The following is a 57671-nucleotide window of genomic DNA, read 5'->3' on the forward strand; positions in this document are numbered from 1 at the left end:
GCCGAGCGCGACCTCGACCTGGCGAAGGCCGGTGAACTGCGCTACGGCACGATCCCGACGCTGGAACGGCGGCTGACCGACGCCACCGACGCGCTGGCCGCCGCGGACTCTCCCGGTGGGGCGATGCTCAACGAGGAGGTCGGTCCGGACGACGTCGCCGAGGTCGTCGCAGCCTGGACGGGCATCCCCGCCGGCCGGCTGCTCGAGGGCGAGACCGCGAAGCTGCTGCGGATGGAGTCCGAGCTGCACGCCCGGGTGATCGGCCAGGACCAGGCGGTGCGGGCGGTGTCCGATGCGGTGCGCCGGGCCCGGGCCGGCATCGCCGACCCCGATCGGCCCACCGGTTCGTTCCTCTTCCTCGGCCCGACCGGCGTCGGCAAGACCGAGCTCGCGAAGGCACTTGCCGACTTCCTGTTCGACGACGAGCGGGCGGTCGTACGCATCGACATGAGCGAGTACGCCGAGAAGCACTCGGTCGCCCGGCTGATCGGGGCTCCGCCCGGGTACATCGGGTTCGAGTCCGGCGGCCAGCTCACCGAGGCGATCCGCCGGCGGCCCTACAGCGTCATCCTGCTCGACGAGGTCGAGAAGGCTCACCCCGACGTCTTCGACGTGCTGCTGCAGGTCCTCGACGACGGGCGGCTGACCGACGGGCAGGGGCGCACGGTCGACTTCCGCAACGCGATCCTCATCCTGACCTCGAACCTCGGCTCGCAGTTCATCGCCGATCCGACCCTGAGCCCGCAGGTGCGGCGCGAGTCGGTGATGGTGGCCGTGCGGGACGCCTTCAAGCCCGAGTTCCTCAACCGGCTCGACGACGTCCTCGTCTTCGACCAGCTCGGCCGGGAGGACCTGACCCGCATCGTCGATCTCCAGCTCGACCGGCTGCGGGCTCGGCTGCAGGAGCGGCGGATCGGCCTTGAGGTCACCGACACCGCCAAGGAATGGCTCTCCGACGTCGGTTACGACCCGGTGTTCGGGGCGCGGCCCCTGCGGCGCCTGGTCCAGACGGCGATCGGCGACCAGCTCGCCCGGGAACTGCTCGCGGGACAGGTCCGCGACGGCGACGACGTGCAGGTCGACGCGGTGCCCGGCGGCGCCGGGCTGATCGTCTCCGCCGCGGTCAAGCCGCCCGCCAAGGCACTGTAGGGGAGGCGGCCGGGCGGCTCGCGGCCGAGTCCGGGCGCGCGACGCACTCTGCGGCGCGCGCCCGGATCGGTGGCGGTCCGGTCACGCGCCGAACCCGTCGGGAGGTTACGGTAAGCAGTGGTCGATCGCCGCCTACCGGCGAGTCCGCGCCGAGGGGTGGGAGCCGACGATGTCCGCACTTCCCGATCCAGACACCGCGTTCGGGGCGAAGGTGGCTCGGCGGCTGGGCGAGGACCGGATCGCCTGGCTGACGTCCACCGACCGGTCCGGCACCCCGCAGCCGGCGCCGGTCTGGTTTCTGTGGGACTTCGCCACCGACAGCGCCCAGCTCTACAGCGAACCCACCGCGCGGCGGCTGAGCCGGATCCAGACGAATCCGCGCAGCTCTCTACACCTCGACGACGACGGCCGCGGCGGCGACTTCGTCGTCCTCACCGGCGTGCTCACCACCGACCCGCAAGCCCCGCCCGCGGATCAGAACCCGGGGTATCTCGTGAAGTACAGCGAGTGGGCGAAGAACGTGTTCGGTTCGGTCGAGCGGTTCGCGACGCTGTACAGCGTGCCGCTGCGGTTTCGGGCCGAGCGGACCCGCGGGCAGTGAACGTCCGGGTAGCGAGCCCCTGGGAAGTGAGGCCACGGGACGTGGGCCACGGGCAGTAAGTCGCGAGTAGTGCAATGAGACATCGATCGGCTGGAGGCGTCGGGACGACGGGACGTAGGGTCGGCGCATGGCGGGCAGATCGAACATCGTCGTCTCGGCAACCGTGCGGGACGCCCTGGCCGCCGGGGCGCCGGTGGTCGCGTTGGAGTCGACGTTGATCGCGCACGGGCTGCCTCGGCCCCGCAACCGCGACGTCGCCGTCGAGCTGGAGGAGCTGGCGCGCGCACGGGGAGTGACCCCCGCGACGATCGCGGTGATCGACGGCGTGCCCCGGGTCGGCCTGGACGAGCCCGACCTGCGCCGCATCGCCGACGACGCCAACGTCATCAAACTCTCCGTGCGTGACCTGCCGGTCGCCTGCGCGACGGGGTGGACGGGGGCGACGACGGTAGCGTCCACCGCTCTGCTCGCGGCCCGCGTGGGGATTCGGCTGTTCGCCACCGGCGGTCTCGGCGGGGTGCACCGCGGCGCAGGGGACAGCTTCGACGAATCCGCCGACCTGGTGACCCTCGCGGCCATGCCGATCACCGTCGTGAGCGCCGGAGTCAAGTCGATCCTCGACATCGGCGCGACCCTCGAACGGCTCGAGACGTTGGGTATCACCGTCGTCGGCTATCGGACGTCGACCTTCCCCGGCTTCTACCTGCCCCACACCACCTACGACCTGGACTGGCGGGTCGGCGACGCCGGCCAGGTCGCCGCGACGATGGCTGCGGCGGACCTGCTGGGCCTCACCTCGGCGATCGTCGTGGCCAACCCGCTGCCCACCGACCAGGCCCTCGACCCGGCCCTGCACGACCGGGTGCTGGCCGACGCCCTGGCCTGGGCCACCGAACGCGGCATCCGCGGCAAGGCCGTCACCCCGTTTCTCCTGGAGACCTTCCATCGGGAGACCGGCGGCGCGAGCCTGGAGGTCAACATCAACGCCGTGCGGAACAACGTCGCCGTCGCGTCGGACATCGCCCTCGCCTGGGCCGCCAAGGACCGGTCCCCCACAGACCCAGCCGCCCCAGACCCGACCGCCCCAGACCCAGCCGCCCCAGACCCGACCGCCCCAGACCCAGCCGCCCCAGACTCAGCCGCCCCAGACCTGGCCGGCCCGGACCCGAGTGCCCCAGACCCGGCCGCGGTAGCGCGAGCGCATCGGCCGTAGTCGGCAGCCGGGCCGCTGAGCTGCGACGATTCCGTCAGGGCCGAGACGCACGGTGAGTCGGACAACCGCGACGGCACCAATCGTCGCTGTCCGTCACCACGATCGGTGGCCGGGGCGCAGCACTGCCGAACAGGGGGCTGGCGGGTCGTGTCGTGGGTGATCGGACGCCGCTCGGCCTGGGTGGTCATCGTCCTGTGGCTCGCGATCGGCGGGGCGGCCAGTCCGATGGCGTTCCGCCTCGCGGACGCCCAGAAGAACGACGCGAGCGCGTTCCTCCCGGCAGAGGCCGAGTCGACCCGCCTGCTCGCGGCGCAACGCCACTTCCCCGGCGCGGATGCCGTGCCCGCCGTCGTCGTCCTGACCAGGCCGGCGGGCCTGACCCCGGCGGACCGCTCCGCCGCCACCGCCATCGGTGGGGCGCTGGCGCCCTTCGCCGCCGGGCCGGTCCTCGGCCCCGTCGTCGCCCCGGACGGCCACTCGCTGATCCTCACCGTCCCCCTCGCCCAGCTCGACGACGCCGCCCGGTTCACGGACAACGTCCGTGAGATGCGGCGGATCGCCGCCCGGATCGCCCCCGCCGGGACCGAGACCGCGATCACCGGGCCGGCGGGGCTGGTCGCCGACGCCTTCCAGATGTTCCGGACGATCGAGAGCCGGCTGCTCCTCGTCACCGCGGGGATCGTCGCCGTGATCCTGCTGGTGGTCTATCGCAGCCCGCTGCTGTGGCTGGTCCCCCTGGTGTCGGTGGGGATCGCCGACCAGACCGCCGCCGGGATCGTCAGTCTGCTCGCCCGGCACGGCGTGCTGACCGTCAACGGGCAGAGTTCCGGCATCCTGCGGGTGCTCGTCTTCGGGGCCGGCACGGACTACGCCCTGCTGCTCATCGCCCGCTATCGGGAGGAACTCACCCGCCACCGGGATCCGCGCCGCGCCATGCGGGAGGCGATGCGGCACGCCGGTCCCGCGGTCCTGGCCTCCGCCGGCACCGTCGTCATCGGGATGCTCTGCCTGCTGTTCGGGGTGCTGGCCTCCGACCGCGGGCTCGGGCCGGTCGGCGCGATCGGCATCTCGACCGCCCTGGTGACGATGACCACGCTGCTGCCGGCGGCGATGGTGCTCTGCGGACGCCGGCTGTTCTGGCCGCTGATCCCCCGGTTCGGGGAGCATCCCCCCGTCACCGACACGGCCCGGCGGGGGCCGGCGGCGCGGGCCGCCCACGACAACGCGCTGGCCGCGCCCACCGCCCCGGGCCACGAGGACCTCACCGAGTTCGACCTCGCCGAGGAGCCGGGACGCTGGGTCAGAATCGGCGCGGCGATCGACCGGCGCCCGCGGACGGTGTGGGTGGGGACCTCGTTGGTGCTGGGTGGCCTCATCGTCGGCCTGCTCACGATGAACACCTCGCTGCGGCAGGACGAGGGCTTCCGGCACCGGGTGGAGTCGGTGCGCGGCATCGAGCTGATCTCCGCGGACTTCCCGCCGGGCGTCTCGGCGCCGACGTACGTCATCGCCGCCGGACGGGTCGCGCCCCAGGTCGCTGCCGTGATCCGGGCGACGCCGGGGGTGGCGGGGGTGGCCGAGGCCGGCCGCGCCGGCGACCGGGTGCAGTTCGTCGTCGTCCTGGGCGACCGACCGGACAGCCCGGCCTCGTTCGACGCCGTGCGCGAGCTGCGATCCAGGGTGCACCGGGTGCCGGGAGCGGGCGCGCTGGTCGGGGGGAACACGGCGGTGAACCTCGACGTGCGGCACGCGGCCGTGCGGGACCGCCAGGTGATCATCCCGCTGGTTCTCGCGGTCGTGCTCGTGGTGCTGATGTTCCTGCTCCGCGCGATCGTCGCCCCGCTGATGCTCATGGCGACGGTGGTGCTGTCCTACCTCGCCGCGCTCGGCGCGAGCGCGGTCGCCTACCGCTGGATCTTCGGCTTTCCCGGCGCCGACCCCTCGCTGCCGCTACTGGCGTTCATCTTCCTGGTAGCGCTCGGCGTGGACTACAACATCTTCCTGATGACCCGGGTGCGCGAGGAGGCAGCGCGGATCGGGCCCCGGCCCGGTGTGCTGCACGCGCTGGCCGTCACCGGCGGCGTCATCACCTCCGCGGGCGTCGTGCTCGCCGCCACCTTCTCCGCCCTGATCATCTTTCCGCTCGTCCAGCTCGCCGAGATCGGCTTCGTGGTCGCGTTCGGCGTCCTGCTCGACACCCTGGTCGTGCGGTCGATCCTCGTGCCCGCGCTGACGCTGGACATCGGCCGGCGCATCTGGTGGCCCAGCCGGTTGGCCCGCCCGGACGACACCGCCGGCGGCACGCCCCCGGCGATCTCCCCCAGCGCGCCGGCGTCCCCGCCGCGCCCGCGGACACCCCGGCATCCCGTCTAGACCCGCAAACGCCCGCCGACACCCGCAAACGCCCGCCGACACCCGCCAACACCCGCCGACACCCGCCGACACCCGCCCAGGCTCGCCGACGACCACGGATGCCCCGCGGACGCCCGAACGGGTGAGAGCCGCGCCGGTCACCAGGACGGCAGCGATCCACTCGTCCCATTCCGGTCGGACGTATCCGAGGCGCGACTTATCGTTGCGACATGCCCGACGCTCTCCTGCCGGATCCCGAACGGTGGCGGGTCCTGCCGCCGGAGCTGCGGAGGCTACGACGGACGCTGCTGGTCCTCGCGGCCGTCCCGGCGGTGGCGCTCACCCTGCTGATCTCGCTGTCGGTCGGCGGCTGGCCCTGGGTCCTGCTCACCGTCGTCCCCCTGCTGGTCGCCGCCGCGGCCTGGCGATCCATCGGCGTGGGCTGGCGGGCCTGGCGCTACGCCGAGCGGGAGGACGATCTGCTGATCAGCCGGGGCGTGCTGGTGCGCCGCCTGGTCGTGGTGCCCTACGGACGGATGCAGCTCGTCGACGTGACCGCCGGACCGCTCGCCCGGCGCTTCGGCGTCGCCAGGGTGCAACTGCACACCGCGGCGGCGGCCAGCGATGCCGTCATCCCGGGGTTGCCGCCGCGGGAGGCCGCCCGACTGCGCGACGCCCTCACGGAACGCGGCGAAGCCCGGTCGGCCGGACTGTGACCACCGAGCGGGAGACCACCGAGCGGGAGACCACCGACCAGGAGACCACCGACCAGGAGACCACTGAGCGGGAGGTCGCCGAGCGGGAGGTCGCCGAGCGGAGGACCACCCGACGGGACGCCGCGCCGGTGACCGCGCCGGACGGGTTCCACCGGCTGCATCCCCTCACACCGTTCCTGCGCGGCTGGGTGATCGTCGCCGCGTTCGCCGCGACCGTCGGGCGCAACCTCGCCGAGGACGTCACCGCCCGGGCCGTCGGCCTGACCCTCATCTTCCTGATCCCGGCCGCCGGGACCTACGGCTACTGTGCCTGGCGGTTCACCCGGTACCGGCTCGATCGCGACGGCCTGCGGCTGGACACCGGCCTGCTGGTCCGGCGCACCCGCTACGTCCGGCTGGACCGGCTGCAGTCGGTGGACATCGTCCAGCCACTGCTCGCCCGGATGATCGGGCTGGCGATCCTGCGCCTGGACCTGGCGGGCCGGGAACGCCGGGAACGGTCCGACGCCGACGGCGGCGACTCCGGATCCGACCTGCGGTACCTGTCGATCGGGCACGCCCACCGGCTGCGCGCCGAGCTGCTCGCCACCGCGGCCGGACTCGCCCCCGACGTCGGCGAGGCGCCGTTCCATCCCCTCGCCGAGGTGCCGCCGAGACGGCTGATCGCCGCGATCGCCCTGTCGCCCGCGCCGTGGGCGGCGGTGTTCGGGGCGGCGGCGATCGCCACGCCGTCGCTGCTCACCGGCACCCGCGCCGGTGTCCTGGGCGCGATCCCGCTGCTCGGCTGGCTCTGGCACACCACCTTCCGGATCTTCGCCGCCGGCTATCCGTACGCCGTGTCCGAGTCGCCGGACGGGCTGCGCATCGACAGCGGGCTGCTCGAACGCGCCCACGCCACCGTCCCGCCGGGGCGCGTCCAGGCGATCAGCGTCGGGGAACCGTTGCTGTGGCGCCTGTGCGGCTGGGTGACCATCCGGATGAACGTGGCCGGCAGCGGGCCGTCGGTCCTGCTGCCGGTCGCCCGCCGGGACGAGGCGCTGGAGCTGATCGGCAAGCTGCTGCCCGGGGTGGATGTGGCCGCGGTCGAGCTGGCCCGTCCGCCGAGACGGGCCGCGCTGCTCGCCCCGATCCACTGGCGGATGCTGTCCTGCGGCGCCGACGACGTGGTCTTCGTCGCGCGCCACGGGCTGCTGCGCCGGTACACAGATCTGATCCCGCACGGCAAGGTGCAGAGCATCCGCCTGGTAGCGAACCCGCTGGCCCGGGTGCTGCGCCTCGCCGACGTGCACCTGGACACCACCGGCGGGCCGGTGCGGGTGCGAGCCGGCCTGCGCGACCGGGCCGAGGCACTGCGGATCGTCGCCGCCCAGGCCGAGCGGTCCCGGCTGGGGCGCCGCGCGGCCGTGCCGGACCGGTGGATGACCTGACGCCTCAGCCGAAGGTCGGGAACTCCGGGCCGAACACCGAGCCCCAGAGTGCCACGGCCTCCTCGTGGTCCCCGGCCTGCTCCGCGTCGACCGCCTTCGCCGAGTAGATGCGGGCGAGCCGGATGGTCCCCGCGAGCGCGTCGACGTCCTCGGGGCGCAGGTAGGCGGACAGGTCGCCGCCGACGTCCGCGGGATCCGCCGCGACCAGGCCGACCTCGTCCATGTGGCGGAAGACCTCGGCCAGCCCCTGCCGGGTGTTGAGCCCTCGACCGGCGAGGACCTGCCCGGCGAGCGCCTCGATGTGGAAGGAGCGCAGGTGGCTGCCGCAGACCCGGTTCCACGCCTTGAGCAGACGCACCGCCGAGATCACCCGGGGGCCGAGGTCCGCGGTCCAGCTGGTGTGCCGCTCCGGGCGGGTCGGCAGCCAGCCGCCGACCCGATCGGGCATGACGTAGCCGGCTCGGGGGTGGTCGAACGCCGGGACGAGGTGCACGTCCGGCGGCGAGTCGTAGACGATGCGCAGCGCCTGGCCGCGGCTGCCGATCGTCTGGATCCGCTCGCCCCCGATCGCGTTGCGCACGCAGAGCACCAGGTCGCGCGAGTCCCAGCGGAACCGCTTCCACGCGCTGTTCGCGGCGGAGAAGACGGCGAAGATGTCGACCTCGTCGAGCGGCTGGATCATGGTGTCCCGGCCGGCCGAGCCGATCGTCGCGACGCCGACCAGCGGCAGCGCGCACCGGGGCGGGAAGATCGCCCGCAGCGCCCGCTCCGCCTCGTCGCGCCGGGCGGCGATCACGGCCTTGTCCTCGGCACTGAGCCGGATCAGGTCATCCAGCTTGGCGAAGGCCCGCGCGGTGGTCCCGACGAGCAGGGGACCGGTCATCGCCCCGGTCGTCGGGTTGATCGGCGGCGGGACCTGCTGGGGCGAGGCGCCACCATCGGGTGGGAACAACGCGTTGGGCGCGCCCGGCGTGGACTCGTTGGACCGCCGCCAGTGCGACGGAATGATCAGGTGGTCGTAGGTGACCTCCCCCGGCCGAACTCCGGCCGGTGTCCCCCGAGGGGTATCCACGCTCATGCTGCTGACCTCCCAGGCGCAGGTAGCGCCGAACCGTTCGGGCTCCCCTCCCCGGACGCGAGACGGACCTCCCACGGACCGTCCCGGACGCCCCGCCCTCACTCAGCCCGTCGGCCAACGGTCGCGACATCGCTTTACATGGTGCCCCAGGGCATCACGGTCTGAACAGGGGGCTGCCACCGCGGCGTGTCCACCGCGCGCCCTATGCCGCCGAAATTACGAGAAGACGGCTGTCGCCTGGTTGACAGGAGGACACTGTCACGGCAACGCCGACACAACTTTGCACAGGCCCATCAATCAACGCTGGGCAGGCACTTTCGGTCCGGCGACCAGGAAACGGGCCGGTCCGGGCAGGGAAACGCCGCAACGCCGCCGGTGACGTCCGGGCTGGCGGGCGCCCAACCGGGCCACGTGACGGTGCGTGATCTCAAGGGTGATCAACCCGTCGGCGGACGCAGCCAGATCCGCCACCAGTCGGCTATCAGGACGGGGGTGGGCACGAACGAGGTCGCCTGTCCCAGGCGCTTTCCGATCCCGTCGCCGCGGCGGATCCTCGTCTCCACCAGGGCGCCGCGGTACTCGAACCAGCCGGCGACCGCGCGGACGGCCTCGGTCGCGTAGCCCTCGCGCCGGCAGCCGAGCACGATCGACACCCCGACCACGGCGCGGCGGCCGTGGGTGTCCGCGGCGACCAGGCCGACGGCCGCCGGCCCCGACCTGCGCCGCAGCACCCAGGTCAGCACCGAGCGCCCGGCGCCGGCCCGACGGCGTAACTCGCGGCGCAGCGACGCGGCCGGGTCGAGAGGATCCGGGGCGGGCGCGTGCGGATCCGTGCCGACGATCCCGCCGTACGGGCCGAGCCCGTCCCCGCCGCGCCCGCCGGAACGGGCGACCACCGCCGTGAACGCCAGTGCCGGCGCGAGCTCCTCGGCGACGTAGCCGGCGTTCCAGACGGTCAGCGGCAGGGCGAGCAGCCGAGGGGTGGTGAGGGTGGGCCCTTCACCCACGGCGGGACGGTTCCCGGACCCCGAGCAGGCCCCGTTCCCGCAGCCACGACTCGGTGCGGTCCATGCCGTCGGCGAGGGGCACGGCGGGCGACCAGCCGGCCAGGCTGCCGATCCGGCTGATGGAGAAGCCGGCGTCCCGGGTCAGTTCGCGCACGCCGAGCGCGCCGAGGTCCACCCGGGCGCGCGGGTCGACGCCGGCCACGAGCCGCGCGCCGAGGCCGCGGACCAGGGCTGCGGCGGGTCGGCCCGGCACGGGCGGCGGCGAGGCGACCCCGGGCGGCGCGGCCGGCGCAGTCCCGGCCGGCTCCGGCTCCGCCGCGGCGGACCCACCGCCCGCGGACACCCCGCCCGCCGACACACCGCCCGCCGACACACCGCTCGCCAGCGCACCGCCTGCCGACGCCGGGGACCTCGGTGCCGCCAGCCCCGCGCCGAGGGCCCGCACCCGGTCCCACGCGTCCACGGCCCCGAGCAGCCGGCCCGGCACGGACCGCGGCGAGGGCAGGTCCAGCATCCGGCTGTAGTACCCGAAGAACTCGGCGGCGCTGACCTGCTCGCCCCCGGTGACGTGCAGCACCTGGCCGGCGACCGCGGCGCGGTCCGCGGCGGCGACCGCCGTCACCGCGGCGACCACGTCATCGACGTGGACCGGACTGAGAACCCCGCGCCCGCCGTCCACCAGGACGAACCGGCCGGCCCGCATGAGCAGCACCGGCCACAGTGTCCAGCGCCCCGCCCGGGGGCCGTAGGCGTCGCCGATGCGCACCACGGTGGCTCCGAGCCCGTGCGCCGCGGCCGAACCCACCGCCTGCTCGGCGGCGGCGAGCGCGTCGGCCCGCACGTCGCCGGTGAGGCCGACCGGGGCGGACTCGTCCACCAGCGGCCCGTTCACCCGGCTGACCTCGGCGCGTTCGCCGTCACGCGGCGTCACCCGCGACAGCACGTCCACACAGGACAGATGCAGGAAACGCGCGACCCCGGCGCGGGCGGCCGCGTCGAGCAGGGCGGCGGTACCGCCGAGGGTCACCCGCCGGACCTCGGCACCGGAGACCCGCCGCGGCGCCCCGGCGCGCCCCGGGCGCACCGGGGTGAGCTCCGCGACACCGCCGGTGCCCACGGCGGCGGCGTGGATTACCAGTTCGGCGCCGTCGAGCGCCTGCTCCCAGGTGCCGGGCCGGCTGATGTCGGCCTGCACCACGCCGGGCGCGCGCCGGACGTCCAGCGCGACGACGTCGGCGCCCTGTTCGCGCAGGGCATGCGCAAGCGCTCCGCCCAGAAACCCGGCCGCGCCGGTGACCACCGCCCGAACCACGGCCCACTCCTCCTACCCGGGTCACCCATGCCCGGGTCACCCGCGTCGACGGTCCTGTCGCGATCGCCGCGGTCCGCTCCGCCGGCCGTGCCGCCCTCGCTGCCGTCGGCGACGACGTCCCGACCCTACGGGATCGACCGGCCGGCGGCCGCGGACCATCGGCGCGAGTCGACCCGGCCGGACGGCCCCCTCCACGCCCGAAACCGGAATCCGCCGGTGCCGGGCGCGGGCGACGCCTCCCGGGTACCTGCCCGAGCCGGGCCGGCCGATCGGGTCAGGGGCCCGTTTCGGGGGTCGCGAAGTCCTGCGTCCAGTAGTAGCCGTAGCTCCCGCCCGTCGCGAGGCCGACGCCGATCCGCGTCAGCGAGCAGGTGAGGATGTTCGCCCGGTGCTCGGGGCTGTCCATCCAGTCCCGGACGACCTCGGCGGCACTGCGCTGGCCGGCGGCGATGTTCTCCGCGGCGACGGAGTAGTCGAAGCCCGCCGCCGCCATCCGGTCGAACGGGCTACGGCCGTCGGGGCTGTCGTGGCGGAAGTAGCCGGACACGGCCATGTCGATGCTGTGCGCCCCGGCCGCCGCCGTCAGCACCGGGTCGGCCACCAGATCCGGGCAGCCGGCCGCCCGCCGGGCCCGGTTCGTGGCCGCGATCACGTCGGCGATCAGGCGGGCCCGGGCCGTCGGCTGGCCGGGCGCGGCCGGGCGGGGGGTGCCCGCAGAGGCCGTTTCCGGCGCACCCGGGTCGGGCCGCCGCGCCGACGGCGACCCGGCAGCGCCGCCGATGGGCGCCGCCAGCTCTCGGGCCGGCGTGCGCGCCGCGCCGAGGGAGCCGGAGCCGGCCCGGCCCGTGGCTGTGCCCGCGTCCGCGCCGGCGGGGCTCCCCGGGGGCGCCCCCTCGGCCGTCGACGGCGCGCCGGCCATCCGGGCGGCGAGTCTCCCGGTTGCCGTTCCAGCACGGTCGGTGACCCACAGCGCGAGCGCGAGCGTGGCCAACAGGACGCCCGCCGCCACTGTCCACGCGGGCAGCACCGGGCGGCGGGGCGCCCGGTGGCGATTACGCGTGCGCTGCATCGGACCCTTCGCTCGGTCGGCCCCCCCGACCTCGTGCCTGGATCGATCAAGGCTAGCTAGGAGTAGTCAGGAATTACCATCATCGACACCCATTGCCTACCCGATGTGATCTGGTAGTCGTGTGGTGGAGATTACCCGCCGGAGCGACCGGGGCAGCAACCCCTCCGCACGACGCACACGGGGACAACGCCGGCGTACTCGGCCGACGTCCTCCGGCGGCGGGTCGCGGCGAGCGGTCGACGACCTGTGGCGCGGACCCGGCGGTCACCGGTCCCGATCGGTCGCCGAGGCGGCCGAGGGGTCCGGTTCCGCGGCCGGCACCGGTGCCGCGGGCGAATCGCCGTCCGGGTGGGGATCATCGCTTGCCGTCCCCCGGTCGGCGGTGGCCGCCTCGGGGTCTGACTGACCGCGCGCGGACCGGCCCCGGGCGGTGCGGCGGCGCAGCAGCTCGCCCCCGACCCCCGCCAGGACGGACACGGCCACCACCACCAGCGCGAGCCAGCCGGTGGCGTCGCGCAGGCCAGGGATGGCGGATGCCGCGTAGCCCAGCAGGATCAGCCCGGTCCCCCACACCACCGCGCCGGACACCACCGCGAGGAGGAAGCGGTGCCACGGCATGGCCACGGCCCCGGCCAGGACCGGGGCGAACGTCCGCGCCCACGGGACGAACCGGGCGGCCACCAGGGTGACCGCCCCGAACCGTCGGTAGAACTCCTCCGTCCGGGCCAGGGCGGGGGCGTAGCGGCGCTCGAGGAAGGGCCGGCCCAGCCGGTGCCCGGTGTAATAGCCCGCGGCGGCGCCGGCGCTGGCGGCCAGAGCGACCCCCACGGACAGGACATAGATGGAGACGTCCGCGCCCGCGTCCGCGGCGACCAGGCCGGCCGCGAACAGGATCGTGTCCCCGGGAAGCCAGAACCCGATCAGGATCCCGCTCTCGGTGAATATCATCGCGAAAAGGACGATGTACAGCGTCGTCCCGGACAGACTGCCGACGTCCACGTGACCAGTGTGCCGGGCGGGTCCGGCCGGGTGGCGGGCGCGTCGCCACGGTCGGTGTCTCGGCCTGCCGACGGACCACACCCGTCCGGGCCATCGGCTCCCCCCACCCCTGGTCTCGCCGCTCGGCGACCCCCGACCTCCCGCCGAACAGGCAATGCGCACCGGCGCCGGGTCGATGACCGACTTTGTCCCGGCGACGTCGGCCGCATCCGACCACCCCGACGGGGCGAGCCGTCATACCCTTCGCCCACCAACAGTCCAACGGCGGTCTGCCGGCCCTGTCGGGCTGCTCAGCGCCGCCGTCCATGGCTGATCGGCGCCCCGACAGCTTCGACAAGGAGCCCCACCGATGCCCATCGCCACCCCAGAGACCTACGCCCAGATGCTCGACCGGGCAAAGTCCGAGTCCTTCGCCTACCCCGCGATCAACGTCACCTCGTCGCAGACCCTCAACGCCGCCCTGCGGGGATTCGCGGAGGCGGGCAGCGACGGAATCGTGCAGGTCTCCACCGGCGGGGCGGAGTACCTGTCCGGTTCGACGGTGAAGAACATGGTCCTGGGCGCGGAGGCCCTGGCCGAGTACGCCCACCACGTCGCGAAGGCCTACCCGGTCACCATCGCGCTGCACACCGACCACTGCCCGGCGGACAAGCTCGACACCTACATCCGGCCGCTCATCGCGATCTCGAAGGAGCGGGTCGCCGCCGGCCGCGAGCCGCTGTTCCAGTCCCACATGTGGGACGGCTCGGCCGTCGAGCTCGAGGAGAACCTCAAGATCGCCGAGGAACTGCTCGCCGACGCCGCCGCCGCGAAGATCGTCCTTGAGGTCGAGATCGGCGTCGTCGGCGGCGAGGAGGACGGCGTCGTCGGCGCGATCGACGAGAAGCTCTACACCACGCCGGGCGACATGTGGCGGACCGCCGAAGTCCTCGGTTCGGGCGAGAAGGGCCGTTACCTGCTGGCCGCGACCTTCGGCAACGTGCACGGGGTGTACAAGCCGGGAAACGTCAAGCTTCGTCCGACGATTCTTCGCGAGGGTCAGGACCACGTCGCCCAGAAGCTGGGTCTGCCGGCCGGATCGAAGCCGTTCGACCTCGTCTTCCACGGCGGCAGCGGCTCGGACCTCAGCGAGATCCGAGAGACCCTGGACTACGGCGTCGTGAAGATGAATGTGGACACCGACACCCAGTACGCATTTACCCGCCCCATCGTGGACCACGTCTTCAAGAACTATGACGGGGTACTCAAGGTGGACGGCGAGGTCGGGGCGAAGAAGGCATACGACCCGCGCACCTACGGAAAGCTCGCCGAAAGCGGCATGGCGGCCCGGGTGGCCCAGGCGTGCGAGGACCTCCGCTCCGCCGGCCGGTCCCTCAGCAGGGCATAGCACCGCCCGCTTCCGAGCCCGACCCGACCGCAACACTCCCGACCCGGAGGATGACACCCGGCGATCGCCGCGCCGGGTGTGCCGCCGGGCGCCGACCGGCCCGACCCGGGCACATCCGGGGCCGGGCCGGCTGATCTGTGGCTTTCCTCGGATCCGTCGGCTCTGTCAGCTCCGCCGGCCCCGGCCGGCACGTCGCCGGGACCGGCCCCGACGCGCATCGCCGTCCGTTCCGACGGCCGCGCGGTTTCCCGGCGGCACCCCGACGTCGGGACGAAGCGACCGGCACAGAACGGACATCCGGGAGATCCGCCCCATCGATCGTCCCGACGATGTCCCGTATCATGCGACCACCCGCGGTCCCCCAGTTGCGTCACGCGACTGGGGGACCACTGTCTTTCGCCGAGTGGTCCACCTCGGGTCCGTTGCCTGGTCACGCTTATCAGCAGCAGGTTTCGGCCAGATCGACCCACACGAGACGGACGTGCTACCGCATCGGAAGCCCCGCGCACCCAACCAGGACATCCTGCCCGGGAGCTGGGCCTTGGGGCCCCGCTACGCCGCCGCGTGCTTCCCGCAGCTGCATGACAAGGTCGTAAGTCACCACCAGGTTTCCGTTGTTTTTCTCACATGAGTAGGCTGGCCCGGACGAACCCGGGTAAGCGGCGCATTGCGCCCATCCGGCGCGCCGGGGCACAGTCGATGTTGCTTTCCCGCAGGTCACCCATTCGGCGTGATTCACCACGCTCCGCTCGCCATCACCCATCGGCAAACAGGGTGATCAGCCGGCCACAAATACCCCCGCCCGCGATAACGCCAGGTTGATGAGCGGGCGCGCACGCGCGATACCAGTCACCCCACGGGTGCTCAAGCAGGCGCGCCGACTGTGCTCTTTTTCACGTGACCTATTCAATGCTTGGCGACTCGCCGGCCGGCGTGGTTATGGTCTTCGCCGTGCCGACAACAACGTCCGGCATTCGTCGGGCGGCACGCCGAATCCTGCCCCCGGCCGACGATTTCGCCAGACCGGGCGGCAGGAACGGGGGAACCATCTCCGAGCGTCGAAGGGATTCGATGCTCTCGGGGTGAAGCCATGAGCGACGGACGCACCAGGGTCTTTCGGTGCGACGCACGTCCCCAGGAATCCCTGGCATGGCCGGGCAGTTCCCAGCCCGAATCCGACAGCTCACCTCGCAGGCGTGGGGAAGGACCACAAACATATGTCCGACGCACGTACCAGTGGCCGACAATGGAGCGCCGGCACCCGCATCCGGGCGCGGGCCCTCATGGTTGCTCCGGTTCTCGCGGCGGCGGTCGGCGGCACTCTTGCCGTCAGCCAGCCGGCCGAGGCGGCCAGCACCTGGGCGGGTCTGCGGCAGTGCGAGTCCGGCGGTGATTACACGACCAACACCGGAAACGGCTACTACGGCGCCTTCCAGTTCTCGGCCAGCACCTGGCACAGTCTCGGCTACTCCGGTCTGCCACACGAGGCGGCCCCGGCGGTCCAGGACGAGGCCGCCCTCCGCCTCGCCCAGCGCTCCGGCTTCGGCCAGTGGCCGGTCTGCGGTCGCGGCATGGGCGCCGACCAGCTCGCGGGCGGCTCGTCGGCCAGCGGCGCGGCGCAGGCGTCGCGCTCGGCGACGCGGGCCCCGCTGACCGCTCGTCCCGCCGCCTCCACCACCCCGAACTTCACCCGCAACCTCACGGCCGCGCTGGTCGGGCAGGACCGGGCCGACGTGCGCGCCTGGCAGACCCGGATGAGCCAGCTCGGCTACCCGATCGCGGTGGACGGCCACTTCGGGCCACGTTCGGCCGCCGCCGCCCGCTCCTTCCAGGGAAGCCACGGTCTGGCCGTCGACGGCATCGTCGGCCCGGCGACCTGGCACGCCACCTTCGGCTGAGCGCCGCATCACGCGCGGTAGCCATCCGGCCGATCGCCGCGCCGCCGAACGGCACCGTCCGCACGTAGTCCATCCGGCCCGGGACGCGGGGACGCGCGTCACGCCACCCGGACGACCTTCCCACCCCGGTGACACCGGCCAGGGGAGCTCACCGACTCGCCCCGACCGGCCCGCCCGGACGCCCGGACGATCTCCGCTGCGCGCTCCGAAACGGGCCGGTCGGCCACCAACTCCGCACCGGGCGCCGACGTCCGTCGTGGTGGTACCCCACGACGCCGGCGGCACACCCCGCCACCCGATCGGGCGGCACCGTCGGGCTCCGCCGTTCGCGCGTCCCAACCTGGTTACTCCGAACCACCCCGGTTTGCGCCCCCTGAACCGTTCTCGCTAGAGTGCCGATCACTCGCCACCCGGCGAGGTCGCTCGGACGGACGCCGAGTCCTGCCCGACGTGCGAGCGGCTGGTCCTAGTACGCACCGCAACGGGCAGGAGTGGGGGACCCACCATCCGGGCGTCTCTGACGCCCTTGGGGTTAAGCAGGCTCGTCCCAGCCATCCGGTGTGGGGAGAACGTTTCCCACGCAGTACCGACGGCCAGGGGCGGACCGGCCGGGCCATCCCAGCCCGCACCCGACAGCTCACCCCGCAGGCGATCGGGATTGGACTGACATGCCGTCAGGACGGCGTGGTGGTAGACATCGGGCCCCGCAGGCCCACTCGACCGCGGGTCGCATCCTTCGCACCACCGGCGCGGTGACGGCCATCGTCGGCAGCGGGCTCGCGGTCAGCACGGTCGCCGCGGCCCCGGCCGGCGCCGCGACCGCCGACGACTTCGCCAAGCTCCGCCAGTGCGAGTCCGGCGGGAACTACGCCACCAACACGGGCAACGGCTTCTCCGGCGGTTACCAGTTCGACGACCAGACCTGGCACGGCCTCGGCTACTCCGGCCGGCCTTACCAGGCCTCCCCCGCCACCCAGGACGAGGCCGCCGCCAAGCTCTACAACGCGCGGGGATGGCAGCCCTGGCCGTCCTGCTCGCGCAAGATGGGCCTGACGAACAACGGCCCGGCCGCGGTCGGCTCCGGTGACGTCATCGAGCAGGCCCTCGCCCCCGCCGAGCCGCCGATGACACTGGATCGCGCTCGCCAGGAGATGGGTGACAACTCCTACAAGGGCACCGTCCTCAACGCCGGTTACGGCAACGACGTCCGCCCGGACGCGTTCGTCTGGCAGGCCGCGATGCGCAACAAGAGCTTCCTGCTCACCGTCGACGGAAAGTTCGGTCCGCAGTCGCAGGGCATCGCCGCCCTCTACGGCTACCTGACCCGGGTCAGCGACGGCCAGCCCGGCGCCGTCGGCCAGAACCTGTGGAACGTCACCGTCCGGTCGTGACCCGCCGCGGCTGCGCACCACCCGCACACGGCCGGTCACCTCACCCGCACGGCAGGTCGCACCACCCGCACGGCAGGTCGCCACAGCCGTGCGGCAGGATGCATCCATGACGACGCCGTCCGACCCGGGCCGCAACCTGCTCTCGGGCCCGCCGCCGACGCTGCTGCCCTCCGACGCCATCGCCACCGACGCGCTGGCCGCGGGGGAGTCGCCGGCGGCCGTGGCCGCCGCCTCGCCCGCGCTCAGTGCCCCGTGGGCCGCCCTCGCCGAACTCGCGCTGGCCGGCGACCGGCCCGTCGAGGCGTACGCCTACGCCCGCACCGGCTACCACCGCGGACTTGACGCGCTGCGCCGCGCCGGCTGGCGGGGCACCGGGCCGGTTCCCTGGTCGCACGAGCCGAACCGCGGTTTCCTGCGTTCCCTGGCCGCGCTCGGACGCGCCGCGGCGGCCATCGGGGAGACCGAAGAGGCCACCCGCTGTCAGAACTTCCTCACCGACAGCGATCCCGCCGCCGCACGGGAACTCGGCTTCGACGGATCGTGAGTCCTCGGCGCCGGTTGGTCGCGGCATCGGCCGACCGGCCACGCGCGAGTGCCATCCCTAGTAACCTCGCCCGGTGCCCGCTCTCGTCCTCATCGGCGCCCAGTGGGGCGACGAGGGAAAAGGAAAGGCGACCGACCTTCTGGGCGGCGCCGTCGACTACGTCGTCCGGTACCAGGGCGGCAACAACGCTGGCCACACGGTGGTCATCGGGGAGGAGCGCTACGCCCTCCACCTGATCCCCAGCGGCATCCTGCGGGCCGACTGCGTGCCGGTGATCGGCAACGGGGTTGTGATCGACCCCGGTGTCCTGCTCACCGAGATGGACGGGCTCGCCGCCCGGGGCATCGACGTCTCGCGCCTGCTGATCAGCGCGAACGCCCATCTGATCATGCCGCATCACCGGGCGCTGGACCGGGTGACCGAGCGCTACCTGGGCAAGGCCCGGATCGGCACCACCGGCCGCGGCATCGGCCCGACCTACGGCGACAAGGTCGCCCGCACCGGCATCCGGGTCCAGGACCTGCTCGACCCGGGCATCTTCCGCAAGAAGCTCGAACTCGCGCTGCGGGAGAAGAACCAGGTCCTGGCGAAGGTCTACAACCGGCGACGGATCGAGGTCGACGAGGTCGTCGAGGAGTACGCCGCCTACGCCGAACGCCTCGGCCCGCACATCGCCGACACCGGCCTCGTCCTGGACCGCGCGCTGCGCGAGGGCAAGGTCGTGCTGCTGGAGGGCTCCCAGGGCACGCTGCTCGACGTCGACCACGGCTCCTATCCGTTCGTGACCTCGTCGAACCCGACCGCCGGGTACGCGGCGACCGGCGCCGGCATCGGGCCGACCCGGATCAACCGGGTCGTCGGGATCATCAAGGCGTACACCACCCGGGTCGGCGCCGGCCCCTTCCCCACCGAACTGGACGACAAGGTCGGCGAGGAGCTGCGGCGCATCGGCGGCGAGTTCGGCGTGACGACGGGCCGGGCCCGGCGCACCGGCTGGTTCGACGCGGTGATCGCCCGCTACGCGGTGCGGGTCAACGGCCTGACCGACCTGTTCCTCACCAAGCTGGACGTGCTGTCCGGCTTCGATCGCGTGCCGATCTGCGTGGGCTACGACATCGGTGGCGAACGGGTCGACGAGATGCCGATGACGCAGACCGAGTTCCACCACGCGCGTCCCATCTACACCGAGCTGCCGGGCTGGCAGGAGGACCTCTCCGACGTGCGGAAGTACGCCGACCTGCCCGCGGCCGCGAAGGACTACATCCGGACACTGGAGGAACTCTCCGGCGCGCCCGTCTCCGCGATCGGCGTCGGCCCGGGCCGCGACCAGACCCTGGTCATCAACGACCTGGTCTGACCCCGCCCGGCGCAACCCCGGGGTCGCCGCCCCAGTTGCACAACGCAGCGTTACCGTCGAGGCTTGAACGGTCACGTTAAGCGATGGCGGGTGGGGGTGAGGACGGTGTCCGGTGCGCAGGCCCGCCCGTCCAGCGACGATCACTCCGTGCCCGGCCAGATGCCGCCACCGCCCGCCCCGGCCGACACCCGCACCGCCGAGGCCCCCACCGGCGAGGCACTGGCCGGCGAGGCACTGGCCGGCGATGCCCGGGCGGTTCCCGACACCCGGCCGGCGCTGTGGGCGCCGGCGGTGCGGCACCGGTACCTGCGCCCGACCGACTCCGACGCCTGGCCGGTCGGGTTCTCCCCCACCGGCGAGGCGCTGCCGGAAACGCTCACCGACGTGCTGCTTCGGGGCAGCCACGCCATCCGCAGCTCGAAGCGGGCCGAGGCACAGCGGCTCGAACGCGCCGCCGCCGTCGCGAACCACGTCGACGCCCAGATCCATGACTTCCTGGACTTCTGTGCCGCGGAGAACCTGGTACCGCCGGTCACCGTGCGGGCCCGCGGCACCGTGGCGCGCCGGACCGCGGGCCGGCACGGCTCCCGGCCGCGCGCGGTCGTCGACCCGCAGGGGAGCATCCCGGCGCGGGTCGCGCCGGAGGCCGCCGCCGAGCCCGCTGCCGGGCCGGCACACCGGGTGCACCGCCGCGAGCGGCTGAAGGCCTGGCCGCTGCTGTACTGGCGGTGCGAGTCCTTCCCGGCCGCCGGGCGGTCGCTGCACCTGTTCGTCGAGCCGGGCGGGCGTGCCTTCGAGGGACGTGACGATCCGTCGCCGCTGACCGTGCTCGGCCGGGAGGTCCGCGTCTGGCCGGTCGACACGGCCGTCATCGTCGCCGGCATGGCCGAGGTGGACGCCCGCCGCTGCGCCCTGCACCTGGTGCACGGGATGGCCCATCTGCTGTGGCGCGCGGGCGTCGGTCTCTGATCGACCGACGCGGGCCGGCCTGCCGCGGACTGCGGTGCGTTTCGCCCGGTCCGAGCCCCCGGGAACGTGCACAACGCACCGCTTTGGCTGCCACGCAACCGGCACGGGACACCTGATGATCAGTTGCGCGCTAGGCTGGGGCCGTGACCCGATCCGACCGCCACGGCTCCCGGCCCGTTCCGGCGGTCGCGGGAGTGCCGCGCCCTTCGCCGTGCCCGCGCCGGTCCCCTTCTCCCGGCCCGGCGCCGCGCGCCGGGGACCGGTTGTGACGGCCGCCCGGGGCCGCCGCCTGCACCACGTTCCGCCGCAGCGCGGCCGCGGCCCCGCTGCCGCCGCCCGCGCCACGCCATCCCAGGCCGCCCGGCGAGGCCCCGGTGCCAGCCGGCGCGCGGCCGGTCGCCGCCCCCGCCCCGAGGTGAACAGATGAAAGTCCTGGTCGTCGGATCCGGTGGACGCGAGCACGCACTGTGCCGGGCGCTCGCTCGCGACCCGCGGGTCGACGCACTGGTCTGCGCGCCGGGCAACGCCGGCACGGCCGAGCTCGCCGAGCCCCGCCCGCTCGACGTCGCCGACCCGGACGCGGTCGCCGACCTCGCCGAACGGGTGGGCGCCGACCTCACCGTGATCGGCCCCGAGGTGCCGCTGGTCGCCGGCGCCACCGACGAGGTTCGCGCCCGCGGCCTGTCGGTGTTCGGCCCGACCGCGGCCGCCGCCCGGCTGGAGGGCAGCAAGGCCTTCGCCAAGGAGGTCATGCGCGCCGCGGGTGTGCCCACGGCCGCCGGCCGCGACCACACCGAGGTCGAGCCGGCGCTGGCCGACCTCGACGAGTTCGGGCCGCCGTACGTGGTGAAGTACGACGGGCTCGCCGCCGGCAAGGGCGTCACCGTGACCGAGGACCGCGAGGCCGCGGTCGCCGCCGTGCGGGCGAGCCTGCGCGGCCCGGACGACCGGGTCGTCCTGGAGGAGTACCTCGACGGGCCGGAGGTCTCCCTGTTCGCGATCGTGACCGAGGCCGGCGCGGTCCTGCCGCTGCTGCCCGCGCAGGACCACAAGCGGGTCGGCGACGGCGACACCGGCCCGAACACCGGCGGGATGGGCGCGTACACCCCGCTGCCCTGGGCGTCGCACGGGCTGACCGCGGAGATCGTCGCGACGGTGATCCGCCCGACCGTGGACGAGATGGCCCGGCGCGGCACCCCGTTCACCGGCCTGCTCTACGCGGGGCTCGCGCTGACCACCCGCGGCCCGCGGGTGGTGGAGTTCAACGTCCGCTTCGGCGATCCCGAGACCCAGGCCATCCTCGCCCTGCTCACCACGCCGCTGACCGACGTGCTGTCCGGGCGCCGCGCGCCGGTGTGGCGCTCGGGCGCCGCCGTCAGCGTCGTCGTGGCCGCGCCCGGCTACCCGGCGGCGCCGCGCCTCGGTGACCCGATCCGGGGGCTCGCCGCCGCCGGGGCGCTGACGGGGGTCGACGTGCTGCACGCCGGGACCCGCCGCGACGCCGACGGGCAGGTCGTCTCGTCCGGCGGGCGCGTGCTGTCGGTCACGGCGATCGGCTCCAACCTGGAGTCCGCGCGAGGATCTGCCTACGAGGCCGTCAGCCGGATCTCGCTGGCCGGCGCCCACTACCGCACCGATATCGGGGACCCGTCCCGGATGCGTCATGCGGCTGACGTACACCGCGCGGACACCGCGCCGGGCGAGGACCCGACGCGGCCGAAAGAGAAGGAGTAGACCGTGTCGCAGAGCAGCACCGGATCCGACCGTCCCCGAGTGGCCGTCGTCTTCGGGTCGCCGTCGGACACCCAGACGATGAGCAAGGCCGGCGCCACCCTGGAGCGCTTCGGCGTGCCGTACGAGCAGGTGTCGCTGTCGGCGCACCGGGCCCCGCGCACCCTCGCCGAGTACGTCGGCCAGCTTCGCGCCCGGGACATCTCGGTGGTCATCGCCGGGGCGGGCCTGGCCGCGGCGCTGCCCGGCGCCATCGCCGCGCTGACGACGCTGCCGGTGATCGGGGTGCCGATCTCCGGCGGGGCGCTGGACGGGATGGACTCGATGCTCGCCATCGCGCAGATGCCCCCCGGCGTGCCGGTGGCCACCGTCGGCCTGAACAACTCGACGAACGCGGCGATCCTCGCCATCCAGATCCTGGCGCTGTCCGACCCGGACCTGAGCCTCAAGCTCGCCGCGTTCAAGGACGACTTCGAGCAGGCCGCGGCCGACGCCCTGGCCACGGCAGCCGCCGCCGGCGCCCGGCCGTGATCGGCCGGTACACCCTGCCCGACATGGGCCGGGTGTGGTCGGAGGCGCACAAGTACGAACTGTGGTGCCAGGTCGAGGTGCTGGTGATGGAGGCGCACGCCGCCGCCGGCCGGATCCCCGCCGACTCCGTCGCGCCGGTCCGGGCAGCTCCCGCCCCCACGCCCGAGGCGGTCGCGGAGATCGAGGCCGTCACCCAGCACGACGTGATCGCCTTCCTGTCTGCCTGGGCGGACCGCACCGAGCCGCGCTCGGCCGCCGCCTACGTCCACTTCGGCATGACGTCGTCCGACCTGCTGGACACGGCGCTGGCCCTGCAGCTCGTCGAGTCGACCGACCTGCTGCTCGCCCGCGCGGACACCCTCGTCGCGGCGCTGCGCGACCTGGGGTTGGCCCACCGGGACACCCTGCGGGTCGGGCGCACCCACGGCATCCACGGCGAGCCGACCGTGTTCGGCCACCGGGTCGCCGACCTCGCCTTCGGCCTGGCCCGCTGCCGCGACCGGCTGCGCGCGGCCCGCGCCGACGTGGCCGTCGCGAAGATCTCCGGCGCGGTCGGGACGTACTCGAACATCACCCCCGACGTCGAGGCGTACGTCGCCGAGAAGCTGGGCCTGCGCCCGACGCCGGTGGCGACTCAGGTGGTGCTGCGTGACGGCGTCGCGAACTGGGTGGCGGCGCTGGCGGGGCTGGCGACGCTCTGCGAGGCGGTCGCGCTGGAGGTGCGCCACGGCCAGCGCACGGAGGTCCGCGAGCTGTCCGAGCCGTTCGGCTCCGGGCAGAAGGGCTCCTCGGCGATGCCGCACAAGAAGAACCCGATCATGTCGGAGCGGATCGCCGGCCTCGCCCGGATCGTGCGGGCCCAGTACGTCCCGGTCCTGGAGGGGGTGCCGCTCTGGCACGAGCGCGACATCTCGCACTCCTCGACCGAGCGGATCGCCCTGCCGGACGCGGCGGCCGGCGTCGACTACCTGCTGCACCTGACGACGCGACTGGTCACCGGCCTGGTCGTCGACACCGGGCGGATGCGGGCGAACCTCGATGCCACCGGCGGGCTGGTCTACACCTCGGCGGTGCTGCTGGAGCTGGTCGAGACGGGCCTGTCCCGTGAGGACGCCTACGCCGTCACCCAGGCGGCGGCGATGGAGACCTGGCAGACCGGCGTGCCGTTCCGCGAGACCCTGCGCAAGCACGCCGGCGACCGCGGCCTGCCCCTCGACGAGGCCCGCCTGGACGAGGTCAGCCGCCCCGAGCGCTACACCGAGCGCCTCGGCCCCGTCTTCGCCGCCCTCGCCGCCCTCACCTGAGAGTCGGCGGCCGGCGGCCGGCCAACGGCACCGGCTCCCCGGGCGCAGGGCCACGACCGCCCGTCCGGACGGCCACCGCGCCGGCTTCCTGCTTATCCAGAGGGTTCCGCGCCCGATTCATCCCTCTGGATAAGCCGGCAGTCGGGGACCTGGACGGCGCCGGCCAGGGTTGGTCCAGGCGGCGCGGTCCCGGTTGTCTGCCGCCTCCATCCAGTCTCCTGCCGTCACCTCGGCCTGCATCGACACGTCCGGCGGCATCCATGCTCGGTGGCGGGTGCCGGCGACGCAGGTCGGCGGCGGATCGTCCGACCTGTACCGGACACACAAACGGACAAATCGTCACGCGGGCATGGCGCGGGACGCACCAGGCCACGGGTGGTGTCCGGGGTCGGTACGGTCGGGGCATGCCGCTGACACATGAGGAGTTCGCCGGACTCACCCACCTGGGTTCGGGCAAGGTACGGGAGCTGTTCGCGGTCGGGGACGACGCCGTGCTCCTGGTCGCCAGCGACCGCATCTCGGCGTTCGACGTGGTCCTGCCGACCGAGATTCCCGACAAGGGCGCCGTGCTGACCGGGCTGTCGCTGTGGTGGTTCGACCAGCTCTCCGACCTCGTCCCGTCGCACGTCATCAGCTCGAACGTGGACGAGTACCCGGCCGAGCTCGCGCCGTACACCGAGCAGCTGCGCGGCCGGTCGATGCTGTGCCGCCGCCTCGACATGGTGCTCATCGAGTGCGTGGCCCGCGGCTACCTGACCGGCAGCGGGCTGAAGGACTACCAGCGCACCGGCGCGGTCAGCGGGCATCCGCTGCCGGCCGGGCTGGTGGACGGCAGCCGGCTGCCGTCGACGATCTACACTCCGTCGACGAAGGCGCCGATCGGCGAGCACGACGAGAACATCAGCCGCGCGGACGCGGCCGGGCGGGTCGGCGCCGAGCTCGCCGCCGAGCTGGAGCGGCTCACCCTGCAGATCTTCGGGCGGGCCAGCGACCTCGCGGCCGAGCGGGGCATCCTGCTCGCGGACACCAAGTTCGAGTTCGGCCACGACGCCGAGGGCACGCTGCGGCTCGCCGACGAGGTGCTCACCCCCGACTCGTCCCGGTTCTGGCCGGAGGACACCTGGTCGCCGGGCGTCTCCCAGCCGTCGTTCGACAAGCAGTACATCCGGGACTACCTGACGAGCACCGGCTGGGACAGGACCGAGCCGGGGCCGGAGCTGCCGGACCACGTCGTCGAGGCGACGCGGGCCCGCTACGTCGAGGCCTACGAGCGGCTGACCGGCATCTCCTTCAAGGACTACCTCTCCACCTCCTGAGAACCTTCTGGAGGCCCCTGCCTCCAGAAGGACGGATGGTGGGGACAGCCCTACCGCGGACGGGCGGATGGCCGCAGCGGAAAGCCGGTAGCCCGCCGCAGTGACCATGAACGTCCGCAACGAGATCGTCGTTCCATGCAGACGCCACCTCGTCCGACAGACGTTTTCGCAGCTCCGACAGCCGATCGAGAGCGGTCGGCCGATCCCCCCGGGGCCGGCCGACCCACTCGGCCGACGGCCGGCGCGGATCGGCCGACGGTCGGCGCGAACCGGCCGACGCACCTCGCCGCGCGGGCGGCGCGGTGGAGCGTGCGGCACCGCGGGCTGGCCGTCGGCGGCTGGCTGCTCGGCGTCGTGCTGGCGATCGTCCTCGGCAGCATGATCGGCACCCACACCCTGGCCGACGCCGACTACAGCACGGGCGAGGACTCCCGGGCCCAGCACATCCTGGCCGATCACGGCTACGTCGACACGGACAGCGAGAACATCCTGATCCAGCGCGCGACCCCGGCGGCGGACCCCCGGGCGTTGCTGGCGGACCCGCAGGTCCGCGCGGCGTTGAGCGACGCCGCCACCCGGGTACGGGCGAGCGGGGTGGCGACGGCGCTGCGCAGCCCGCTGGGCGTGGCCGGGGCGAGCGTCGACCCCGGCCTGGTGTCGCGGGATCTGCGCTCGGTGCTGCTCACCTTCGACCTCAAGGGCACCGCCGACGATCCGGCGTCGGTCGACCCGACCCTGGACGCCGTCGCCGCCGTCCGCGCGGCGCACCCCGGCGTGTCGGTCGAGCAGTTCGGGGATGCCAGCGCCGACAAGGCGCTCAATGCCACCGTCGGCAAGGACTTCCACCGCGCCGAGCTGCTCGCCATCCCGCTGACCCTCGGCATCCTGCTGGCCGTGTTCGGCGCGGTGGTCGCCGCGGTGATCCCGATGGCGCTGGCGCTGACCGCCTTCGTCGGGGCGCTGGGCCTGGTCGCCTTCGCCAGCCGGCTGTTCCCGACCGACGACACGGCGACGTCGGTCATGCTGCTGATCGGGCTGGCGGTCGGCGTCGACTACGCGCTGTTCTACATCCGCCGGGAACGCGAGGAGCGGGCCGCCGGCCACGGTCCCGAGCGTGCGCTGGAGATCGCCGCCGAGACCTCCGGGCATGCGGTACTCGTCTCGGGCCTCACCGTCGCGGCGTCGATGGCCGGCCTGTTCATCACCGGCCTGTCGGTGTTCACCGGCGTCGCGGTCGGCACCATCATCGTCGTCCTGGTGGCCGTGCTCGGCTCGCTGACCGTGCTGCCCGCGCTGCTGTCGCTGCTCGGCGACCGGGTGGAGCTGCTGCGGCTGCCGTGGCGGCGCCGGGCGACGCGGCGGCGCCACAGCGATGTGCAGGCGCACCTGGCCAGGCCGGGAATCATGGGTCGGCTGCTGCGCCGGCCCGCGCCGGTCGCCGCGGTGACGGGCGGCCTGCTGGTGCTGCTGGCGCTGCCCGCGCTCGGGATGCACACCGCCGAGCCCGGCATCGACGACATCCCGAAGAACCTGCCGATCATGAAGACCTACGGACGGCTGTCGGCCGCCTTCCCCGGCGGCGAGGTCGCGGCGGCCGTCGTCGTCTCCGGCACCGACGGCGCGGACGTCACCACCCCGCAGGCGCGAGCGGCCATCGACGCGCTGCGCAGCCGGGCGGTGGCCAGCGGCCGGATGTTCGAGCCCGTGGTCGTCACGGTCACCGACGATCACCGGGTCGCACGGGTCAGGATCCCGATCGCGGGCAGCGGCACGGACGGGGAGTCCGTCAGGGCCCTGCACACGCTGCGCTCGACGGTGATCCCCGCGACCATCGGCGCCGCCCCGGGCCTGCGGGCCGACGTCACCGGCACCACCGCCGGATCCGCGGACTTCAACGCCCGGCTCAACGGCCGGACCCCGCTGGTGATCGCCTTCGTCATGGTGCTGGCCTTCGGGCTGCTGCTGGCGGCGTTCCGCAGCGCCCTGGTCGCGGCCGTGGCCGTCGGCCTGAACCTGCTGTCGGTGGGGGCGGCGTACGGCCTGCTCGTCGCCGTCTTCCAGCACCACTGGGCCGACGGGCTGCTCGGCTACACCTCCACCGGAGCCGTCACCAACTGGCTACCGCTGATGCTGTTCGTGGTGCTGTTCGGGCTGTCGATGGACTACCAGGTCTTCGTGCTCAGCCGGGTCCGGGAGGCCCGGGCGGCCGGGCTGTCCATGCGCGACGCCGTGACGGTGGGGGTGCGACGCAGCGCGGGGGTGGTGACCAGCGCGGCGGTCATCATGGTCGCGGTGTTCTCGATCTTCGCGACGCTGTCCCAGGTCAGCATGAAGCAGCTCGGGGTGGGCCTGGGCGCGGCGATCCTCCTCGACGCCACCCTGATCCGGGTGATTCTCATGCCGGCCGTGCTCACCCTGCTCGGGGATCGCGTGTGGCGCGGCGACCAGCCGGGGCCCGACGGCCGACGCCCCGAGCTGCCCACCCAGCCGGTCGGCACCGGCGGCACGAGGGGCGACGCCGGCACCGTCGGCACGGTCGGCAGCGTCGGCACCGTCGGCACGGTCGGCACCGTCGGCACGGTCGGCAGCGTCGGCACGGTCGGTGCCCAGGTCCCCGTCCGTTGTTCGGACCGCTGGGCGATGCCCCCGGGCTGACGCGCCCCGTCGTGGGCCCCCGCAGGGGCACGGGGCGCGGGGCACGGGCGCGGGGCTGGGGAAACGGTGCGTGGATCATCGGGGCGATGCCCGGATCACAGGGAGTCGCGGCGAGCATTGCGGGCGAGTTACAGTGGCGCTCGACGTCCGGTACCCCACCCGAGGACTGGAACGGAAACCATGAGCATCGTCTCCTCCACCGCGCCCGACCGCGCCCCGCGCCCCGGTCGGCCCAGCGGCTCCGATCCCGCCGTCATCCCCAGCCCAGCGCCGGCGCCGGCGCCGGCCGGATCCGACCGGCCCGTGCTGGTCCGCGACCGGGCCGAGCTCCGGGCCGCCCTCGTCGCGCTGGACCGCGCGGCGAGCTCGCACCCGCCAGCCGCCGCGCAGGACGCGGGGCCCGCCCGCGCGGCCTCGCGGCACGACCGGCCGGTCCGCGCCGTGGTCATGACCATGGGGGCGCTGCACGAGGGGCACGCCAGCCTGCTGCGCGCGGCCCGTGCCCGGGCGGACCAGGTGGTCGCCACGATCTTCGTCAACCCGCTGCAGTTCGGCGCGGGCGAGGACCTCGACCGCTACCCGCGCACGCTTGCCGCGGACCTCGCGGTGTGCGCCCGGGAGGGGGTCGACGTCGTGTTCGCCCCCGCGGTGATCCACGATCCGCCGCCGTTGGTCCGGTTCGGCGCCGGCCCGCTCGGCGCGGTGCTGGAGGGGGCGTCCCGCCCGGGCCACTTCGACGGGATGCTCACCCTCGTCGGGACCATGCTGCACCTGGTCCAGCCCGACCTGGCGTTCTTCGGGCGCAAGGATGCCCAGCAGCTCGTCTGCATCCGGCGGATGGTCGCCGACCTCGCCTTCGACGTCACGGTGATCGGCGTGGAGACGGCCCGCGAGCCCGACGGCCTGGCGAGGTCGAGCCGCAACGTGTACCTCACCGCCGAGCAGCGGACCGAGGCGCTCGCGCTGTCCCGGGCGCTCGCCGCCGGCGCGGCGGCCAGCGCCGACGGGGCGCCGGCGGTGCTCGCGGCCGCGCGCGCCGTGCTCGACGCGGCGGACGGCGTCGACGTCGACTACCTCGAACTGGCCGGCCCCGAGGATCTGGGGCCGGTCCGCGGCGGCCCCGCGCTGCTGCTCGTCGCCGCCCGCGTGGGCACGACCCGCCTGATCGACAACGTCTCGCTCATCCTCCCCACCGACACCCAGGGAGCCTGACCGTGCTGCGCACCATGCTCACCGCCAAGATCCACCGGGCCACGGTCACCCAGGCCGACCTGCACTACGTGGGCTCGGTGACGATCGACGCCGACCTGCTCGAGGCCGCCGACCTGCTCCCCGGCGAGCAGGTGACGATCGTCGACATCAACAACGGGGCCCGGCTGGAGACGTACGCGATCGCGGGCCCGGCCGGCAGCGGCGTGATCGGCATCAACGGCGCGGCGGCCCGGCTGGTCCAGCCCGGGGACCTCGTCATCATCATCGCCTACGGGATGATGGACGACGCCGAGGCGCGCCGGCACGTCCCGCGGGTGCTGTTCGTCGACGCCGAGAACCGGATCATCGGCCGCGGCCACGACCCGGCCGAGGCGCTTCCCGACGATCCCTCGAGTCTGCGCGGCGACCTCGCCGTGCCGGGAAACCCGGTGACGGCCGCCGCCCGCCGGGGCACCCCGACCCACCAGGCCCCCGTCGCGCTCCCGGCGAGCCGGACGGTCGTGGCCCCCCGGTGATCATGCTGCCGTGCCGACTCGGCGCGCCGCGCCCAGGGTGGAGCCGCGCCGCGGACATCGTCGTCATCGGATCGGGGATCGCCGGGCTCACCGCGGTCCTGCACCTGCGCCGGGAGCTGCCCGCGGCCCGGGTCCTGCTGGTCACGAAGGCGCATCTCGACGCCGGCTCCACCCGGTGGGCGCAGGGCGGGATCGCCGCGGCGCTCGCCGCCGAGGACTCCCCCGCCGACCATCTCGCCGACACCCTCGTCGCCGGCGTCGGCCTGTGCGACCCGGACGCCGCGCAGGTGCTGGTCGACGAGGGGCCGGCCCGGGTGCGGGAACTCGCCGAGCTCGGCGCGCGCTTCGACCGGGCCGACGACGGCTCGTTCGCCCTCACCCGCGAGGGCGGCCACCTGCGCAACCGGATCGTCCACGCCGGCGGCGACGCCACCGGGCTGGAGGTCGAGCGGGCCCTGATCACCGCGGTGCGGGCCGACCCGGCGGTCGAGGTGATCGAGAACGCCCTCGTCCTTGACCTGTTGCGGGATGCCGACGGTCGGACTGCGGGCGCGACCCTGCACGTGCTCGGCGAGGGCAGCCGGGACGGCGTCGGGGCGGTCACCGCGCCCGCGGTCGTGCTCGCGACCGGCGGGATGGGGCAGATCTTCGCCTCGACCACCAATCCGGGCGTCTCCACCGGCGATGGCGTGGCGCTGGCGCTGCGGGCCGGCGCCGTCGTCGCCGACCTGGAGTTCGTCCAGTTCCACCCGACCGCGCTGTGGCTGCCGCCGGCGGACTCGGCCCGGGTGGGCGCCCAGCCCGGCGGCCAACAGCCGCTGGTCAGCGAGGCGATGCGCGGCGAGGGTGCCGTCCTCGTCGACGCCTCCGGGCAGCGGGTGATGGCCGGCGCCCACCCGCTCGCCGACCTCGCTCCCCGCGACGTCGTCGCCAAGCAGATGTCGCGGGTGATGGCCGCACAGGGGGTCGAGCACCTGTACCTCGACGCCCGGGGGCTCGGGGCGGCGACGATCGAGCGGCGCTTCCCGTCGATCACCGCGCGCTGCCGCTCCGTCGGCGTGGACCCGGTGACGATGCCGATCCCGGTCGCGCCGGCCGCCCACTACGCCTCCGGCGGGGTGCGCACCGACCTGTGGGGCCGCACGACCGTGCCCGGCCTGTACGCCTGCGGGGAGGTGGCCTGCACCGGCGTGCACGGGGCCAACCGGCTGGCGTCGAACAGCCTGCTGGAGGGCCTGGTCTTCGCCGCCCGCATCGCCCAGGACATCGCGGGCGCCGCGCGCGCGGGCCGGCGCCGGGACCCGGTGCCCGCCGCCCCCGTCGTCGGCCGGGGCAGCGGGCTGACCGATCCGGCCGAGCGTGCCGAGCTGACCCGGGCGATGACCGACGGCGCCGGGGTGCTGCGCAGCGCCGACAGCCTGCGGGCGACGGCGAAGGTCCTCGCCGGCCTCGGGGACCTGCGGGTCAGCGGCGCGACCGTGACCGCCGGCCCGCCGGCCTGGGAGATGACCAACCTGCGCACCGTCGCGACCGCGTTGGTCGCCGCCGCCGCGACCCGCACGGAGACCCGGGGCTCGCACTGGCGGGAGGACTTCGGCGACCGCGACGACGCCCACTGGCTCGGCCGGATCCTGACCCGGCTCGACCCCGAGGGGGAACTGATCATCGATGTCGAACCCATGCGGCCGGCGCCGTGAGCGAGACCGACGGGCACGGCTGGACCGACGGGCACGGCTGGACCGACGGGCACGGCTGGACCGACGGGCACGGCTGGATCGAGGTGCACAGCGGTCGGCTGTCCCCCGCCACCCGCAGCGCGCTGGTCGCGGCCGGCCTCGACCCCGAGGGCGTCGTCACGGTGATCGGCCGGGCCGTCGCCGAGGACCTGCCGAGCGGGGAGCCGGACGGGCCGGGCGGTCGCGCCGGCGCGGTCGACGCCACCTCCGCGGCGACCGTCGACGCCGCCCTTGTCGGGCACGGCGCCCTGGTCAGCCGCGCGGCGGGGACGGTCGCCGGGCTGCCGGTGGCCGCGGCCGTGTTCGAGAGCCTGCTCGGCCGGTCCGTGACCGTCACCCTGACCGCCGCCGACGGCGACGCCGTCTCCCCCGGCACGACGGTGGCCCGGGTCAACGGCCCGGTCCGCGGCCTGCTGACCGCCGAGCGCACCGCGCTGAACCTGCTGTGCCACCTGTCCGGGATCGCCACGCTGACCCGGTCCTGGGTCGACGCCGTCGCCGGGACGGGCGCGGCGATCCGCGACACCCGCAAGACGCTGCCCGGCCTGCGCGCCCTGGAGAAGTACGCCGTGCGCTGCGGCGGCGGCAGCAACCACCGGATGTCGCTGACCGACGCCGCCCTGATCAAGGACAACCACGTGGTCGCCGCCGGCGGGGTGGCGGCGGCCTTCGCCGCGGTGCGGGACCGGTTCCCGGGGCTGCCCGTCGAGGTCGAGTGCGACACCGTCGACCAGGTCGCCGAGGCGGTCGCCGCGGGGGCGGACCTCATCCTCTGCGACAACATGACGCCGCGGGACCTGCGGGCCTCGGTGGCCCTGGCCAGGCCGGCGGGGGTGCGCCTGGAGGCCAGCGGCGGGCTGAGCCTGCGGGTGGCCGCGGACGTCGCGGCCACCGGGGTGGACTATCTTGCGGTCGGCGCCCTGACCCACTCGGCGCCCGCTCTCGATCTCGGCCTCGATCTCGATCCCGGCCGGCCGTCGGGACCGGACTGCGCGGGCCCGAGCTCGGCGGGCCCGACCGTGGAGGAGTCCTGATGCTGCTCGCCATCGACGTCGGCAACACCAACACCGTCGTCGGGGTCTTCGACGGTGACGACCTCGCCGACTCCTGGCGGGTCCGTACCGATCCGCACGCCACCGCCGACGAGCTCGTGCTGCTCTACCGCGGGCTGCTCGGCGAGCATCGGATCACGGGCGTGTCGATCTGCTCGACGGTCCCCGCGGCGCTGCGGGAGCTGCGCCGGATGGTGGTTCGTGCCTTCCGCGACCTCCCGGTCGTCATCGTCGAACCGGGTACCCGGACGGGGGTGCCGATCCTGATCGACAACCCCAAGGAGGCCGGCGCGGACCGGATCATGAACACGCTCGCCGCACACCACCTCTACGGCGGGCCGGCGATCGTCGTCGACTTCGGAACCTCGACGAACCTGGATGTGGTCTCGGCGCGGGGCGAGTTCATCGGCGGGGTGCTCGCGCCCGGCATCGAGATCGCCCTGGACGCGCTGGCGTCCCGGGCGGCGCAGTTGCGCAAGGTCGAGCTCACCCCACCGCGATCGGTGATCGGCAAGAGCACCGTCGAGGCGCTGCAGTCCGGGATGATCTACGGGGTCGCCGGCCAGGTGGACGGGCTGGTCCGGCGCATCCGTGCCGAGCTCGGCGCGCACGCGACCGCGATCGCCACCGGCGGGCTCGCCTCGCTCGTCGTCAAGGAGAGTGAGACGCTCGACCGGCACGAGCCGCATCTCACCCTCATCGGTCTTCGCCTGGTCTTCGAGAAGAACATCTGATTCCGACCTCGGGGTGATTCGTCCGGCGCGCGGCGGCAGAATTCTCTGACGAACGCCGGTCGGGATACCGACATCCCGCCGCATCGAGAGTGCGCGACCGGTTCCACCGGTTACGATTCCAGGCTATGCGGGACCGATCCTCGGAGGCCTGGGCGGGTGGCAGGCGCGGTCGGGCCGGGCGCCTGGCCCGGCCCTTCCTCCTCACGCTGTCGACGGTATTTCTGTATACCGCCGTGACGGCGTCGTCCGGGTGGAACACTCCGGCGTCCGCGGCGGCCCGGCCCCGCACCCTGGCGGTGCTGGGCGACTCCTACTCCTCCGGCGAGGGCAATCCGCCCTTCGACGTGCTCACACCCCGCTGTCGGCGGAGCAACCAGGCGTGGCCGCGCACGCTCGCCACCATGGAACCGCCGACCACCGTCGCGCTCTTCGCCGCGTGCGCCGGGGCGACCACCGACGCCCTCAACGAATCGTACAAGGGCGAACTGCCACAGCTCACCCAACTGCGGCGGCTGCGCACCGCCCCGGATATCGTCACCATCACCATCGGCGGTAACGACGCCGGTTTCAGCGACGTAATCCTGAGCTGCTTCACCTGGAAGTGTTTCTGGGATGGCAAGGACAAGCGCGAGCGAGATCTCATCACCAGGGAGCTCCCGGACGTCCTGAGCGCGAACTATGCCGCACTGAAGGCGGCTGCGCCGCAGTCCAGGATTCTCGTCGTCGGATATCCCGACATCTTCCCGAGCAGCCAGCGGAAGAACAACTGCAAATGGTTGAGCAACACCGAACGGCGGCAGCTCACCAACCTGAACAGCCAGTTGAACCGGGTGATCCGACGGGCGGCGGCCGACGCGGACGTGGAGTACGTCGCGACCGACCGGGCGCTGCGCGGCCACGAGATCTGCACCAGGGACTCCTGGGTGGCCCCGATCGGCCTGCTGCCGCCGGCCCGCGACCTCAGCGCGCACCCGACGGCCCGCGGCCAGCAGGCCATCGCCACAGCGGTCGACCGCTACCTCGCCGCCGACCGCCGCTGAGGCTCCGTCCGGCGGTGGCCGGGGGCGATCGCGGCCGGCGCCGGCACGATCGGTCCCGACGTCAGCGGTGGCCGCCGAAGAAGGGGGTGGCCTTCAGTGGAAGGAGGGGGTGGTCTTCAGCCCGGTACCCGAGGCGGCTGGCTCCCATGAACGCTAGGCTCTTACCTGACGCAGATGTCGGCGGCTTGGAAGCAGACAACCATGACGATACGTAGTGCAGACCAGGTCTATACGATACGTATCGAAACGGCGGAGATCGACGGCGGCTACATCGCGGAAGTCCTCGAGCTCCCGGGATGCGTGTCCCAGGGCGACAGCCTCGACGAGACGGTGGACAACATCATCGACGCGATGATCCTCGTCCTGGAGGTCCAGAGCGGCCAGCACCTCAGTGTGGGTCGGCACGAGCAGCCCGACGCGGACAGACTACCGACCGAGCTGACCGTCCCGGTCCGGGTGGCGGCCTGAGCTCCGCGGCGCCTACGGCGGCGGATCGTCAGCGCCGCCGGAAGTAGTCGCAGTACTCCTCCAAGGTGAGGCCGGCTCGTTCGATGAGCTTGGCCAGCAGCGGCCGCTTGACCTCCTGCCCATTGCAGGGCACCGAGAGGTTCGCCTGCACCCCGGCCCGGCGGAGCACGACGTGGCTACCGCTGCGGCGAGCCACCTCCCAACCCGCCCGTTGGAACGCGGCCACATGCCGGTCTCCGACCGCGACGGGAAGATCTTTCAGCCCCATCAACCCTGGCCTATTCGTCGTCGAATGGAACAGACTTGCGTAGCGCCGTGACAACCGGGCCGTGAACAGAAGATCTCCGACCCGTGTACACGCACCGTACCGGCAAGGGATGCACGATCCCCGCCCAGGTACGCACACGGATCGCCGAGAGCTACAAAACGTTTCATAACGGACACAACGTGTCAAGTGCGCACGTTTGCCGTAGGTGATCGGCGACTTTCCGGTACGGATGGCCACGGCGGATCGTGACGTCCCAGCCGCGCCGCGCCGCCGGGCGGGCCGCCGCCGGTGCCGCGCCGCCGCCGCGACCACGCCTCCGCGCCGACCACGCCTCCGCGCCACCGAACGATCTCGCCCACCCGTCCGGGCCACCGGCCCGTGCCCCGCCACCTGCGGTGCGGCATCCCGAGGCAACCTGCGGATGCGCGGCGCCGACGGTCCGAGGACAATCGACAACGTTGCGCGTTGGCCACGTTGCGCTCTGGCCTCGTCGCGCATTGGTCACGTCGTGCATTGGTCACGTTGCACAGCACAGTCGGGCGCGAGCGCGCGGCCGACTCCGGCGTGGCCGCCGCAGGATGATGAAGGTCGGTTCTACCACCTTGCGGACCGGGTGGCGGTGGGCCGCCACCGGGCCATGAGGGGTAAAAGGTGCGGAACGCCCTATGCCCGGCTTGCATGTCGGAGCGGCCACACTCATTTGACAGCGAGCCTGAAGTTAGCCTTACCTAAGTCCATGCTGGTGCCACTGCCGACTCCCGCAACGCCGCGGGAGCCGGCCACCGAAGGTGGATCCTCGCCCCTCCGATCCCCGCGGGAGTCGATCGCGACCGCCGCCCAGGGGATGGTCCCGCGTAGCCTCGCCAACGCGCTGGAACCTCGCGGCCTGTGTCTTGGCGTGCCGACCGGCCCCGGCTGGGCGGACTGCGCCTTTCTCTCGGGGCCGGCGGGTGTGACGCGGTCGCTGGCGCGGATCGCCCGGTCCCATCCCGGCGCCAGCCCCGAGGTCGCCGCGAGCTACCTGGCCAACTGGTACGCCGCCGCCGTCGTCGCGCCGGCCGTCGCCTCCTACGTGCTGCTGCGACGGGTCCCGGACCTGGAACCGGCGGGGATGTCGCTGCGGGAGCTCGACAGCGGCTGGTTCGACCGGACGGCGCTGCACCTGCCCGTCGGGACGGTGCTGGCCGACGCCGCGCTCGCGGGCCCCGTCGACCGGACGACGGCGCGCCACAGCGGGTCGGATCGGCCGGATCGGGTGGTCGGCGATCTCGCCGCCCTGCGGGGAGTCCTCGTGGAGGAGGTGCTCTCCCATCTCGGTCCGTTCGTCCGCGAGCTGCGGGCGCGGGTCCGCACCGGCTACCCGGCCCTCTGGGGCGCGGTGGCCGCGCAGTGCGCACGGGCCTTCCTGCTGACCGAGCGGGCCACCGGGGACCCCGACACGGGACGGCAGGAGGCGGACGCGTTCTTCGAACGCGCGGCCCCGACGATGCGTGCCCGCCCGCGTTGGCACGAGTTCGTCCATCGCGGCCGGTCCTACACCGGGATGCGCTGCGGATCGTGCTGCCTCGCGCACCGCCTCGGCGAGGAGTACTGCACGACCTGTCCCTTCACCGACGACGCCGATCGCGAGCGGCGGATGCGCGCCTGGATAGACACGCAGGGTAATGGAGGTCTTGCGGTCTGACTCGCGCTCAGCACGCGGTCGGCCGTGGACACACGTAAAGTGGTTGTAGGAAGGCGTTGAGTCTCGATAATGCAAGATCTTTAATGCCTCAACGCCGAACAGTAACATCAAAATTGCAAAGCGATGTGCATGTGGCCCCAATCACAACAGAAGGCACCCCGCCATCGACTACCGTCGGTAGCGACAAGGGAGAGCCGGCCGGGCGAGAGATCGCCTGGCGGGCAGGCCCCACCGCCCCGAGCGGGCGGGCGGCGACGGCGCCGCGAGGCTCGAGTCGTTCTGCTCTTGGCGGAACGACGTGACGGAATCATGGCTGGTCGGCCACGGTTGCCTTAGGCGTCTCCGCTGGTCGGGCCGGCAGTCAAGCTGGTCCTCCGTCCCCGACGAAGTGGACGGAGCCGGCGGGTAGGTTTCTGTTCGATGCGTGAGGACATGCCTCGGCGGAGCTAGCATGCGGATACCGGCTGTCGTGTGGTCGGTCGCAGCTCGAAGGAGCGCACATGTTCGAGAGATTCACCGACCGGGCACGTCGGGTCGTCGTCCTGGCCCAAGAAGAGGCCAGGATGCTCAACCACAACTACATCGGGACCGAGCACATCCTGCTTGGCCTGATCCACGAGGGCGAGGGCGTCGCCGCCAAGGCCCTCGAGTCCCTCGGCATCTCCCTTGAGGGTGTGCGGTCGCAGGTCGAGGAGATCATCGGCCAGGGCCAGCAGGCACCGAGCGGGCACATCCCGTTCACCCCGCGTGCGAAGAAGGTCCTGGAGCTGTCGCTTCGGGAGGCCCTCCAGCTCGGCCACAACTACATCGGGACCGAACACATCCTGCTTGGCCTGATCCGCGAGGGCGAGGGCGTCGCCGCCCAGGTGCTCGTCAAGCTGGGCGCGGACCTCAACCGCGTGCGTCAGCAGGTCATCCAGCTCCTGTCCGGGTACCAGGGCAAGGGCGAGACGGCCACCTCCGGCGCTCCGGCCGAGGGCACCCCGTCCACCTCGCTGGTGCTCGACCAGTTCGGCCGCAACCTCACCGCGGCGGCGCGCGAGTCCAAGCTCGACCCGGTCATCGGGCGCGAGAAGGAGATCGAGCGCGTCATGCAGGTGCTGTCGCGCCGGACCAAGAACAACCCGGTCCTGATCGGCGAGCCCGGCGTCGGCAAGACCGCCGTCGTCGAGGGCCTGGCGCAGGCGATCGTCAAGGGCGAGGTGCCCGAGACCCTGAAGGACAAGCAGCTCTACACCCTCGACCTCGGCGCTCTGGTCGCCGGTTCCCGCTACCGCGGTGACTTCGAGGAGCGGCTGAAGAAGGTCCTCAAGGAGATCCGCACCCGCGGCGACATCATCCTGTTCATCGACGAGCTGCACACGCTGGTCGGCGCGGGCGCCGCCGAGGGCGCGATCGACGCCGCGTCGATCCTCAAGCCGATGCTCGCCCGCGGCGAGCTGCAGACGATCGGTGCCACCACCCTCGACGAGTACCGCAAGCACCTGGAGAAGGACGCCGCGCTGGAGCGCCGCTTCCAGCCGATCCAGGTCGCGGAGCCGTCGGTGGCGCACACCATCGAGATCCTCAAGGGCCTGCGCGACCGTTACGAGGCGCACCACCGCGTGTCGATCACCGACGCCGCCCTGGTCGCCGCCGCCTCCCTGGCCGACCGGTACATCTCGGACCGCTTCCTGCCGGACAAGGCGATCGACCTGATCGACGAGGCCGGCTCGCGGATGCGCATCCGCCGGATGACCGCGCCGCCGGACCTGCGCGAGTTCGACGAGCGCATCGCGGGTGTCCGCCGCGACAAGGAGTCCGCGATCGACGCGCAGGACTTCGAGAAGGCCGCCTCGCTGCGGGACAAGGAGAAGACCCTCCTGTCCGAGAAGGCGAAGCGGGAGAAGGAGTGGAAGGCCGGCGACATGGACGTCGTCGCCGAGGTGGGCGACGAGGAGATCGCCGAGGTGCTCGCCATCTGGACGGGCATCCCGGTCTTCAAGCTCACCGAGGAGGAGACGGCCCGTCTGCTGCGCATGGAGGACGAGCTGCACAAGCGGGTCATCGGCCAGCAGCAGGCCATCAAGGCCGTCTCGCAGGCGATCCGGCGCACCCGCGCCGGGCTGAAGGACCCCAAGCGTCCCGGCGGGTCGTTCATCTTCGCCGGCCCGTCCGGAGTCGGTAAGACCGAGCTGTCCAAGACGCTCGCCGAGTTCCTCTTCGGCGACGAGGACGCGCTCATCCAGCTCGACATGTCCGAGTACATGGAGAAGCACACCGTCTCGCGGCTGGTGGGCTCCCCGCCCGGCTACGTCGGCTACGAGGAGGGCGGCCAGCTCACCGAGCGGGTGCGGCGCAAGCCGTTCTCGGTCGTCCTGTTCGACGAGGTCGAGAAGGCCCACCCCGACGTCTTCAACACGCTCCTGCAGATCCTGGAGGACGGTCGCCTGACCGACTCCCAGGGCCGGCTGGTCGACTTCAAGAACACCGTCCTGATCATGACGTCGAACCTGGGCACCCGAGACATCTCCAAGGGCCCCGGCATCGGCTTCGCCACCGGTCAGGGCGCCGTCGACTACGAGCGGATGAAGGCGAAGGTCCAGGACGAGCTCAAGCAGCACTTCCGGCCGGAGTTCCTCAACCGGATCGACGACATCATCGTCTTCCACCAGCTCTCCGAGAACGAGATCATCCAGATCGTCGATCTCATGCTGGCCCGGGTGGACATCCAGCTCAAGAACAAGGACATGGCCCTCGAGCTGACGTCGGCCGCCAAGGCGCTGCTGGCGAAGAAGGGCTACGACCCCGTGCTCGGCGCCCGGCCGCTGCGCCGGACGATCCAGCGGGAGATCGAGGACGTCCTGTCCGAGAAGATCCTGTACGGCACGCTCAAGCCGGGCGAGATCGTCGTCGGCGACGTCGAGGGCGAGGGGGACGACGCCAAGTTCGTCTTCCGCGGCGAGACCAAGCCGAACCAGGTGCCCGACGCCCCGCCGGTCGACCTCGCCAAGTCCAGCGAGTAGCACCAGCGGCGCGTCTCCAGCGCCACCGGACCGCGGCTGAGCCCCGGAACCCCGCCAGGTTCCGGGGCTCAGCCGTTTCGGCGGCCCGCGCGCAGACGGCTCCCCTCGGGCGTGGGCGCGGCCCAGCGGTAGGCCCGGCTCAGCGGTGGGCCCGGCTCAGGCGTGGGCGCGGCTCAGGTGTAGGCATCCCACGCGAGGCTCGTGGCGAGGCCGAGCGCGGCCAGTCCGATGAGCACCCGCAGAAGATCGCCCGGCAATCGGCGCACGATCAGCGGCCCGACCGCGCCGCCGATCAACAGACCGACGCCGAGGGGCACCACCGCGGTCCAGCGCACAGGGCCGAAGACGGCGAACCCCGCCGCCGCGACCAGATTCGCGAAGCCCGACGACACGTTCTTGACGGCGTTGACCCGGGCGAGCGGCTCAGGGATCGCCACCGCGAGCACGGCGAGCAGCGCCGCCCCGCCACCGGCGCCGAAATAGCCCAGGTAGATCCCGGTTCCGAAGACCGCGGCGAGCACCGCCGGGCCACCCTCGGCCGGCGCCTCGGCCCGCCGGGCGAGGATCCGGGGCTGCGCCCACAGCAGCACGGCCGCCCCGGCGATCAGCACCGGCACCGCTCGTTCGAACGTCCGCTCCGGCAGCGTCAGGAGTCCGACGGCGCCCACCGCCCCGCCGGCGAGGGTCATCACCCCGAACCGGGCGACCCGGTCGGCCTGGCCCGCAAGCTCGGGCCTCGACCCGGCGGCCGCACCGACCGCGACGAACAGCAGCGCCGTCGTGTTGGTGACGTTCGCCGCCAGCGGCGGCAGCCCGGTCGCGAGCAGCGCGGGGTAGGAGACGAGCGACGCCAGCCCCGCGACGGTGCTGGTGATGCCGGCCAGCACGCCGGCGCCCACCAGCAGGGCGATGTCGGCGGCGGTCAGGGTTCACTCCCCCGGTGTCACCCGTCCCCGGGACGGCGGGCGCCTGCGGCGTCACCAGGACAGTAGGGGATCACGGGGCGAGCAGCGGCGGCGGCGCAACGTCGGCCATCCCACACGACGTTCAGTCGATGGGCAGCCGGGGGCCGTGGCACCATGCTCGTTGGTCGGCAACGACAACCAGGTCAGATCAGACCAGTTCAGGCGGGATCGGGTGGAGTGACGGGCGGTGCCGACGATGCCTACGGCGTTCATCTCACCTTCGGCGCCGAGCCGTCGACGGCCATGGTCGTCTCCTGGCTGAGCCACGGCCCCGCCACCCGGCCCGCGGTTCGCTGCGCAGCCCGGCCCGGCGCCCTCGGCCCGCCGGTGCCGGCGACCATCCGCTCCTACCGGGACGCGCGCACGGGCGAGCGGGTCTTCGTCCATCACGCGAGCCTGACCGGGCTCGAACCCGCCACGGACTACGCGTTCACCCTCGAGCACGACGGCCGGCCGCAGGGGGCGGACGGCTCGTTCCGCACGGCGCCGGGCTCGCGGGCCGCCTTCGGCTTCACCTTCTTCGGCGATCAGGGCACCGACCGGCCGTACGACCCGTACGGCTCGCCCGCCTCCGGGTACGCCGTGGTCGGGGTCGAGCGGTGTGCACCGCTGTTCGCGCTCACCGGCGGGGATCTGTCCTACGCCAATCAGCGCGAGGACCCGGTCCGCACCTGGTCCGACTGGTTCACGATGATCAGCCCGTCCGCGGGGGCACGGCCGTGGATGCCGTGCGTCGGCAACCACGAGATCGAGCGGGGGAACGGCGCGCTGGGCCTCGCGGCCTACCAGACCTACTTCGAGCTGCCGCCGAACGGGGACGAGGGCTACCTCGCCGGGCTCTGGTACGCGTTCACGGTCGGGGCGGTCCGCTTCGTGGTCGTCAGCGCCGACGACGTCTGCTACCAGAACAGCGGCCCGATCTACCTGCGCGGGTTCAGTGCCGGCCGGCAGACCGCCTGGCTCGCCCGGACGCTGGAGCAGGCCCGGGCCGACCCGGGCATCGACTGGATCGTGGTCGCCATGCACCATGCGGCGCTGTCCACCTCGGCCGATCACAACGGCGCCGACCTGGGCATCCGGGAGGCCTGGCTGCCGCTGTTCGACCGGTACGGAGTGGACCTCGTGCTCTACGGGCACGAACACCACTACGAACGCAGCCACCCGGTGCGAGGCATCGTCCCGGGCAGCCCGACCCTCGCCCCCCGGCCGGTCGCGAGCGCGGTCGGGCCTGGCGGCGCCGTCGTGGACACGTCGGCGGGCACGGTCCACCTGATGGCGGGCACCGGAGGCTCGTCGTCGCCGTCCACGGACACCCTCCTGGACCCGCCCGCCGGGCGGATCGTGGTCGGCGTCCGTGACCCCGAGCCGGGACGCCGGCACCGGGCCGCCGTCCGTGCGCTCGAGGACGCGGCCTGGTTGGCCTTCCGGGCTCCCGACCACCCCTACGCCTTCGCCGGGTTCGAGGTGGATCCCGGCGAGGCCGGCGGGCTGACCAGCATCCGGGTCACCGCGTACGACTCGGGCTCTCCCGACCCGGTGCCGTTCGACCGGGTGACTCTGGTCCGGCCCAGAACCGACGCGGCACCGACCGGCTGACGCCGGGAGCGGGCCCGGCCCTCCGCCGGCGGTGGCCGCCGCGGGGTTCGTGGGCGCCCTTCGGGAAATGCGGAACTCAGGGGATGCGCCGCGGTCGGCGATCTTCCGATCGTTCACCGCTCGCCTGCCGTGACGAAATATGTTCCGGCCGCGCCGCCGAACCGAATTCGCGTCACGCCCGGTGAAGAAGGCTCCTCGCGTCCCGGCGCGACGAGATGATCGCACGCAGCTCCGGGCTCCTTTCCCCGGACAGCCCGACCACCCCCGGGCGGTGACCGCCGGACATCCCGCGGAACATCGAACCGACATCAACACTGCAACGTCCGCACATCTTTGCCGGAAACCCCGGCGCGGTGTTCGGAACAGTCGTACGCGAGGACACTCGGAACGATCATCGATCGCGGTCCCACGGCGCACCGCAAACGGGAACAACGTGCTGCACATGCCGCTGCACGCGGCACCTGCCTTCGGCTCCGTCACACGGTGGAGCCGACCAGAATTCCCGCTGCCGGCGACGGTCGCTGCCGGCGGCGCCGTCCGGAGATCCAGTCACCCGGGCCGGGATGATTTTTTCGGACTTCCGCTGGACCGACCGGGGGTCCGAGGAATAACTTTCGCCAGTAGGCGGTAATCGGTCGACTACACGATCATTGTCAACTGCGGCGAACCGGGGGGACGTCCATTGTCAGGGATGCAGCGGACGCCGGGTGAGGGCAGCTCATCCCGTCCACGTGCCGAAACCCGGGCATCCATTCTGCGGGAATACTGCCCGCCAGCAAATCAACGGCAGTCCCGAAACTCGTCGAAGGTCGATCTCACCCAGGCATACCCGACCCGGCGGAATGAACGTCCGCGGGGTCGGCGGAATGGTTCGCCGCTGCGCGGGACGGCCGTCGCCCGGGGCCCTCGGTGAGCGCCGCGGCCGCCCCGGTGGCCACCCTGGACCTGCGCTCGGGCTGCCGTCGGCGGGTGGCGCGACGCCCCTGGGCTCCCGGTGCCCTGCGGACGCTGCTCACCCGGCGGCTGCGGTTCGACGTGGGCGCGGCGCAACGTCTGCTGATCGTCGACGAGGCCCGCGCGGCGGCGGCCCACCAGGTCGGAGTGGCCGCGCTGACCACCGGGCGTCCCGCCGAGTCGGTGCTGCTCGTCCTGGTGGGGCCGGCGCCGGGCGAGATCACCGCGCGCGGCACCGGTGTCCGCGACGAGCCGTTCGGCGCCGGGCCGAGCGAGGAGCCGCTCCTCGACCTCGACGCCCCCTACAACCCGGCCTTCTATGCCTTCGCCGACGACCCGACCTTCGGCGACCACCACACGGCCATCACCGACGACACGGCCCTCGGCGACGACCCGGCCTTCGGCGACGACACCACCGCGGCGGACGGCAGTGCGGCGGACGGCAGTGCGCCCGCCGTCCCGGCGATCCTCTGGGTCGGAGCGGTCGAGGGCGGATCGTCGGCCGCCGCGGTGGACCCGGCCGGCCCGGCGCTGCGGGTGCTACTCGACGCGCTGCGCAGCCCCGAGGTGTTCGACGCGGTCCACCGTGCGGTGTCCGCCATGCCCGGCCGCCTCGCCTTCCCCGGCATCCGCGCCGTCGTCGGCCGGCTCCCCGGCGAGTTGCTGCGCGCGTTGCGGATCGGGGCCGCGGTCCAGGCCGATGCCGGCGCCCAGTCCGATGTCCACGCCGACGCGGCGGCGGTTCCCGAGCTTGCCGGCGAGAGGCAGCGTGTGCTGCTGGATCCCCGACCCGAGGCCGCGGCGGTCATCGCCTTCGCGCCACGGGTTGCCCGCACGGAGCCGGCACCGCCGGAGCCGGCACCGCCGGAGGCGGATGACGCCAGCCCGGCAGACGCCGTCGAGCCGGCAGACGCCGTCGGGCCGGCCGTCGAGATCGTCTGGACCGCCGCGACGATGCTCGCCGGCGTGCTGCGGCTGACTCCTGCGCGGGACGCCGAAGCGCTGGGGGTCCTGTTCCCGGGTCTGCAACCGTGAACCGCGCCGCCCCCGCGGCCGTGGACCGGGCCCCGTCGGCGGGGGACGCCACCTCCGCGGTGACCCGCATCGACCAGATCGTCTACGCCTGGTCCAGGCGGACGCGGGCCGGCACCGAAGGCTACTTTCCCGTCGCGAGCTCTCTGAGCTCCGCGGCGACCCGTTCGTGGAACGGCCTGCTCGCCGCCCAGGTCGAGGCGGGCGACAGCCCTGTCGACCGGCCGCCGCCCACTCTCGCCTACGTCGTCGGCGCACCCGACCGGCCCGCCCGGGACGATCCGGACGACGTCCCGGACGCCGCGCTCGTCCACCACACCCACGTCGCCGGCCGAAGCGGCGCCGGAAGCGGCCGGCTGCGGGCGCATGTCCTGATCGGGCGGGCCGACTACCTGACCGAACGGGTCGCGCTGGCGCTCCACGCGGCGGGCGGGGCCACCGCGGCCGGTGCCCGGACCACACCGCGGCTTGAGCCACTGCACCTCGACGACCTCACCGCGCAGCGACGGGCCGGCGAGCGGACGCTGCGCCAGGCCGCCCGGGCCAGCGCCCGGCGCAACCGGCTGACCGTCCTGGTCTCGACGGCCCTCACCTGGTCGTGGATGGACCGACCGGTGGTGGTGTCACCTACCGGCTCGACCGAGGCCGTCACGCTGATGTGGGCACTCGTCGAGATGCTCGAAGGGGTGCTTCCCTACCGGCTCACCTTCGCCATCCACGCCGCCCCGCCCACTCCCCGCCGCACGTCGCCCGCCGCCCGCGCGGCCGGTGCGGCGAACGGGCCGGCGTGGGCGGCGAACGGGCCGGCGTCGGCCGCGGACCACGCGACGAGGGCGTCGGCCGGGGCGACCACCGGCCTGGGCCGGTCCGATCCGCGGTTCCGGTTCGTCCCGGTCCCCCCCGAGCTCGGGCCCGGCACCGACCCGGCGGTGATACACGTGGATCCCCGCGTGGCGCCGCCGGTCCCCCCGACCATCTCCGACGCGGCCCACCTGCTCGTCGACGTCTACGGACGGGGCGGAATCCGCGGCGTGAGCGACCTGCTGGCCCTGGTCGGCGACGAGGCGTTCCGGCCCCACGATCCCGAGCGCTGGTGCCACCGGCTGCTGGCGACCGGCGGACGGGACGCGGCGGTGGCCGGATCCGGCGTGTGGCCGGGCCCCGGCACGGCCGGGTCGTTCGCCGCCGGCTCCCTCTCCGCCGACCCCCTCACGGCCGACGCGCTCACGGCCGACGCGCTCACGGCCGACGCGCTCACGGCCGACCCTCCGCCGACTGCCCCCCAGCCGAGCGGCCCCGGTCCCATCGACTCTCAGCCGATCGACCCGAGTCCGATTGACCCGAGTCCGATTGACCCGAATCCGATCGGCCACCCGCACGCGGACTGGGCGTCCGAACCGGCCTGGCCGTCGCCGGGGCGGCCCGCACCGCCGCCGGCAGATGCGCGATCACCGGCGGCGCCGCTCGCGGGGCGAGGGGCCGCCGGGCAGGCACTCGCGGTCGCCGAGCACCTTCATGACGCCTACGAGCTGGTGCTGGCACCGGGCGGCGCCGTCGGGGACGACACCGATCCGGCGGGTCGCCTGATCGCCATCCTGACCCACCCGGTCGGCCTGCCCGCCGACCTGCCGAGCGCCGAACGGCTGCGCGGGCAGCTCCACCGCGTCGCCGGCCGGCTGACCACGCCGGGTGCCTCCGGCCAGCCGCCAAGATCGGCGACGGGGCAGCAGGCACGCCCCGGGCCGCAGTCGCGCGAGCAGGGACGCGACATGATCGTGGCCGGTGTCCTCGACCGCCTGGGGTGTGATCCGGCCGATCGGGTCCGGATCACAGCGGACGTCGAGGCCGCGGTCGTCGAGGAGCAACGGCAGGTCGAGGGGGCGCTGACCGCGCTGGCCGACGACCTCGCCGCGCTGCGTGGCCCGTCGCCCACCCGGGGTGCCGAGCAGTCGTCGCGCCAGGCGATCGGACTCCTGACGGCCGGCCTGGACGCAGTCTTCTCGTCCTACCGCCTCGCGACGGCCGGCGGGAGCGCGCGGCGGCTCGCCGCCGAGACCCTCGACGCGCTGCGCACCGTCCGTCGCCCGGCCCCCGCGGCCACCCCGCCCGCGGCCACCCCGCCCGTGGCCACCCAGTCCGCACCGACCACCCCGCCAAGCCACCTCGAAGCACCGCCCAGCCGCATCGACCGCCCGGCCGGGGCGGAGAACGGCTTCGAGGTGACGGTGACGGTCCGACCGCCGGCGGCAGTCTCCCCCGCGGTTGCTGCCGCCGCGCACCGGCAGGAGCTGGAGCAGGCCGCATGGGCCGCGGTCACCCGGCACGTCGCGGCGGCCTACCGGACGGAGTGGTCGTACTGGGACGGCCGCCTGCACCCCGTCGACCGGCTGCTGGCCGTGCTGGGCGTGCCGCTCGGGATCTCGCTGGCGGAGTCGGGTCCCGATCCGCTGGCCGATCCGCTGGAATCGCCCACCGAGCTGCGTGAACTCGCCGCGCTGCGCGACCTGTTCGGCCCGCTGGGCCCGCCGGCCGCCCGGTCCCGGCCGCAGCCTGACCGCCCGCCGGGCCGGTGCGCCGACGTCCTCGCCCGCGCCGCCAGCGACGTCACCCAGGCGATCACCCGACTGACACCGGAGCGCCGCCTGGCCGAGGTGGACCGGACGGCCTACGTCGCCGCGGTCCACAGCGCCGTCGAGGAGATGCATCGGCAGATCGTGCAGCTACTGGCCGGGCTGGTCACGGACCTGGCCGCCCTGCCGGTGGCAGCGCAGGGCGGCACGGACCGGCCGGACGAGACCCACCGGGCCGCGCGCATGCGGGACCTGCTCGCCCCCGCTCTGCGGACCGTCTTCGACCGGTTCGGGCTGACGGAGGGGTTCGCGTTCGCCGACGCACTGGCCGACGAGCTGGCCTGGCTGACCGCCGGCCCGGCACCCCCCACGACGGCACGCCCGGCAACGGGACTCCCCGCCCACGAAGGGCCCGCTCAAGAACGGCCTGCCGACGAGCAGCCTGCCGACGAGCGGGCCGCCGGCGGATGGCCCGCCGACGGACGGCCCGCCGAGTCGCCGGCCGAGTCACCGGCCGCGGCGGTGGTGCGGCTGCTGCGGGAGACCCGGTCGTGGGGAGCCGACGCCTTCCGGATACTCGTCCTGTACGCCCCGGGCTGGCACGGAGCCGAGGACGTCCGGTATGCCATCGCCGCCGCCGTGGCGGCCGAGCCGGGCGGGTTCGGGCCGCCGGGAGCCGACGACGACGGATCCGCGCTGCTCGCGGCCGGCGCCCGACCCTTCTTCGAGCGGCTCGCGACGGCCCGACCGGGCGGGCGCCAGGTGGTCGACACCGTCGCTCGCGTGCTGGACCTCTACGTCCGCGGCGACGACGGCGAGGCATCCGGAGAGGGCGCGGCATCCGGGGAGGAGGAATCCGGGGGGGTGCACGGCGAAGGTGGCGAGGTCCGGGCGGCGAGCGCGGCGCCACGGTCGCGGCGGCCCACCTCGTCCGCTGCGGAACTGCACGCCCTCGGCGGCGAGCTCACCAGGCGCATCCCGCCGACCGCGGCGGCACCGCGGGATCCGGCGGTCGCGTTCCTCGACGCGTGCACGTCGGGCCGACCCGACGCGGCCCGGGTCTTCGGCCTGCTCGTCCGGTACGTGCCGAGCTGGGACGACGCCTGGGATCTGTACGAGGCGATCTGGAGCCGAGGCACACCTCGCCGCGACGGCAGGATGGTGCCCGGCCCGCCCTCGGCGGCGGAGCTGGGCGCTGCGGGGGAGCGGTACTTCCGCCACGCCCTGCGTGCCGGCGACGGTGACGGTTTCGGCTCCGTCGGCGCCGACGACCACGCGCAGGCCCGCGGCGACGAGGGCCACGGCGACGGAGGCTACCGCGACGAGGGGTACGGCGACGAGGGGTACGGCGACGACGTCGTCGGCACGCACGCCGCCGACCTGGAACGTGTCGTGCGCCGACTGGTGGCGCTCTACCTGCCGGACGACCCACGCCTGCGGGCCGCCCACGAGCTCCCCGGCTTCGTCGAGTCCCGGGTCATCGGCGAGATCGCCGCAGGAGGCGAGACCCGGCGCCGTCGGCGCTCCTTCGGGCTCCCCGTGTTCGCTCTCACCCTGGCCGTCGCCGTGCTCGCCCTGCTCGTCGTCGTCCGGTGACAGCACCGGTCGCCGGGCCGAGGGGCGACGACCGCCATCCCGCCCGACCGGGCGGCCCGATCACCGCGGCTGCCCCGTTCGCCCTACTCGGGGTCGGTCGAGTCTGGAACAATGACCTGCACCTGTGTCGGTGTCGCGACACACCCGGGGTTCGCCGTGCGTCGGTGCCCTTGGGTAAGAAGGAAGACGGCTGGCGACACGTCCCGACAGCGTGATCGTGACTGGTTCGGCGAGGACGGAGGCCATGGGTAGCTCGCTGGTACCAATCATGCTCATCGTGGTGCTGCTGGTGGCCCTGGTGATCTACTTCGCTCTCAACAACCGGCCGGTTCGGCAGGGCAGCCAACGCCGCAGCCGTGGCTTGGACCATCAGCGGCATCGATCCGGTACGGTGCCGCTGCGAGACAGCTCCGACGCCGCCGCGCCGGACGGGATCGTGCCGGGCTTCACCGAGCCGGCGCCGGACCCCCCCGCCGAACAGACGGCCGACGACCCGAGCGACGGCCCGGAGGCGGGCGCGTCGTGGGGAGGGGATGTGACCACGCAGGTTCCAGTCGGGGGGGAGAACAGTCGCGATCCCGACGCGACCGGTTGGACACCACCGCCCGCCGCCCCGCCGCATCAGGCCCAGTCCCGCGAGGACGAGCGGGAGGACGCCACCCGCTACTACGACCCACAGACCGGCGACTACCCGATCGCGCCGCCCACGACGACCTTCGTCGCGCAGTCGGCCGCGGTGGGAGCGGAGCCGGTTGGGGGGCGGGCGGCCGTGGGCGACCCGCGGTGGGAGAGCTCGCCGACCGCGACGACCTATCCCAACGTCGCGGCCGCCGCGTCGCGGGAGCAGGCCGCCGACCTGATGGCGACCGAGCCCGAGCAGACCACGGCCGCCCCGCTGCGGCTGGCCGCCGCCGGCCGGACCCGCCGGGGCAAGCGCGGCGGTCCCAACGAGGACGCCTTCGTCGTCGTGGACGGCCTGCTGGCGGTCTCGGACGGCGTCGGCGGGGAGGCCGCCGGGCAGATCGCCTCCACGCTGACCGTCACCACGGTGGCCGGCTTCCGGCCGCAGTACGCGGAGGATCCGCTGGAGGGCCTGCGCCGGGCCGTGGAACGGGCGAACCGGGTGGTCCGCACCCGCGCCAGGGAGGAACCGACCTGGCTGGGCATGGCCTGCACGCTGGACGTCGTCATCCTCGGCCGGCAGCACAACACCGGCGAGTACCTGACCGTCGCCCACGTCGGCGACAGCTCGGTCTGGCTGCAGCCGGGCCGGGGGCGCCCGCGGGCGTTGACCACCCCGCACGCGATCCGCAACGGCCCGCTGCTGAACGCCGTCGGCCTCGCCGACGAGATCGAGGCCGACATCTTCAGCGAGCCGGTCCGGGCCGGCGACCGGGTCGTCCTCGCCAGCGACGGCATCACCAAGGTGATGACGCCCGAGCAGCTCGACGGGCTGCTCGGCGAGCTGGGCTCCGAGCCGCCCGAGCGGGCCGCGGATGCCCTCGTCGAGGCGGCCCTGCTGGCCGGCGCCCGCGATGACACCACCATCGTCGTCGCCGATCTGGTCTCCGAGCCCACCTCGCGGTGACCCCGGTCGGGCGTCCGGCCCGGCCGCGGCGCACCCGGCGTCGGCGGTCGGAGTCCCGGACCCGGCCCCGGCAGTCCGCCCGGGACGGCCACGGTGATCGGCCGCGGCGCGCCCGGTGGCCGGGGCGGGCGCGCCGGCCTGGGGCACCGGCTGGAACGCTGGGCGGCCCGGCCGCTGCTCGTCGCCGGGCGGCTGGCCCGCTGGTTGCGCCGCCACCTGCTGGGGACGTTCGCCGTCCTCGGGGTGATCGCGTTCAGCCTCGGCCTGATCGGGATGTACCGGCATTTCCGCAGCGAGCCGGCGATGTTCAGCTGGCCCAACATCGTGTTCTTCACGGCGACGCTCTTCCTCGCCGACGGGACGGTCTTCCAGGACGGCGGGAAGTTCCCGCTGACGCTGGAGATCGCCCGGTTCCTCGCGCCGGTGGCGACGGCCGTCGGGGTCGCCGACGGCGTGAGCACGATCTTCGCCCAGCGCTTCGAACGGTTCCGGGCGCGCCACGCCCGCCATCACGTCATCGTGTGCGGCACCGGCCCCACGGCGTCGGCGCTCGTCGACAAGCTCTCCCGATCCAAACGGGTGGTACTGGTCGCCGAGGATGCGGAGCGGGAGTATCCGGACGCCGAGCTGCCGCCCGGCCTGCTGCGGGTTGTCGGTGACCCGGTGGAACCGCTGGTCCTGGCGAAGGCCGGCGTCGCCCGTGCGGACGTGGTCTACGGCTGTCTGCCGGACACCTCGTCGAACCTGGCGATCGCGCTGGCCGCCCGGCGCCTCGCCGCCGACCGGGTGGAGCAGCCGCTGCGCTGCCTGGCCCAGGTGGGCGACCTGTCCCTGATCCCGCACCTGCGCGCCCGGCGGATCGGGCTGAACGACGACAGCGGGTTCCGGCTGGACTTCTTCGCCGTCGAGGTGCTCGGCGCGCACGCCCTGCTCAACCGGTACCCGCCGAGCTGGGCCGCCCCGGAGCCCGGCGCGGCGCCGACCGTCGCGCCGGCGCCGCTGGTCGTGCTCGGGCTGTCCGGCCTCGGCCGCGCCCTGGTGATGGAGCTGGCCCGCCGCTGGCGGTCCCTGGCCGGCGCGTCCGGGCCGCTGTTGCCCATCGCCGTGGCCGATCCGGCGGCCGAGGAGAAGCTCGCCGCGCTGCGCGCCCGGGAGCCCGCCCTGGCCCGCGTCGCGCTCACCGCGCACGACACCCCGCACGGCGAGCTGCCGCCGGCCGTCACGCAGGCGGATGGTCCGCAGGAGCCGCCCGAGTTCGTCTACGTCTGCCAGAGCGACGAGGAACGGGCGCTGTTGTACGGGCTGGACGCCGCCCAGGCCCTCAACGGCCGGTTCGGCGTCGCGCGGACCACGGTCATCGTGCGCACCGGACGCCAGCGCAGCCTGCAGGACGTCTTCGGCCGGCCGACGTTTCCCCGCCCCGCGACCCCGCTGCCGGGGCCGCTGCTGGAGGACCTCCAGGGGGGCGTGCGCTTCTTCGCCGTCAACGACGAGGCGCTTCCCCTCGACCTCGGCGACACCGACCTCATCGAACGCTTCGCCCGGGCAAGCCACGAGCGCTACCTGGACACGGAACGCCGCCGGGGCAACGCGATGGGGTCCAGACGGGCGATGGTGGCGTGGGCGGACCTGCCGGACGACCTGCGCGACTCCAACCGGGCGCAGGCCGCCCAGTTCGGGGAGGTCCTGCGGGCGCAGGCGCTGATGCTGATGCCGGCCGGAGAGGCTGACGCCGACTTCGCGTTCACCGTGGGGGAGATCGACGAGCTCGCCCAGCAGGAGCACGAGCGGTGGCGCCGGGAGCGGGAGGCGAAGGGCTTCGCCCTGGGGCCGACCCACCAGGACGGGGCCGACCGGCGCCACCCCGCGATGGTCGACTGGTCGGCGCTGTCCGAGATCGACCGGGATCGCGACCGCGACGTCATCCGCAGCCTGCCGGCGATCCTCGCCCACGCGGGGCTGCGCATCGTCCGCCTGGAGGATCCGACCTGACTTCCGACACCTGCCCGGTTCGGTAGCCGCCGGCACTGCGCCGTCGGCAAGTAACGCAGGCGGCCCGAACACGACTTTTCATCGGCCATACCCCGCACCCGGCCGAAAGAAGTTTTCTCGGTGTACGCGACCCTGATCCGTCTGACAGCAAAACGAGATCTGCCCGCAGTCAGCAGACGCCCCGAGACCAAAAGTATGACGTAGCTCACATTCACTTTACCGGCCCGATTGCGGCTGACCATAAACCAATACGCCTACTTTGATTCACTCGTATTCTCGCTGAACCAGCCTTCCGGAGCCCACATGCGGCAGAATCATGTGTATCTGGTCGACACGTATCACTTCGTGGTCGAGACCGAGGTGAGGTGGGATATGCCGTCGAGCACGCCTGACAGCGCCAGCCGACGGCGCACCGCGGTGCGCAGCCTCGCCGCCGACGTCGGCGGGCTCGCGGCGAGCCGGCCCGCACCGACAGGCCGCGCCCCGACCGCCCCCGCACCACCGGTCGCGGCCGAACATGGCCGCACTGCCTGGCTGGCAGATCTGGGCGTGCTGGGCGTAGCGGTGGTATGGGGCTCAACCTACGTGGCGATGCAGTGGTCAGGACGGTTCATCTCCGTCCCCGCCTTCCTGTTTCTGCGGTTCGCGATGGGAGCGTCGACCATCGTCGTCCTGGCACCGCGGGCATGGCGTGGGCTGACTCGCCAGGAGATGTCGATCGGAGCCCTGTTCGGCTGTTTGCTGTTCGGGATCCTGTATCTCGAGACGCTGGGTGTCCGTCACACCCTCGCCTCCAACGCGGGCTTTCTCATCTCACTGTCGGTGATACTCGTCCCCCTGATCGAGAGGACCTTCCTCCGGGCACGGATCGCCCGGGTTACCTACCCGCTGACGCTGGTGTCCCTGGCCGGGTGCGCGCTGCTCACGCTGGATCGGGGCTTCACCGTACGCGGGGGAGATCTGATCATTCTGGGGGCCGCGCTGATCCGGGCCGTCCAGATCGTGCTCTTCAGCTCGCAGTCGAAGGGCCGGGACATCTCACTGCTGCGCGTCACCGGCGTCGAACTCTGGGTCGTCGCGTGCGGGGGTCTGCTGGTCTCCCTGTTCCGGCCGGGCCGGTCCGTCCACGAGGCGACGCACCTGCCCGGCGAGGCCTGGCTGGTCATCGCGTACCTCGGCGTGGCGGGCACCGCCTTCGCCTTCCTGACCCAGCTCTATGCCGCGCGGGCGTCCTCCCCGACCCGGGTCGGTCTCATGATGTCCACCGAGCCGTTCTTCGCAGCGGTCTTCGCCGTCGTGCTCCTGAGCGAGAATCTCGGCCCCACCCAACTCACGGGAGGGGGGTTGGTCCTGCTGTCGGCCTACCTGGGGCGGTGGGCGGATGCTCGGCGGCTGGCATCCCGACCGGAGTCGCCGGCTGCCGCGCCGGTGCCGCCGGAGGGCGCTACGCGCCGCGGCCCGCTTCGGCGGTCCTACGGCACAGATCCTCGAACATGACGAGCTGCGGCGACGCTCCGCCGCGCTGCTGCGGGCCGACTTCGCGGTATGTGACTCGTTCGTCCGCGAGCGGAAGGACACCAGGATCTCTGCCACGATCGTCGCCTGCTCCGGATCCGCCGGTGCGTTCACCCCCGAGCAGCTCGCCGAGTGGCCACGGCCGGGGTCAGGAGATGCGCTGGTCCACGGGGCAGTCCAGGGCGCTGGCCCGGGTCAGGCCGTCGACCGAGAGTCGGGCGGACAGCCGCACCGGCCCGGACGCCTCGGTGAGAATGCCCGTCCAGCCGCCGGCGGCGCGGAACACGCACGCCCTGCCCTCCGACAACCGCCAGTAGGGCGTGTAGTGGACGAGCACGGTGGCGATCCCCGGAGTGCGAAAGCGCACGGCCACCGAGCTCACCCCGAGCTCCGTGAGGCTCGCCGGCCCCTGCACCAGACCGGCGGAGTCGGTGACGAGCCAGACCTTCCAGTGCGGGTTCGCCCAGGCGAGTTCGAGGTAGGGCAGGCCCGCCCGCAGTAGTTTCGCCTCCGCGACGGCGGACGGGTCGAGCTCCACGTCGGGCAGGGCGACGTAGCGGATGCCCCGGGCGAGCAGCCACTCGTGGTAGGTCTCGGCGTCGAGGCTGCCGTCGTAGAACAGCGCGTTGTACTTGCTGTCGAGCTGGCGCAGCCAGCCCCGGGCCATCGGCACGCTCGGCGCCACGAAACGCGCCTCCCAGTGGGCGCGGGTGAACGGCACCTCGACCCGGCCGGCCGGCACGGGCGCGCCGCGGTCGAGGTAGTCGAGCAGCTCGGTGTAGTACCCGGCGGACGACGACGGATCGCCCTGGGTGAGCAGCGCGCCGTGGATCGGGCCGACCTGCCAGCCGATCAGCGGGATCGCGACGATCGCGAGCACCCGGCGGCGGTCGGCGAGCAGCAGCGCCGCCGCGGGGCCGGCCAGCAGCGTCGCCGGCCGGGTGATGTTCCCCCCGACCTGGGAGGGGATGAAGAAGAACACCGCCGCCGCGGCGGCCCACAGCAGCAGGCCGTGACGGATCGCCCGGGCCTCCCTCGGGACGACCAGCAGGCCCACCGCGATGAGCGCCAGCAGTGACAGGAAGGTCAGCGCCGGGAACGGCTGGTAGCCGTCCTCGGGGAACGCCAGCGCGACGACGATGCCGGCCCCGGCCCCGGCGAACGGCAGCACGCGGCGCCAGCCGATGGTCAGCACCAGCGCGGCGCCGACGAGCAGGACGAACCCGGCGGCCAGGGGCGAGGCCAGCGACGACAGCACGGCGCCGGCCCAGGTCAGCTTCGTCCGGCGCTCACGGGCCCCGAGCAGCGCCAGCGCGCCGAACGCCATGCCCAGGGCGAACGGCATCCGCCCGACGACGAGGTTCGACACCGTCGCCACGGCGAACCAGACGAGGACGAGGTCCTGCCCCGACCGCCGGCCCGGCCCGCGCAGCAGGCGGGTCACGATCACCGTGGAGGCGACGCAGGAGATCGCGCCCAGCAGCTGCACCCCGAGCAACGCCCCCAGGGGCGGGAACAGCACACTGTACCCGGGTATGGTGTGGCCGCCGTACCACTGATCGTCCCACAGGACCGCCCCGCCATGGCGGAACAGCCACACCCGGTATTCCTGGGCGGGGGTGTCGGGGCCGGTCACGCCGAGCCCGACGCACAGCAGGCACAGGGCCGCGGTCAGCGTCCAGGGCCACCGGCGCACGGCCGCGACGAGGACGAGCAGGCCACGCACGACCGGCCCGTGGTGCCGCGGCGGCTCGAGGGCGATGAAGGGGGTCTGGGGCAGTGGAGCCACGCGAGACTCGGTCTCGCCCGCCGGCACCGCCACGGCCACAGTCGTCGGCTGGCTACCGCGCGTGGCGTCGACCGGGGAACCGGGCGCCGCGAGCGCTGTCACCCGCGACCTCCCAAGGCACCGACGACGGTCCGTCCGCCGCGTCCCACCGATCATCTCCCGACGGCCCGCCGGTCGGCGAACGGCCGGCCGCGGCCACCACCGACGCGGCGGCGCACGACGGCCGCGGACCGACCGCCGTCAGGCCCCCGACCAGCGTCATCTGGTTGATCATCGGGGGAGCCGGCGCCGCGGTCGCGGCCATGTTGGCCGAGGGGTGGCTCGGCCCACGCGATCCGAACGTCACCGACCCCTCGTCCTGGTGGGGAATTCTCCCATCGACCCCGCCGACGGAGACGGCAAGGGGCGTTCTGGCCGGACTGTCCGCGCTCAGCGTCATCACGCTGTGCCTGTGCTGGGTTCTCCTGGTACGCGCGATGGCCGCCGGGCGGGTGTCCACCCGCACCGGGCTCGCCGCCGCCGCCGCCTGGAGCCTGCCGTTCGCCGTCGGGCCGCCGCTGTTCAGCCGGGACGTCTACGCCTACGCCGCCCAGGGGGAGCTGGCCAGGCTCGGCCTGGACCCGGCGACCCACGGGGTGGCCACCCTGCTGACGGCCGGCGCGTCGGACGGATCCGGCCAGGCCTTCGTCCGAGCCGTCGACCCGCGGTGGTGGCACACCCACACCCCCTACGGCGGTGCCGCGGTCGCGGTCGAGAAGGCCGCGGCGGCCATCGGCGGTGGCCCGGCGGGGACCATCGCGGTTCTCCGGGTGATCGCCGTGCTCGCCACGATCGCCCTGATCTGCCTGTCGCTGCTCCTCGCCGGGTCCGAGCCGGGCCGGCGCCGCGCGGTCGCGGTCCTGGTCGCGGCGAACCCCGTCGTCGTCATCCACCTCGTGGGCGGCGCGCACCTCGACGCGCTCGCCGCCGCGCTCGTCGTCGCCGCCCTCGTGCTCGACCGCGTCCCGCGCGTGGCGGGACACGGGACCCTGCCGGGCGCCGCCGCGACGGGACTGGCGGGCCTCGCCGGCAACGTCAAGGCGACCGCCCTGCTCTGCGTCGGCTGGCTGGTGCTGGCCCACCTGCTGGCCGCGCGGCGGGCGCCGCGACCGGTACGGGCGGCAGTCGTGCGTCTCGCCGCCGACGCGGTCGCCGTCGCCGTCGCCTCGGCCCTGAGCATCGCCGCCGCCGGCTTCGGCCCGACCTGGATCCACGCGCTGTCGACCTCGGGCACCCTGACCACCGGCATCGCTCCCGCCGCGGTCCTCGCGGCGGCGGCGGACGGCGTGCTCGCGCTGCTCGGCGTGCATCCCGCGGACGGGGCGACGCAGCGGGTGACCCGGACGCTGTGCCTGGCGGCCGCGGCGGCCGTCGTCGGCGCCCTCGCCGTGCGCGCCTGGCGCCGCTCCTCCGAGGCACCCGCCGGCCCCGGCACGACGGGGGGCGATCGCGCGTTGCGGGCGTTCGCCGACCGGCGGCCGGACCTGGTCGTCGTCGGCTTCGGCGGGCTGGCCGTGGCGCTCGGCAATCCGGTGGTCTACCCCTGGTACCTGGCGCTGTGCCTGACGCCGCTCGCGATCCTGACGACCGGCGGCGCCCCGGGCGGGCGACGGACGGGACGGCTGCCGGGCACGGCCGCGGGACGCACGGTCGCCGCGCTGGTCGTGACCTCCGCCTGGCTGTGCCTCGCGACCCTCTCGCCGCTCGCGGCCACCTGGCGGCTGCTCGGTCCCGCCGGGATCGCCGCCCTGGTCACGGTCGCCGCGCTCGCCGTGGGGGCCGGGGTCGCGACCGCGCTGGTGGCGGCCCGGCGGCGGCCCGCACCGCCCACCAGCACACCGTGAGCAGACCGAGGTTGCGTCCGACCAGCAACAGGCTCAGCACGATCCGACCCTGGATGACGTCGTTGTACCGCCACGGATAGATGAGCTGGGTCAGCGCGGCGCAGGCCAGCAGCGCCACCGGCAGGCGACCGGGCAGGCCCCACGGCCGGCCGCCGAGCCCCGGCGCCGGCGCGCTGCCGACGCCACCCCCGGCGGCCCCGACGCCACCCCCGCCACCCCCGGCGGCCCCGGCGTCCGACGCGGCCGCGGGGGCGACGGCCAGGCCAGCGGCGACCAGCGCGAGGATCCACACGAGGTACTGCGGGCTGAGCACCCGGGCTGTCACGACGACCACGACGACCAGCGCGAGGGCCCGCCCGGCGAGCGTCCCGGCCATCGCCCGCGGGTCCTCGCCACCGCCGCCCGTCGAGACCATGCGGGCCTCGCCCGTCGGGGCCCTGAAGGTCTCGTCCGGCATGTCCGCCGCGTCAC

General features: G+C 73.7%; 42 protein-coding genes and 2 riboswitches (2 of these 44 cut by a window edge). Of the genes, 33 read left to right on the top strand and 9 right to left on the bottom strand.

What is annotated here, in order from left to right:
• The 6 genes from clpB to FRAAL_RS29020 all read left to right on the top strand — a co-directional run.
• Nucleotides 1-1149, top strand: partial view of an ATP-dependent chaperone ClpB gene (gene clpB / locus FRAAL_RS28995; protein ID WP_011607680.1) — the end only. 1470 nt of this gene lie to the left of the window's left edge; only the last 1149 of its 2619 coding nucleotides appear in the window; its start codon lies beyond the left edge, outside the window; it ends in the stop codon at nucleotides 1147-1149.
• Between the two features lie 169 nt (nucleotides 1150-1318).
• Entirely contained in the window at nucleotides 1319-1750 is a 432-nt protein-coding gene (locus FRAAL_RS29000) for a TIGR03667 family PPOX class F420-dependent oxidoreductase (RefSeq protein ID WP_011607681.1), read from the top strand.
• 127 nt (nucleotides 1751-1877) lie between these two features.
• Nucleotides 1878-2963: a pseudouridine-5'-phosphate glycosidase gene (locus FRAAL_RS29005; protein ID WP_011607682.1), complete on the top strand. Its 1086-nt coding sequence runs from the start codon at nucleotides 1878-1880 to the stop codon at nucleotides 2961-2963.
• Between the two features lie 147 nt (nucleotides 2964-3110).
• The gene (locus tag FRAAL_RS29010) at nucleotides 3111-5336 is read left to right on the top strand and encodes an MMPL family transporter (RefSeq protein ID WP_041939938.1); all 2226 of its coding nucleotides are present in this window, start codon (nucleotides 3111-3113) and stop codon (nucleotides 5334-5336) included.
• Nucleotides 5337-5545: 209 nt separating this feature from the next.
• Nucleotides 5546-6031 (top strand): PH domain-containing protein, encoded by a 486-nt coding sequence (locus FRAAL_RS29015; RefSeq protein WP_011607684.1) that lies wholly within the window; start codon nucleotides 5546-5548, stop codon nucleotides 6029-6031.
• Nucleotides 6028-7458 carry a PH domain-containing protein gene (locus tag FRAAL_RS29020; protein WP_011607685.1) on the top strand — a complete coding sequence of 477 codons (1431 nt, stop codon included), beginning with the start codon at nucleotides 6028-6030 and terminating at the stop codon, nucleotides 7456-7458. Before FRAAL_RS29015 ends, FRAAL_RS29020 begins: the two co-directional genes overlap by 4 nt.
• Nucleotides 7459-7462: 4 nt before the next feature.
• Here FRAAL_RS29020 and FRAAL_RS29025 read toward each other — a convergent pair whose 3' ends face one another.
• The 5 genes from FRAAL_RS29025 to FRAAL_RS29045 form a co-directional block, all read right to left on the bottom strand.
• Nucleotides 7463-8536, bottom strand: a complete 1074-nt coding sequence (locus FRAAL_RS29025; protein ID WP_041939939.1) for an SMODS domain-containing nucleotidyltransferase — start codon at nucleotides 8534-8536, stop codon at nucleotides 7463-7465.
• A gap of 437 nt (nucleotides 8537-8973) precedes the next feature.
• Complete coding sequence (locus FRAAL_RS29030; RefSeq protein WP_011607688.1) at nucleotides 8974-9543, bottom strand: GNAT family N-acetyltransferase; 570 nt, start codon at nucleotides 9541-9543, stop codon at nucleotides 8974-8976.
• Nucleotides 9536-10855: an NAD-dependent epimerase/dehydratase family protein gene (locus FRAAL_RS29035; RefSeq protein WP_011607689.1), complete on the bottom strand. Its 1320-nt coding sequence runs from the start codon at nucleotides 10853-10855 to the stop codon at nucleotides 9536-9538. Before FRAAL_RS29035 ends, FRAAL_RS29030 begins: the two co-directional genes overlap by 8 nt.
• 274 nt (nucleotides 10856-11129) lie before the next feature.
• A complete protein-coding gene (locus FRAAL_RS35915) occupies nucleotides 11130-11924 on the bottom strand; it encodes a CAP domain-containing protein (RefSeq protein ID WP_011607690.1) in 795 nt (264 codons plus the stop codon).
• A gap of 264 nt (nucleotides 11925-12188) precedes the next feature.
• The gene (locus FRAAL_RS29045) at nucleotides 12189-12923 is read right to left on the bottom strand and encodes a DedA family protein (protein WP_011607691.1); all 735 of its coding nucleotides are present in this window, start codon (nucleotides 12921-12923) and stop codon (nucleotides 12189-12191) included.
• Nucleotides 12924-13272: 349 nt separating this feature from the next.
• Here FRAAL_RS29045 and fbaA point away from each other — a divergent pair, with 349 nt between their 5' ends.
• The 18 genes from fbaA (at nucleotide 13273) to FRAAL_RS29140 (ending at nucleotide 34763) form a co-directional block, all read left to right on the top strand.
• The gene (gene fbaA, locus FRAAL_RS29050) at nucleotides 13273-14310 is read left to right on the top strand and encodes a class II fructose-bisphosphate aldolase (RefSeq protein ID WP_011607692.1); all 1038 of its coding nucleotides are present in this window, start codon (nucleotides 13273-13275) and stop codon (nucleotides 14308-14310) included.
• A gap of 1006 nt (nucleotides 14311-15316) precedes the next feature.
• A riboswitch (cyclic di-AMP (ydaO/yuaA leader) is annotated at nucleotides 15317-15520 on the top strand.
• A gap of 7 nt (nucleotides 15521-15527) precedes the next feature.
• Nucleotides 15528-16208 carry a transglycosylase family protein gene (locus FRAAL_RS29055; protein WP_041939940.1) on the top strand — a complete coding sequence of 227 codons (681 nt, stop codon included), beginning with the start codon at nucleotides 15528-15530 and terminating at the stop codon, nucleotides 16206-16208.
• 464 nt (nucleotides 16209-16672) lie between these two features.
• A riboswitch (cyclic di-AMP (ydaO/yuaA leader) is annotated at nucleotides 16673-16874 on the top strand.
• Between the two features lie 2 nt (nucleotides 16875-16876).
• On the top strand, nucleotides 16877-17599 hold the full coding sequence (locus tag FRAAL_RS29060) for a transglycosylase family protein (protein WP_041939941.1): 723 nt from the start codon (nucleotides 16877-16879) through the stop codon (nucleotides 17597-17599).
• Nucleotides 17600-17705: 106 nt separating this feature from the next.
• Nucleotides 17706-18143 (top strand): DUF3151 domain-containing protein, encoded by a 438-nt coding sequence (locus FRAAL_RS29065; protein WP_041939942.1) that lies wholly within the window; start codon nucleotides 17706-17708, stop codon nucleotides 18141-18143.
• 73 nt (nucleotides 18144-18216) lie between these two features.
• The gene (locus tag FRAAL_RS29070; RefSeq protein ID WP_011607698.1) at nucleotides 18217-19500 is read left to right on the top strand and encodes an adenylosuccinate synthase; all 1284 of its coding nucleotides are present in this window, start codon (nucleotides 18217-18219) and stop codon (nucleotides 19498-19500) included.
• A gap of 105 nt (nucleotides 19501-19605) precedes the next feature.
• A complete protein-coding gene (locus tag FRAAL_RS29075) occupies nucleotides 19606-20469 on the top strand; it encodes a hypothetical protein (RefSeq protein ID WP_041939943.1) in 864 nt (287 codons plus the stop codon).
• 423 nt (nucleotides 20470-20892) lie between these two features.
• Complete coding sequence (gene purD, locus FRAAL_RS29085; protein ID WP_011607701.1) at nucleotides 20893-22203, top strand: phosphoribosylamine--glycine ligase; 1311 nt, start codon at nucleotides 20893-20895, stop codon at nucleotides 22201-22203.
• 3 nt (nucleotides 22204-22206) lie between these two features.
• Complete coding sequence (gene purE / locus FRAAL_RS29090; RefSeq protein WP_041939945.1) at nucleotides 22207-22731, top strand: 5-(carboxyamino)imidazole ribonucleotide mutase; 525 nt, start codon at nucleotides 22207-22209, stop codon at nucleotides 22729-22731.
• Entirely contained in the window at nucleotides 22728-24035 is a 1308-nt protein-coding gene (gene purB / locus FRAAL_RS29095; RefSeq protein WP_011607703.1) for an adenylosuccinate lyase, read from the top strand. The genes purE and purB overlap by 4 nt, the downstream gene beginning before the upstream one ends.
• Nucleotides 24036-24439: 404 nt before the next feature.
• Complete coding sequence (locus FRAAL_RS29100; RefSeq protein ID WP_011607705.1) at nucleotides 24440-25351, top strand: phosphoribosylaminoimidazolesuccinocarboxamide synthase; 912 nt, start codon at nucleotides 24440-24442, stop codon at nucleotides 25349-25351.
• Between the two features lie 135 nt (nucleotides 25352-25486).
• Nucleotides 25487-28006 (top strand): MMPL family transporter, encoded by a 2520-nt coding sequence (locus FRAAL_RS29105; protein WP_011607706.1) that lies wholly within the window; start codon nucleotides 25487-25489, stop codon nucleotides 28004-28006.
• Nucleotides 28007-28186: 180 nt separating this feature from the next.
• Nucleotides 28187-29218, top strand: a complete 1032-nt coding sequence (gene panC / locus FRAAL_RS29110) for a pantoate--beta-alanine ligase (protein ID WP_231861418.1) — start codon at nucleotides 28187-28189, stop codon at nucleotides 29216-29218.
• Between the two features lie 2 nt (nucleotides 29219-29220).
• Nucleotides 29221-29733 (top strand): aspartate 1-decarboxylase, encoded by a 513-nt coding sequence (gene panD, locus FRAAL_RS29115; protein WP_041939946.1) that lies wholly within the window; start codon nucleotides 29221-29223, stop codon nucleotides 29731-29733.
• Complete coding sequence (locus FRAAL_RS29120; RefSeq protein ID WP_011607709.1) at nucleotides 29730-31430, top strand: L-aspartate oxidase; 1701 nt, start codon at nucleotides 29730-29732, stop codon at nucleotides 31428-31430. Before panD ends, FRAAL_RS29120 begins: the two co-directional genes overlap by 4 nt.
• 98 nt (nucleotides 31431-31528) lie before the next feature.
• Nucleotides 31529-32503: a carboxylating nicotinate-nucleotide diphosphorylase gene (nadC, locus tag FRAAL_RS29125; protein ID WP_306280585.1), complete on the top strand. Its 975-nt coding sequence runs from the start codon at nucleotides 31529-31531 to the stop codon at nucleotides 32501-32503.
• A complete protein-coding gene (locus FRAAL_RS29130) occupies nucleotides 32503-33255 on the top strand; it encodes a type III pantothenate kinase (protein ID WP_011607711.1) in 753 nt (250 codons plus the stop codon). Before nadC ends, FRAAL_RS29130 begins: the two co-directional genes overlap by 1 nt.
• Nucleotides 33256-33380: 125 nt before the next feature.
• Complete coding sequence (locus FRAAL_RS29135) at nucleotides 33381-34295, top strand: SGNH/GDSL hydrolase family protein (RefSeq protein WP_050997293.1); 915 nt, start codon at nucleotides 33381-33383, stop codon at nucleotides 34293-34295.
• 201 nt (nucleotides 34296-34496) lie between these two features.
• Nucleotides 34497-34763 (top strand): type II toxin-antitoxin system HicB family antitoxin, encoded by a 267-nt coding sequence (locus tag FRAAL_RS29140; protein WP_197537234.1) that lies wholly within the window; start codon nucleotides 34497-34499, stop codon nucleotides 34761-34763.
• Nucleotides 34764-34791: 28 nt separating this feature from the next.
• On the opposite strand, the gene FRAAL_RS29145 is transcribed toward FRAAL_RS29140, so the two are convergent.
• A complete protein-coding gene (locus FRAAL_RS29145; protein ID WP_041939947.1) occupies nucleotides 34792-35031 on the bottom strand; it encodes a type II toxin-antitoxin system HicA family toxin in 240 nt (79 codons plus the stop codon).
• Between the two features lie 736 nt (nucleotides 35032-35767).
• Between FRAAL_RS29145 and FRAAL_RS29150 the strand changes: the two genes are divergently transcribed.
• The gene (locus FRAAL_RS29150) at nucleotides 35768-36715 is read left to right on the top strand and encodes a (2Fe-2S)-binding protein (protein ID WP_041939948.1); all 948 of its coding nucleotides are present in this window, start codon (nucleotides 35768-35770) and stop codon (nucleotides 36713-36715) included.
• Nucleotides 36716-37215: 500 nt separating this feature from the next.
• A complete protein-coding gene (locus FRAAL_RS29155) occupies nucleotides 37216-39720 on the top strand; it encodes an ATP-dependent Clp protease ATP-binding subunit (protein ID WP_011607716.1) in 2505 nt (834 codons plus the stop codon).
• A 173-nt stretch (nucleotides 39721-39893) separates the two neighbouring features.
• Here FRAAL_RS29155 and FRAAL_RS29160 read toward each other — a convergent pair whose 3' ends face one another.
• The gene (locus FRAAL_RS29160; protein ID WP_011607717.1) at nucleotides 39894-40619 is read right to left on the bottom strand and encodes a sulfite exporter TauE/SafE family protein; all 726 of its coding nucleotides are present in this window, start codon (nucleotides 40617-40619) and stop codon (nucleotides 39894-39896) included.
• Nucleotides 40620-40862: 243 nt separating this feature from the next.
• Here FRAAL_RS29160 and FRAAL_RS29165 point away from each other — a divergent pair, with 243 nt between their 5' ends.
• From FRAAL_RS29165 to FRAAL_RS29190, 6 genes are all read left to right on the top strand, one after another.
• Entirely contained in the window at nucleotides 40863-42281 is a 1419-nt protein-coding gene (locus FRAAL_RS29165) for a purple acid phosphatase family protein (RefSeq protein ID WP_041939949.1), read from the top strand.
• Nucleotides 42282-43190: 909 nt separating this feature from the next.
• Nucleotides 43191-44270 (top strand): hypothetical protein, encoded by a 1080-nt coding sequence (locus FRAAL_RS29170; protein WP_011607720.1) that lies wholly within the window; start codon nucleotides 43191-43193, stop codon nucleotides 44268-44270.
• Nucleotides 44267-48433, top strand: a complete 4167-nt coding sequence (locus FRAAL_RS29175) for a hypothetical protein (protein WP_011607721.1) — start codon at nucleotides 44267-44269, stop codon at nucleotides 48431-48433. Before FRAAL_RS29170 ends, FRAAL_RS29175 begins: the two co-directional genes overlap by 4 nt.
• Before the next feature lie 244 nt (nucleotides 48434-48677).
• On the top strand, nucleotides 48678-50021 hold the full coding sequence (locus tag FRAAL_RS29180) for a PP2C family protein-serine/threonine phosphatase (RefSeq protein ID WP_041939950.1): 1344 nt from the start codon (nucleotides 48678-48680) through the stop codon (nucleotides 50019-50021).
• Between the two features lie 93 nt (nucleotides 50022-50114).
• Nucleotides 50115-52013, top strand: coding sequence for an NAD-binding protein (locus tag FRAAL_RS29185; RefSeq protein WP_011607724.1), 1899 nt, complete (start codon nucleotides 50115-50117; stop codon nucleotides 52011-52013).
• Between the two features lie 303 nt (nucleotides 52014-52316).
• Nucleotides 52317-53510, top strand: coding sequence for a DMT family transporter (locus FRAAL_RS29190; RefSeq protein ID WP_083866958.1), 1194 nt, complete (start codon nucleotides 52317-52319; stop codon nucleotides 53508-53510).
• A 166-nt stretch (nucleotides 53511-53676) separates the two neighbouring features.
• Here the strand turns inward: FRAAL_RS29190 and FRAAL_RS29195 are convergent, their stop codons facing one another.
• Nucleotides 53677-55317: a hypothetical protein gene (locus FRAAL_RS29195; protein ID WP_231861419.1), complete on the bottom strand. Its 1641-nt coding sequence runs from the start codon at nucleotides 55315-55317 to the stop codon at nucleotides 53677-53679.
• 266 nt (nucleotides 55318-55583) lie between these two features.
• On the opposite strand from FRAAL_RS29195, the gene mptB reads away from it, so the two are divergent.
• Nucleotides 55584-57200: a polyprenol phosphomannose-dependent alpha 1,6 mannosyltransferase MptB gene (mptB, locus tag FRAAL_RS33630; protein ID WP_162137496.1), complete on the top strand. Its 1617-nt coding sequence runs from the start codon at nucleotides 55584-55586 to the stop codon at nucleotides 57198-57200.
• Here the strand turns inward: mptB and FRAAL_RS32255 are convergent.
• Nucleotides 57109-57671 carry the end of a glycosyltransferase 87 family protein gene (locus FRAAL_RS32255; RefSeq protein WP_055750092.1) on the bottom strand. Its footprint extends 1018 nt past the window's final position, so the window shows 563 of its 1581 coding nt (coding positions 1019-1581); its start codon lies off the right edge, out of view; it ends in the stop codon at nucleotides 57109-57111. The genes mptB and FRAAL_RS32255 overlap by 92 nt on opposite strands.

The sequence above is a fragment of the Frankia alni ACN14a genome (assembly GCF_000058485.1).
GTDB classification, from domain to species: domain Bacteria; phylum Actinomycetota; class Actinomycetes; order Frankiales; family Frankiaceae; genus Frankia; species Frankia alni.

Coding starts and splice junctions, on each gene's coding strand:
- FRAAL_RS29105 (WP_011607706.1), top strand. CDS start 25,487: ATGCAGACGCCACCTCGTCCGACAGACGTTTTCGCAGCTCCGACAGCC.
- FRAAL_RS29060 (WP_041939941.1), top strand. CDS start 16,877: ATGCCGTCAGGACGGCGTGGTGGTAGACATCGGGCCCCGCAGGCCCAC.
- FRAAL_RS29130 (WP_011607711.1), top strand. CDS start 32,503: ATGCTGCTCGCCATCGACGTCGGCAACACCAACACCGTCGTCGGGGTC.
- FRAAL_RS29015 (WP_011607684.1), top strand. CDS start 5,546: ATGCCCGACGCTCTCCTGCCGGATCCCGAACGGTGGCGGGTCCTGCCG.
- FRAAL_RS29000 (WP_011607681.1), top strand. CDS start 1,319: ATGTCCGCACTTCCCGATCCAGACACCGCGTTCGGGGCGAAGGTGGCT.
- fbaA (WP_011607692.1), top strand. CDS start 13,273: ATGCCCATCGCCACCCCAGAGACCTACGCCCAGATGCTCGACCGGGCA.
- FRAAL_RS29005 (WP_011607682.1), top strand. CDS start 1,878: ATGGCGGGCAGATCGAACATCGTCGTCTCGGCAACCGTGCGGGACGCC.
- FRAAL_RS29140 (WP_197537234.1), top strand. CDS start 34,497: ATGACGATACGTAGTGCAGACCAGGTCTATACGATACGTATCGAAACG.
- FRAAL_RS29150 (WP_041939948.1), top strand. CDS start 35,768: ATGCTGGTGCCACTGCCGACTCCCGCAACGCCGCGGGAGCCGGCCACC.
- FRAAL_RS29065 (WP_041939942.1), top strand. CDS start 17,706: ATGACGACGCCGTCCGACCCGGGCCGCAACCTGCTCTCGGGCCCGCCG.
- FRAAL_RS29155 (WP_011607716.1), top strand. CDS start 37,216: ATGTTCGAGAGATTCACCGACCGGGCACGTCGGGTCGTCGTCCTGGCC.
- FRAAL_RS35915 (WP_011607690.1), bottom strand. CDS start 11,924: ATGCAGCGCACGCGTAATCGCCACCGGGCGCCCCGCCGCCCGGTGCTG.
- FRAAL_RS29100 (WP_011607705.1), top strand. CDS start 24,440: ATGCCGCTGACACATGAGGAGTTCGCCGGACTCACCCACCTGGGTTCG.
- panC (WP_231861418.1), top strand. CDS start 28,187: ATGAGCATCGTCTCCTCCACCGCGCCCGACCGCGCCCCGCGCCCCGGT.
- FRAAL_RS29180 (WP_041939950.1), top strand. CDS start 48,678: ATGGGTAGCTCGCTGGTACCAATCATGCTCATCGTGGTGCTGCTGGTG.
- FRAAL_RS29190 (WP_083866958.1), top strand. CDS start 52,317: ATGCGGCAGAATCATGTGTATCTGGTCGACACGTATCACTTCGTGGTC.
- FRAAL_RS29025 (WP_041939939.1), bottom strand. CDS start 8,536: ATGAGCGTGGATACCCCTCGGGGGACACCGGCCGGAGTTCGGCCGGGG.
- FRAAL_RS29135 (WP_050997293.1), top strand. CDS start 33,381: ATGCGGGACCGATCCTCGGAGGCCTGGGCGGGTGGCAGGCGCGGTCGG.
- FRAAL_RS29055 (WP_041939940.1), top strand. CDS start 15,528: ATGTCCGACGCACGTACCAGTGGCCGACAATGGAGCGCCGGCACCCGC.
- purD (WP_011607701.1), top strand. CDS start 20,893: ATGAAAGTCCTGGTCGTCGGATCCGGTGGACGCGAGCACGCACTGTGC.
- FRAAL_RS29145 (WP_041939947.1), bottom strand. CDS start 35,031: ATGGGGCTGAAAGATCTTCCCGTCGCGGTCGGAGACCGGCATGTGGCC.